We start from the raw sequence: 57671 nt of genomic DNA on the forward strand, positions 1-57671 counted from the left end.
CACCCGACCACAAATACAGTGCATAGCTTTTTTCTTTCGAACCGGTAGTATCGGCCAGAAATGCCACCTTGTTGGCCGTTTTGCTTAGCGTTAGTTGTTTGAAGTCGCCTTTGCCATTCAGGATTTTTTGCTCGTTTCCGTTTTCCCACACATAAACACCAGCGTCGAAAACACTGTCGCCTTCCGACACAAAGGCAAGTATTTTATTCTCTTCAGAAAAATCGTAACTGCTTACTGCAGGGAATTCCTTTTCTTCTCCATTAATGAGGTTTTTTATCACTAGCGGAAATGTTTCATCTTTCCCGTTTTTCTTTTCTTTTTTGTCTGAACCGGAAGTGGTGTCCGCTTTTTCGGCTTGGTAGGCAATCCAACCCGACCATTCTGCAGGTATTTTAAACGATTTTATTTGCTCAATCACTTCCTGCGTTCCTTTGTCAAGATCGTAAATTACCAGCTTGTCTTTGGGGAGGTCTTCTTTTTTTGTCTTTTTTAATTTCAGGGCCCGGATGCTGTCTTCGGGGGCTTTTAAGGTAAACACCAAAAACCGGGAATCGGCTGTAATTTGGGCTCCGGTTCCACACTCGATGGCCGCTTTTTCCTCGCCGGCAGGAGTGGTTATTTTTAGTACAGGATCTCCTTTCCACGGTTCCTCTTTGTAAACAATGTATTTGCCGTTGTTGGAAAGGTGGGTTTCTGTAATCCGGTTCCATTTCAGGATGTCATCAAACGTTAACGGGCGCTTTTCGTTTTGCGCAAATGCCAGAACAGCCAAAACAGAAAAGGTAAAAATGAACAGCAGTTTTTTCATGAGTGTATACTATTTGGTTTTAATCAAAAAACTTTGGTGCAGGGAGAAAACGATTCGTATATGTCTGAGAGTTTATTCGCCGGGCTTTATTCGGTAAAATTGACGGTTCAAGTCAGTTCAAAATTCAGTAAACTATGACGCCTTTCTGTTGAAAAGGTTTAAAGCCGATTCAGGAGCGCCGGTAAATAACGTTTCTTTCTTCGAGGTACTTTAAAATGTATGCCAGGTTTCCAACCCCGGCCCCAAGGGTTTCGGGGGCACTTACACCGTGTGCCGAAAAACCGCCGTCGAGCAATAAATTGGCAACCGCCGTGCAGGTGTACCCCGTGGTGCGTGCCATTGAAATGGTTTTGCTGTTGCGGTCAAACTTGTCCAGAAGGTGGTAGGTGTACGTTCTTCTTGCGCCGTTTTCAATTCCCTTTATGGTGATTCGCATGATGGTAAAATCTTCTTCGCCTTCCTTTAACTGCCATTTGGGAAAAAGTAGTTTGGCAGTTACATCTATGGGGCGGATTTTTGTGCCGTTTACTTCAATTTCTTCGTACGAGAAAAATCCTGATGCGCGCAACACCCGCAGGTATTCAATACATCCCGGATAGCGAAGTGTTTTTTCAATCATGTGCGGAATGTTCTTCATGGTAAACATGAGTGAACGCAGTCCGTCAGAATTCCACGATTCCAGGGTTCCCACTTCGTCGAAATGAATAAGCTCCGGATCGGAAAGTGCTTCTTTGGTCACCATCTCATAGTTTTGAATATAGCGCGCGGGTCGGGTGTATTCTTCGATTACATCGATGGGAGAGAAAACGGCTTTGTATTCGTAGGGCCACTCGCGAACCACCGGGAGTCCTCCCACCAAACATTCATACGATTGAACGTGCATTTCGCGGTTGTGGTGCCCAAGGATAATGTTGCCCATTCCGGGAGCTACGCCGCAATCGGCCACTACTGTTACTTTGTGCTTTTGTGCCAGTCCGTTCAGGGCCAGAAAATCTTCGGGCATAAACGAAATGTCAACCATGTCGCGTCCGGCTTCTATCACGGTTTTCATGGTCTGATAACCCATAAAGCCGGGAACGGCCCCGATAACGAGGTCAAACTCGCGAACAATTTCCCTGATTTTTGCGGGATCTGCCAGGTCGGTCTGAATGGTTCTTATTTCCGGAAAATCCAGAAATTTCTGAGCAGTAGAAGGATCGATATCTACACTCGTAACCCGATGGTTTTTCGACAGGTCTTTGGCGATTACACTGCCTACCAGCCCGGCCCCCAGTACAACAATCTTTTTCATCCTGTTTCCATTTATTGTATTTCCATACGGTTTATAACGCAGCGAAACAGTTATTTGTAATTCAACAGTAGCATCTTCCTGTCAGGAGGTAATAAACTCCAACAGAATCAGAAGCCTGCATGAATCTACAAAAAGATTTCGGGACTTGACAGTTTCTTTTCGTTTACATGGCTGAAAACGAGAAGCATTGTATTTGCAGTCAGTTTATTCCAGGTGAATCAGTCCTTTTTTTAGTGCATATTTTACCACGTCGGAATTATTTTTCAGGTTTAGTTTGTCCAGAATGTTCTGTTTGTGGGTTCCCACAGTTTTAACGCTGATAAATAATTTTTCTCCGATTTCACGGGTTGAAACACCTTCGGCCAGCAGCATGAAAATCTCCTTTTCTCTGTCTGATAACTGGTTGTAGCTGTCGTCTTTGGTATTGGCTGCATCAAGGTAGCCATTGATTACCAGTTCGGTTATGTCTTCGCTAAGGAATTTCTTCCCGTTAAAAACAGAATGAACAGCATCGATCAGTTGACGGTGTGTTGAGTTTTTAAGCAGATAAGCATCGGCTCCTGCTTCAAGCATTCCTTTTACGTATTGTTTGTCGGAATGCATAGAGACGGCAATCACCTTTATCTCGGGCAATTTTTCTTTTATAAGCCGGGTGGCTTCAATGCCGTTCATGTCGGGCATGGCAATGTCGGTCAAAAGCACATCGGGATTTAGACGCTGCGCCATTTCAATGGCTGCATTTCCGTTCTCTGATTGTGCAATTACTTCAATGGTTTCATCGGTTTCCAGCAGGTTTTTAAGGCCTTCTCTGAATAACTGATGGTCGTCGGCAACAATAACTTTAATTTTCATTGTTCTATACTTGGGTTGTTAATTCTGTCAGTCGCACTGTTTGTTAACCGGTAAAATTATCTTGGCACGTGTTCCTTTACCGGTTGGGTGTATTTTGAATGATCCGTTGATACTGTCGACGCGTTCATAAATACTCAATAATCCAAAGCCACCTTCTAAATTGGGAGCTTTTATTTTTGCCGGATCAATACCTACTCCATTGTCTTCTACCAAAATAACGTGAGCCTCGTCGTTTGTGTCAACCGATACTTTTACTTCGGAAGCCCTGGCATGCTTGTGTATATTGGTTAAAAGCTCTCCGATGATACGGTAAAGAAAAATTTCGTTTTCCTTGGTTTGTCCGTTTTTGTAGTCTCCTACCTTAAAGGAGGTTTTAATCTGGCAGTTTTTCTCAAATTGTTCCAGTTTCCAGCTTACCGCCGGAATAAGCCCGAGTTCATAAAGAATAGGAGGGCTTAGGTCGTAGGTTAAGGTACGCGATTCCTGTATGGCTTTGTTGAGCAGGCTGGAGGTAAACTCTATTGTCTTTTTTATTTGCGGAGAACAACTCTGTACGTCGATCGATGACAGGTTCATAAACGCCAGCGAAAGGGTTTGTCCCAAACTGTCGTGAAGGTTTTCTGCAACACGGCGGCGTTCACGTTCTTCCACCAACGTGAGTTCCGAATTCATTTTACGAAGCCTTTCCTGGTATTCTTTAATGCGCATGGCCACATTGATCTGGGCGGATAATTCAGCCTGATCATAGGGCTTTGAGAGAAAAGAATCGGCGCCGGCATTCAACCCCTTCGAGCGTTCCGAGCTGTCGTGTCCGAGGGCCGAAACCATGATGATGGGAATCTGTTTGGTTTTTACATTGTCTTTTAAAATGCGGCAGGTTTCGTAGCCATCCAGCCCGGGCATCATAATGTCAAGCAGCACAAGATCGGGCAACTCTTTGGTCGCCTTCTCAATCCCCTCTTCTCCACTTTGTGCTGCGACGAACAGAAAGTCGGGGTAGTGCTTTCTGATAATGTGGGCAAGGAGCTCGAGGTTTATCAAATTATCATCCACTGCAAGAATCTTCCGCATGGCTTTTTATCTAAACGTTTGGTTTTATGTTGGTACAGGTATAAGCGTCATCCGTATCAGGGTTAAAAGTAGTAAAAATGCATGAAGATAAACAAGGCACTTTGTAAAAATATCAGAATGTTGAAAGAGGGGCTTGGGCATGGTGAGCGCTTCCGGATTCTATACTGTTGTTGACGGTCAGGAGGAAACGGGGTGGGAGACAATTAACTTCCCGCTTATTTATGTTTCTTTCTTTATCCTTTCAAATTCTGACTATCTTTGTTGCTTACACAAAAATGTATGTCAGATAAGCCATTAATATTAGTAACCAACGACGACGGAATTCATGCCAAAGGGCTGAGAGAGTTGGTAGAGGTAATGCAGTTTTTCGGCGAGGTAATCGTTATTTCGTCCGAAGTTTCCATGTCGGGGAAAGGATGTGGAATAACCGTTGATCACCCTTTGCGGGCCATCCCGGTTGAACAGATTCACGGGGTGCCTACCTACAAAAGCAATGGTACTCCGGTTGACAGCGTGAAACTCAGTTTTAACAGTCTTTTGCCACGTATACCCGATTTTGTGGTTTCCGGTATTAATCATGGGGCAAATTCCTCGATCAGTGTCATTTACAGTGGAACAATGGGAGCTGCCATCGAAGGTGGTTTGCACGGAGTTCCTTCCATCGGTTTTTCGTTGGATGATTTCAGTGCCGATGCCGATTTTTCCAAAGCAAAATTGGTAGTGGCACGTGTTTTTCAGAGTGTTATGGAAAACGGTTTACCGCCCTTCGTTTGTTTGAATGTGAACATTCCGAAAGGAAAACCAAAGGGAATTAAAATATGCCGGCAGGCACACGGTAAATGGGTGGAAGAGTTTGAAAAAAGAACCGATCCGCACGGTCGTGAATACCACTGGCTGGCTGGGTACTTCAAAAATTTTGAAGAAGATGCACCCGAAACCGACATGCATGCACTTAAAAACAGTTATGCATCGGTAGTTCCGGTAACGGTAGATATGACGTGTTACAAAACGCTGGAGCAACTGAAAGACTGGGAATTCTGATATGCAACGAAACCGCAGACATAAACTGGATACCGTTGGTACCGGACTTTTGGCCGGCCTGCTTTTGCCCCTGTTAATCTTTCTGATTGTTTACCTGGTGAACGACCCGGAGATTGCATTTTCGGAATACCTGAAAGGGTTGTGGCGCATTCATGCCCTGATGAAAATTGGCAGTTTGTGTGTTTTTACCAACCTGGCGGTATTCTGGGGTTTTCTGAAGATGAAACACGAACGGGCAGCGCGTGGTGTACTGGGAGCTACTTTGCTCTATGCTTTTGTGGTGCTCATTTCAAAAGCCATATAGATGAGGTATTATCTGATTGCAGGCGAGGCATCAGGCGATTTGCACGGATCGAACCTGATGAAAGAACTGAAAACAGCGGATTCGGAGGCAGTATTTCGCTATTTTGGTGGAGACCTGATGCAGGCCGTTGGTGGAGAATTGGTAAAACACTACCGCGAAATGGCTTTCATGGGGTTTTTGAATGTCATTCTGAATTTGAAAACCATTGCGCGAAACCTCGAATTCTGTAAAAAAGACCTGCTTCTGTTTAAGCCCGATGTGCTGATTCTGATCGATTATCCAGGGTTTAACCTGAGGATCGCCGAGTTTGCCAAACAAAACAATATTAAAGTTTACTACTACATTTCGCCGAAGGTTTGGGCTTGGAAAGAATACCGGGTAAAAAAGATCAAAGCTTCTGTGGATGAAATGTTTACCATTTTTCCGTTTGAAACCGGTTTTTACCGAAAGCACGGGATGGACGTTCATTATGTGGGAAATCCGCTGATGGATTCGTTTGCCGAATTTCAGAAAACAGCCCTTGCTAGGCCGGAATTTCTCCAAAGAAATCAGCTGGATGAAAGACCACTGGTAGCCTTGCTGGCCGGTAGCCGGGTACAGGAAATAAAACGGACGCTTCCGGTAATGAAGGTTATTTCCTCTCTTTTTCCCGATTTTCAGTTTGTGCTGGCCGGGGTAAAAAGTATCGACGATTCGTTGTATCAATCCTATCTGAAGGATACGGATATAAAACTTATTTACGATCAAACCTACGATTTATTGAATAACGCGCACACAGCGCTGGTTGCTTCCGGAACAGCAGCTTTGGAAACGGCGTTGTTCCGGGTACCGCAAACTGTGATTTACAAAGTGGAAGGCGGTTGGGTAACCGATGTTATTTTCCGTCATTTCATTTTTAAGATGGTGGGGGTGTCGCTCCCGAATATTATCATGGAGCGTGAGATTGTGCGGGAACTTGTGCAGGCAAAAATGACCTTGAATAATGTAAAAAGCGAAATGCAAAAGTTGCTTTACGAAGAGGAATACCGGACTCAGATACAGGATGATTACCGGCAGTTGTGGGAAATGATGGGCGAGCCGGGATGCTCTAAGCGCGCAGCAGATAAAATGGTTGAATTGTTGAAAACAGTGGAAAAACATTAAATTTCTGCTTTGAAAAATATTGAAAGCGTCAAGAAAGACGTTCACCTTAAAACTTTTTGCCGAAGTGTATAGCTTGTTCAAAAAAGAGATCAAAACATTTTTGGGGTCGCTGATTGGTTACCTGGCGGTATTGGTTTTTCTTTTGGTCAGTGGCTTATTCCTGTGGGTGTTTCCCGGAGATTACAACATCATTGAAAGCGGATATTCTACACTCGATCCGTTTTTTTCGCTGGCTCCCTGGCTGTATTTATTTCTGATTCCGGCCATCACGATGCGCTTTTTTGCCGACGAAAAACGAAGCGGTACCATCGAACTCTTGCTTACCCGCCCGGTTTCTGCTTTTCAGCTGGTTTTCGCCAAATTCCTGGCTGGGATGGTGCTCGTTTTTATTTCGCTGCTGCCTACATTGTTGTACTTTCTGTCGGTTTACCTGCTTGGAAATCCGGTGGGAAGTATCGATACAGGTGCCACCTGGGGATCGTTTTTCGGGCTTTTCTTTTTGGCAACCATTTACGTGGCCATCGGGGTTTTTACCTCGTCGTTAACCGACAACCAGATCGTTAGCTTTATTCTGTCCATGGTGTTGTCGTTTGTTTTTTACCTGGGATTTGAGTTTGCGGCTTCGTCCGGAATTTCATACTGGGTAGAGCAGATGTTGACATGGTTGAGCATTAACGAGCATTTTCTGTCTGCATCGCGCGGGGTGATCGATCTCGAAGACGTGATCTACTTTCTGGGGATGACTTTTCTTTTCCTGTTTTTTACGGCCGTGTTTCTTCGCAAGGGAAACATCAAAAGAAAGATTGTTCGTACCCGGCTGGTGCTGGTCACTTTAGCTGTTTTTGTGGTGTTTTTTGCCTCTTCCAGCTTTTTGTTTCGGATTGATTTAACCGTTGATAAACGTTACTCGCTTTCGCCGGTCAGTAAGCAAATTGCTGTTGAAATTCAGGAACCGGTTTCTGTCGAATTCTTTTTAGAAGGAGAGTTGGAGTCCGGATTAAAAAAATTGCAACGCGAGGTTTTTGAAAAAGTAGCAGTGCTAAACGCCTATTCTTCGAAGCCGATTCGCATAAAAGTTACCGATATTTACCAGGTCGTGAACCCGGAGAAACGCGAAGAAAAAATACAGGAACTTTACGAAAAAGGCATCAAACCCACCAGTTTCAGACATAAAACTGAAACGGGGGTAGCAACAAAACTTATTATTCCGGGAGCGCTTGTTCGAATTGGAGGGAAAGAAGTAGCTGTTAACTTTCTGAAATCAAACCAGGATTTTTCCGGCGAGTACAATATAAACCACTCGGTGGAAAGTGTGGAGTTTGAATTGGTGAATGCTTTTCAAAAGCTGATGCGCGGCAAAAAATCAACCGTTGCTTTTCTTGAAGGACACGGCGAATTGGACCAATACCAGGTGATGGACTTTGCCAATGCACTTTCGGGCGACTTTGAAGTGACGCGTGTGAATACCACCTTGCTCGGAAAATATGCCGATAATTTTGATGTGCTGGTGGTTGCCGGTCCCGATCAGCCTTTTAGCGAGCCGGATAAATACATCATCGATCAATACATCATGAACGGTGGAAAAGTGGTTTGGTTAATCGATCCCGTAAAAGTGGATGTTGACAGCTTGTCGCGCGGATTCCGGACTTTTGCGTTTCCGCATGATGTCAACCTGGGCGATCAGTTGTTTAAATACGGAGCCCGTTTGAATTACGAATTACTTCAGGATGTAAATTGTTCACAATTGGCTGTGAATACCGCTCCCGCCGGTGCTCAGCCAAAATATACACTTCATCCCTGGTATTACTCGCCCTTGCTGACACCCAACGATAATCACCCGCTAAGCCGGAACCTGAACCGTGTTTTTGCCGAATACGTTTCATCTGTCGATACTGTTTCCGGGACACCCGGGCTCTCCAAAGCGGTGATTCTTTCTACTTCTCCTTATGCCCGGAGGGTAAAATCGCCTTCATCGGTAAGTCTGCAAAATATCGACAATCCACCCGCCCGCGAATTGTTCAACACGCCTTTTATTCCGGTGGGAGTGCTGATGGAAGGAACGTTTACATCGCTGTATAAAAACCGGATGGTGGAGCAGTGGGGCTTTTCATCGGCTTCCACTTTAAACGAAAGCCAACCAACCAAAATGGTTGTTTTTGCCGATGCCGGAATGATCGCAAACCTGGTGAATTATTCGGGCGAGCGTCCGCAAATCAGCGAAATGGGATACGATAAAGTGGCCCGGCGTGCCTGGGGGAACAAGGAGTTTCTGATGAACACCCTTTTTTACCTGAACGACGACCGCGGTATTATGCAACTTCGAAACCGTACGATCAAGCTCCGGCTACTTGATCAGGTGAAACTGCGGGAGCAAAAAGCATTCTGGCAATGGCTGAATGTTTTGCTACCCGCTTTGATGATGGCACTTTTCGGCCTGGTATACAACCTTGTTCGTAAGTATCGTTACACCCGTTCATAAATCGTGGGTATTTTCGCCAAAAGCCAGGTAGGTTAATATTATTAAAGTTTGTATATTCGTGTACTTGGAGAACTAAAAATCTCATACGGAATTAAAAATCAAAAAAACATAATAAGCACATGAAGTTTGTTGTTTCAAGCACTGATTTACTGAGTCACCTTTCTGCTATCAGCAAGGTAATCAGCAGTAAAAGTACTATGCCGATACTGGACAACTTTTTGTTTCAGTTAAACGATTCGGAGCTGACCATTACGGCTTCCGATCTGGAATCGACTTTGATTACCAGTATCGAGTTGGACAATATTGACGGGACAGGTGCTGTTGCCGTTCCGGCGAAACTGATTACAGATACTTTGAAGGAATTTCCGGAGCAGCCACTGACTTTCCAGATCGACAAAGATTCTTTTCATGTTGAAATCTTTTCCGACAATGGTAAATTCAGCATTATGGGACAGGATCCGGAAGATTTTCCGGAACAGCCCGGGCTGGATGAAGAGGGCGCTTCGTCGATCAATGTAAGCCATGTGGTTTTGCAAAAAGGTATTGAAAAAACACTGTTTGCCACGGCAGATGACGAACTTCGCCCGGTAATGAACGGTATTTTTGTGGAGCTTTCGCCCGATTTTATGAGCTTTGTTGCATCAGACGCTCACAAGTTGGTTCGTTACCGCAGAATGGATGCCAAGTCGGAATTTGAGTCGTCTTTTATCCTTCCGAAGAAACCGGCCAGTTTGCTGAAAAACCTTCTTCCGAAAGAAGAATTCGACGTAAAAGTGGAGTTTGACGATAAAAATGCATTTTTCACACTTAGCAATTATAAATTGATTTGCCGTTTGGTGGAAGGTAATTATCCGAGTTACAATTCGGTAATTCCAACCAACAACCCAAATAAAATGGTTATCGACCGCCTGAGTCTTTACAATACCGTAAGAAGGGTATCTGTATTTTCGAACCAGGCCAGTAACCTCATAAAATTAAACATCAACGATAACAAACTGGTGGTTTCTGCACAGGACATCGATTTCTCGATTTCGGCCGTTGAACGACTGGCTTGTGAATACGAAGGAGACGAGATCGAAATCGGTTTCAAGTCAACTTTTATGCAGGAAATTCTGTCCAATATTTCGGCAGGTGATGTACGTCTCGAATTAAGTGACCCGACCCGCGCAGGTTTGTTACTGCCGGCGGAGAACGATCACGAAGACGAAGACATGTTGATGCTTTTGATGCCAATGATGATCAATGCCTGATCAAATTTAATAATCAGAAAAAAGGTATCCTGGGGTCAACAGATTGTAGGGTACCTTTTTTAATTCATACCGGTATGCAATTACACTTAAAAAATCCCATTGTATTTCTGGATCTCGAAACCACGGGGATCAATATTGTTACTGACCGCATTGTGGAAATCGCGTTGGTAAAAGTAAATGTAGATGGCAGCGAAGAGGAAAGGCTGCTGCGTATTAACCCTGAAATGCCGATTCCTGTTGAAGCCTCGATGATTCATGGAATTTACGATGAGGACATAAAAGATGCGCCTACGTTTAAGGAAGTGGCCAAAACACTGGCCAAATTTCTGGAAGGCTGTGATCTGGGAGGATTCAATTCCAATCGTTTTGATATTCCGCTTTTGGCCGAAGAATTTCTGCGAGCCGATGTGGACATCGACCTGAAAAAGCGAAAGTTTATTGATGTGCAGGCGATCTTTCACAAAATGGAAAAACGAACGCTGGCAGCTGCTTACAAATTCTATTGTAACCAGGAGTTGACCGATGCACACAGCGCCATGGCCGATACAAAGGCTACCTATGAGGTGTTAAAGGCGCAGCTCGATGTTTATAACGGAGTTGAATACGAAGATGCAAAAGGGAATAAATCCCTTCCGATTGTGAACAACGTGGACCAACTGAGCGAGTTTTCTTCGTACGACCGGAACGTTGACTTTGTAGGCCGGATTGTTTACGACGAGAACGATGTGCCGGTATTCAACTTTGGGAAAAACAAAGGAATTCCGGTGGCACAGGTACTGGAAGAGCAGCCCGGGTATTTTGGTTGGATCCTGAACAGCGAATTTCCGCTTTACACCAAAAAAGTGCTGACCCAGCTTAAGCTGAAAATGATGAGTAAGTAGCGGGGGCAATTGAAAAAGAAATTGAGATGAAAATTATTTGCATAGGAAGAAATTATGTGGCGCATGCCGCAGAATTGGGAAACGAAGTCCCGGAAGAGCCTGTGTTTTTTATGAAACCGGATTCGGCCCTGCTTCGTAACAACGATCCGTTTTATATTCCCGACTGGACAAAAGAGGTTCACCACGAAATCGAACTCGTCATCAAAATCAACCGTATTGGCAAAAACATCGAGCAGCGCTTTGCCGATCGTTACTATGATGAGATCGGGCTGGGGATCGATTTTACTGCACGCGATGTGCAGGCGCAACTTAAGGCGAAAGGCTTGCCTTGGGAGAAAGCCAAAGCTTTTGACCAGTCGGCTGTAATCAGCAGCACCTTTTTCCCGAAAAGCATTTTCCCCGATCTGGAGTCGATGTATTTTAAGCTCGATATCAATGGGACAACCGCACAGGAAGGCGACTCGGGTCTGATGATTTTTGGCTTTGATGAGATCATTTCCCATGTTTCAAAATACGTAACCTTAAAAATCGGGGATCTTATCTATACGGGTACTCCCGCCAACGTTGGGCCGGTGCAAATCGGCGACCACCTGGAAGGTTACCTGGAAGGCAAGAAACTGCTCGATTTTAAGGTGAAATAAAAAAATAATTTTATTGTGGTTTGCGGTAACTGTAAGTGGCCGTGAACCACAATAAACAAACTCCCAATAACTAAAAAGTAAACAATCAAACAACATGCAAGACCATCATTTTGAAATAGAACTTGAAGTACGCGATTACGAATGCGATTTACAGGGAATTGTAAATAACTCGGTTTATCAGAATTACCTGGAACATTGCCGTCATAAGTTTTTACATGCTGCCGGACTGGATTTTGCCGAGTTGCACAACGACGGGATCGACGCAGTAGTGATTCGTGCCGAACTGGATTACAAGTTTCCGTTGCGGCCAGCCGATGTTTTTCTGATTCGTCTGAGAATGGGCAAACAGGGGCGTTTGCGTGTGATCTTTGATCAGCAGATCATTCGTAAGTCGGATGAAAAGCTAATGGTAAATGCCCGTATTACCACTGTATTGACCAAGAATGGACGACCCATTGCACCTGATATCCTGGAAGGAAAATTTGAAGCGGTTGGCGTGAAAATGGTGGAGGTTTAAGATTCCTGACAACAATTACCCGGGAGATATTTGAGTTTTACAATTGTTGTTTGTTTGATTTGTGTTCCAGTTTAAAGCTGTGCCCGCAATCAAAGCAATGGTAATTTTTTCTGATGAGGGGAAAGGGGCTGGTTGTCAGAAACGACAAGATGAGGTACAAAACATCCCATTTATCGTCGGTGGCATAGCCAAAACTCACATTGGGCGACTGGCAATTCGGGCAAATTACCCGTAACACATCGTCTTTCGACGAAATTCCAAACTTCTCCACCAATTCCTTCTCCTGGTAGAATTCAACGGGTTTTTGCCGGAGATAGCCAAAAACATTGCCATCGAAGTCCAGTAGTTCGCCCCAGAATTCTTTCCATGAAAAGCTAAATTCTTTTTTGTCCAGTTTTTTGAATTCAGCTTCCTCCGCAAGGATCTTCTCAATTTCGGGCTTTGTTAATACCTCTGATTCGATCTCGTTTGTATTGTCGGGTAACGTTGCTTTTGTTCGCAACAGCGACTTGATGCGGAAAATTTCATCCTGTTTTTTTATCGCTTTCTCAAGTGCTTCGTCTATATCGTAGGAGCCGCTGCTGTCCATCAGTTTGTGTTCCGAAATGGAATTCAGTACCTGTCTGGCTTTCTCCGCCTGCTCTTCCGGTACTTTTAGTTTTACACCGCCAATGGCTACCGCATCGAACGGACTTACCCAAACCAGGTTTTCGTCGTAAATAAAAGCTTGAATTCCTTCGCTCTCCAAACGGCCTTTTAGTATGTGGCAGTCGATGGGGATGTTGGATGTGTAGATGGTCGTTAGCGTCATTTTGGAATGTTTACATTATTGGTGTCTTCAATGCAGGTTGTTAAAAATAAAAAATCTACCTGTAACTTTCAGTAAATATACTAAATACAGGTAGATTTTCTATGCTGAGTCAGATGTAATTCCTCTTAGAGGATTACTCCCACTTCGGCAGCTGAGCTGTAAAAGCTGTTGCTTACCTCGCGCAGCGTAGTGACTTTAAAATACCGCGCTTTTTCAGGCTTGTCAAACATTTTTTCCTGGCGCTGGTTGGTGTTCCGGAAATGTCCTTTTTCTACCACGGTTTTCCAGGTTTTGCCATCGGTACTCACCTCCAGTTTGTATTCTGCAATGCGTCCGTTGCTTTGTTCTTGCCGGGGCAAATAATCAAAGCCTTTTAGCGTAAGCACTTCACCCATGTCAACCTGAATGAAATGAGGTTGCCCAAGTTTTTCATCGCTCCAGTCAGAATGCCAGAAGGTTTCCGGCTTGTTATCGATCGCTGCCTTGGGGCCTTCTCCCGGATAGCTGCAATCGGCAGTGGCTTTCCATTTCGATTTATTAATCTCGTATATTTTAACCGCTTTGTTACTTCTCATTTTCCCGGGAGTTTCAGCATAAACAGCAAGCTTGCCTCCTTTTCGCAGGTCAAACGGTTTTTTGTAACGAATGGTTTTTCCGTCGTTTACCGAATAATAAACCACCGAATTCTTATCTCCCGATAAGCTCACCATACCCTTTTCATCCCGCTCAATTTCCGGAGCCTGTGTCAATTGTAATTCAGCTGAGGTATATTTTTCAGCAGCATAATCAAAAATCTCTTTTTGCTGGAACTGAACCGGTCGGTAAGTAACCTCGAAACGGTAGATGCCATTTGTGGCAACATATTGCGGCAAAATGCCCGGGCCACAGGTGGCTGTTCCAAGTCCGGTTACCAGGTCGTCGAAGTTAACGGTTACAAAACCGGCATCTTCCAGTTCGTTCATGTGGCGGGCTTTGGTGATAGCTGCATCGTCGTAAGGGTAGGCACTGAAATTCATTGCATTGGGTGCGCTCATCATAAAACCGATTCCTTCTATGTTGGTAACGGCAGCCCAGCGAACATCGGCCTGGTTGCAGTTGTCTTGCGGAACTACCATGTTGTGGTCGTACAATTGTTCTGCGGTTGATGCATAGAAGCCAAATTTGCCTCCGCTTTTGCGGTCAGGATAAGTTGATACACCGCCCAATCCATACCAATTCAATTCGTTAAACGAACGTGGCATTTTCATTTGCAGGCCTACTTTGGCAACCGCAGTAATGGTCGTCGGCAGGTTTACCTCGCTTGAAACCGTAAATGTTCCGTCGCCAAATACCTGGTACTGAATCACCGCATCAAATTCGGTGGTGCTGGTTTTCATCGTAAGCGGGAAAATCACAAGCATAGAGCCGTCAGCCTGGTTTTTGATTTCAGCTTTAGCGGCCACCTGTTCGATTTGGTCCAGCCCGGCAGAAGTCCAGGCGCGCATTCCGTTGCGGTCGCGAACATCGTTCTCTGTTGGCGGACGGAAGAAATTGAGTTTTGGTCCAGCGGTCATTAATTCGGCACCGTTCAGCAGGTACGAAGAAATAACGCCGGTATTGGAGTCAATTGTCAGTTGGAAATTTTTCCCGCTGATAAGCTGGTTGGTTTCGTTTTGCTGAACCAAAACTTCACCGGTGTTTTCAACCATCTTGAAGGGTGCGGCTTGAATGGGTAATTCAAACTCTGCCCAAGCTTGCTCGTGGTGTTTTTTTACCAGTCCTTTTTGTTTTTTGGTAAGCAGCGAGAAGTTTAGCGTATACGACTGTCCCGCCTTGGGCTCTTGCAATTCGGGTATTGAAATGCTGAAGGCTTTTGATTCCTGAGGCTCGACATTTAATCCGGGTATCGTGCCGTGAGCAACAACTCCTTCTGCATTTTTAATGGTCCACGAAAGATTAAATTCGTTCAGGTTGGTAAAGAAATACTTGTTTTTAACCGTGAATTTTCCGGCAGCCAGATCATCAGCTGTAATGGCAATGTTCTGGTATACTTTCTTGGTTTCCCACAACTGCGGGTTGGGGAGTCTGTCCGGATTGATCAGGCCGTTTATACAGAAACTGTTGTCGCTGGGTTTGTTGGTTCCGTAATCGCCGCCGTAGGTAAAGTACATTCTTCCTTTTTCATCCACTTCGCGTAAACCCTGGTCCACCCAGTCCCAGATGCAACCACCTTGCAAGGCAGGATAAGTTTCAATGGCATCCCAGTAGTCCTGCAAGCTTCCGCAGCTGTTACCCATAGCATGTGAGTATTCGCACAGGATGAGCGGGCGGTCAGGATTGTTCTGAGCATAGCGGGTGATACCATCGATCCCCATGTACATGGGGCAGAAAATATCGGTGTGTGCTTCCAGGCCGGCGCGTTCGTACTGAACCGGACGGCTTTGGTCGCGCTCTTTGATCCATTTGGTACCTTCCACAAAGTTGATCCCGTCGCCGGCTTCGTTGCCCAGCGACCAGGTAACAATACAGGCATGGTTTTTATCGCGTTCCACCATCCGCTCTATGCGGTCGATGTGCATCGGACCCCATTCCGGTTGTTTGGCCAGGCTGGCTTCGCCGTAACCCATTCCGTGCGATTCAATGTTGGCTTCGTCAATCACATACAAACCATACAAATCGCAAAGAGTATAAAACTCCGGATCGTCAGGGTAGTGACAGGTACGCACGGTGTTGATGTTAAACTCTTTCATTAGCTGAAGGTCTTTCAGTGTTATTTCGCGGCTGATCACATGGCCCTTGTCGGGATCGTGTTCGTGGCGGTTAACACCTTTTACATAAACAGCTTTCCCATTCACCAAAAACTGTCCGTTTTTGATTTCAGCGGTGCGGAAACCTATGTTTTGCGAAATGGCCTGCACGGTTTTTCCAGTCGCATCTTTCAATACAATCAGTAATTTGTACAGGTTGGGTTGTTCTGCCGACCATTTCAGCGGATTATCAAGGGTTGCTTTGAGCTTGAAATGAGTTGCGTTTATTCCAACTGCCTGAGAAACTGACAGGTCAATGTGTTTTTCACTTTTGTCGAGGTTCGAAACCACGGCTTGTACGGTATAGTTTCCCTGGTTGGCAGCGGTAAGGTTCTGTACTTCCACATCCAGAGAAAAAGTTCCGTTATGGTAGTTTTCGTCCAATCCCGCCAAAACAAAATAGTCGCGGATATTAACCTGTGGTGTTGCGAGCAGGTAAACGTCGCGTTCAATACCACTGATGCGCCAGAAATCCTGGCATTCGAGATAACTTCCGGTACTCCAGCGGTACACTTCCAGTGCCAGCGTGTTTTCTCCTGTTCGGATGTATTTTGTGATATCAAATTCGGCCGGTGTTTTGGAACCTTCGCTGTAACCCACTTTTTGTCCGTTCACCCAAATGTAGAAAGCTGACTTTACTGCTCCAAAGTGAATGGAAATCTGGCGTCCGTCCCAGTTCGCCGGAATAGAAAACGAGCGGCGGTAGCTGCCCACCGGGTTGTAATCGTGAGGAATGTGGGGCGGATTGGGGCGTTTTTTTTCGATTTGCCAAAAAGGATAAGTGGTGTTTACATAAATGGCGGTATCAAACCCCTGGCGTTCCCAGTTGCCCGGAACCTGAATGTCGGCCCACCGGCTTGCATCAAAATCTTCCCGGTAAAAATCGAGTGGCCGCCCGGCCGGATTGCTCGAAATATTGAATTTCCAGGTACCATTCAGCGATTGATAGTATGCTGATTCATTTTTGTTATTGTCCCATGCCTGCTGTTCATTTTCGAACGGAATAAAAAAGGCATGCGGAGCAGAGCGGTTGATATTAAATACTGCCGGATTTTCCCAATCGGGAATTTCCTGCGCAAAAACCAATGTGCTGCTAAAGAGGGAAATAAATAAAAAGCAGATAGTTTTTAACATGATAAATGGGTTTATTGTTTGCTTATAGAAGCTGGCAAAAATACAATAATTTGGATAGCTTGCTTAAGTCAGTGAGACTATGAGTTTGTTCTTCAAGATTATTTAGCCGAACCAACTCTGAGCAATGGAGAGGGGAGCACATGGGGTATATTTCCCGAACTTGGCTGTGAGGAGTTTCACTTCCTGAAAGAAATATTGTTTGTTAAGGAAGGATGAAAGAAACAAATCTTTTTGAGTGATCACCCCTTCAATAAATACTTAATCGGCTAAACGCACGTTATCCTAACAGCTGTTTAAAAAAAACATTTACTTTTACTTCCCGAAATAGAACTGGGCATGAAGCAAATTCGATTAGCAGTACTTTCTCTGGTAATACTTATTTTGAGTGGATGCGGGTCGGCACGGTATGGCCGTGATGCCCTGCTTTCGCAGGATATTGGTGAATATTACAAAGCCATTGAACTTTATAAAAAGGCGCGGAAAAAAGAAAAGAGCCGTACTAAACGTATTGAGTACGCGTATAACATTGCCGAAAGTTACCGGGCAATAGGGCAGTACGAATATGCGGCCCAGAACTACAAGTTTGCGATTCGTTTGGGGTACCCCGATAATGAGGCCTTGCTGCGTTATGCCGAAATGTTGCGCATTACCCAGGATTTTGAGGAAGCAACTGAAACGTATCGGACCTACCTTGATTCTGTTCCGGGTGACCAACGTGCCCTCGACGGGGTGGAAGCCATGCGGAAAACACAGGAGTGGGTCGCCTATCCAACCCGGCACATTATTAACCCGATCAAAGAAATCAACTCGCCTCAAAGCGATTTTGCACCGGTGTTTGTCGGAGGACGTGATAACGAGGTGATTTTTACTTCCACACGCAAGGCTGCGACCGGGAAAAAGGAAAGCATGATACACGGGCAAAAATATGCCGATTTGTTCAGGGCTAATTTTAGTGTCCAGCGCCAGAAATGGCAGCAACCTAAATTGCTTGATGAAACACTGATGATCAATACCGGCGATGAGGAAGGTGCTGCTGCACTGAATTCTTCGGGTGAACAGATGATATTTACACGTTGCCGTTACGATAAAACACAAGCCATGGGAACCGAGTTGTATTCCACTTCTCAGTCGAGAGGCTCGTGGTCCGAACCGATCAAACTGGAAGTGGTGGGCGACAGCATTATTGCAGCGCATCCGGCATTGAGCCCCGATGGTTCGGTGTTGTACTTTGTTTCTGACATGCCCGGCGGGCAGGGCGGCAAAGACATTTGGATGGCCAGGGCTGAAGGCAGTTCGTACGGAAAGCCTGTCAATATGGGCTCTGTGATCAATACAGCCGGCGACGAGATGTTCCCGTTTGTGAGAGACAACGGTGAGTTATATTTTGCTTCCGACGGCCACATTGGTATGGGAGGACTCGATTTGTTTGTGGCGACCAAAAACGAGGACGATGTTTGGATCGTTAACAACATGGGTTCGCCCATGAACTCGAGTGGCGACGATTTTGGAATTTCGTATGTAACCGGCGAAAACGAAGGGATGTTTACTTCGAACCGTAAAGGATCGCGGGGCGACGACATCTATTCGTTTATGGTGCCGCCGAAAATCTACGAAGTGGAAGCCGATATTTTCGACAACGAAACCAAGGGCAGGCTCGACGGAGCTACAGTTCGTGTAATCGGTACCGATGGAACCAACCTGAAAGTACGCGCACGAAACGGTAATTTCAAAATGAAACTAAAACCGGAAACCGAATATATTTTTGCTGCTTTCAAAGATGGTTACCTGCGGGATAAGGCCGCAGCCAATACCATTGGACTGGAGGAAAGCAAGGATTTCAGGTTTGAAATGTTTTTGACACCAACCGATGCGCCGATCAAAATTGAAAACATTAATTATGAATTTGGCAGCTGGGAGTTGATGGAAAGTTCCAAAGTTGCCCTGGATACGCTGGTAGAAGTACTGGTGTTCAACCCAACCATTACCATTGAGTTAATGGCACATACCGACCACATTGGCAGCGACCAGTTTAACTTCGATTTGTCGCAGAAACGTGCGCAAAGTGTGGTGGATTACCTGATTGAAAAGGGGATCAGTCCGCAGCGTTTGGTGGCAAAAGGTTACGGTGAAACCTGGCCTAAAACGGTTACTCGCGAACTGGCGAAACAATACGATTTTCTGAAAAGAGGGGATGAGCTGACCGAAGAGTTTATCAGTCAGTTAACACCCGAGCAACAGGAAATAGCCAAGGCGATGAATCGTCGTACGGAATTCAGGGTGTTGTCAACCGATTTTATCGAGAAGTTTGATGCCGAGCCGGAACGTTAGTCTGTTGTAAGTTTGCACACCTCTATTTAATGTCGTTTCGCCCTCTTGCTGTGATTCGGTATTGCAATCTAATTGTCCTAACGTCTTGCCGTCTGGTTGTCTTGTCGTCTAGCCAGCTTGCAACTCATACCGCAGTTATCTGTAAATAACCGATTTTTCCAACGTAATTTTTGTTTTGGGGGATAAGATACTTTCCTGGAATTGGTTGTTACTTATTTTCTTCCGGCTTTTTAACCTTGCGGGTGAAATCGTAATCACTGACCCTTTTGTTTTTGGTGCGGCGAATCACCCGGCCCATTACATCAGAAGGAGAAAAACGGAAGATACTTACCGAAGAAGCTTCGGTGCGCATTACCTGGTTGTGTTCTGTCATGATGGTGACCACCGGACTGTTTTGGTCGGGATTGATTTTTTGAAAAGGAGGAACCTGGTACTCATTCATGAAAGACATGTTGTCGCGCGCCCGGTCCATATCGGTTTTTTGGTTGGGGCTTACCACAATTTCTTTCATCCCGATGTGTTCTGATTCCATTTTTACGATCGGGTTTATAAGCAGCGAACTTACTTTCGATACTTTCCGGAAAAAAGAAATGTGCGAAAACAACAAAGAGTCGGAGGGGGAGACCCAAAGCGTAAAAAAGCCGTTCTCGTGACTGATGTCTTTTTCGTAGGTATTTAAGTTGATGATGTAGACATCGGGCAGCGATTCTCCGTATTCATCGACTACCTTTCCCTGTATCAGGAATTTTTCCTGCTGGGCTGCCAAAGTCAGGCAGGTAAAGAGCAACAGTATGGTTGAAAGTTTCTTCATGGAATGAATTGATTACAGTAAAGTTCGGTATTCTCAATGTTAAATCCCAACCCGTCTTGCTAAATTATGTTAATTTAATGGGCTGAAGTAAAGGTCGATAGCCAGTGTTGTCAATGCTTTGCGGCTAAACATATTCGATCTTCACTTTCTTAAAAAACTTGTGAACAAGGATCCGTACAATGCGTTTGATCACAAATTTGCGCAGCTCCAGCTCGATGGGTTGCTCCGGATCCTGGTGTGCCCAGTTAATGCGTGTTCCCACAATAATATCGATGCTGTCGTGCTGCAAGAGCAGCTTTACCACTTCTTCGGGAGGAGTGTCGCCAAGCCGTGTGTCGCTGTTGTAATTTTCCAGTATCTCTTCCACCTTTCCCAGAGTGAGGATTCCTTCGGTTACCATTTCAAAGCCTTCCATTGTGGCACTGGGTGGCAAGGTATCAATGTTTTTATTTCCGTGCTGAATTTCCACGCTCAGGTTTAGTTCTCGGGCAATGATTTCGGCAGTGGTGCCTCCGCAAATGATTTTTTTTCCGTTAAAACCCTGCACTCTACCCACAAAATCGTAGTCTTTTATTTTGTAAAACGGAGGCCCCGTTATCAGCATAAATTTACGGGGTTCGCGGAAATACATGACTCCGCAGGTAGTATCGTCTTTAACCGAAAAATCGTCGTTCAAACTGGCCTGGTTCACAATTTTCCGGGCGAGTTTGGTGGCCGATATATCGGGCATGCGGGTTACCTGGCTGATCACAAAATCTTCCACCGAATCCATCCCCCAACCGAGGGGATAGCGCTGATCCCCCAGTCCCGATTGCGTAACGCCGTCAGACATAAACAGGATGCGGTCTTCTTTGCGGGCCGTGAATTCGCGGCAAAGCAGGCGTTTCCCGGTATTTTCATCACCACGGATGTCAAGTTCGTACTCGCGTCCCTGCATCGAAATCCCGTTGCGGATGATCAGCACCGGCGGGTTGTCGTAGTTCACAATCCTTACTTTTCCGTCGTCTTCCAGCTCAATAATGGTAAAAGTGGCATAGCTTTCCTTTTCAGTTCCTTTGGGAAGCGTTTCCATAATAATGCGGGCGGCAATCTCGGGTTTGGTGTGAAGTTGTGCATATTTCAGCGCCATGGTGGCGGTAAGTGTCGCCAGCACACTGGCTTTAATCCCGTGCCCGATGCCATCACTCAAAACAAGAATGGTTCGGCCTTCCTCGCGGATGATGCTCGACTGAAAAACATCGCCGCAGGCGGTTTCGCCGCGTGGGCGCAATTGCTGCACATCTATTTCCACATGAAAATCAGGCATTGTCCTCGTCTCCATAGCGGTAGGTTTCAATAATTGAGTTCAGAAGTTCTTCAGTCTCGGCAGCGTTTTCGCCCAGTAAGAAGGCCACTTTTTGCACGGTTTCAATGCTTTTTTTGTTGATGCGGCGGGCGCGGTTGATGATTTCGTCCTGAACCAGCATCGGAGCCGACATATCGCGGAAAACCGCTCCAACCACATGGTTTTTGTACAAGGTAAGCACCGAAACATGCAGAAGCTTGTTGTGAAACTTCAGGTCGCGCTCTACCTTTTCTTCGCCCGAAGTCAGCAGGTTCGAGATCATTTTGTACACTACTTCGGGAACCAGACCATGAACGTTGGCGCCTTTTAGCCCGGGAATGGTTTCGTACAGCTCGCTTGTTTCAGTTCCCATCAGCCGGGCAAAGCTTTCGTTCGAATCCACAATTTTCAGGTTCCGGTCTACCATTACAATTCCCGATGAAATTTTGTGTATCATTTGCGAGGATACCTCCATCGATTCCTGTGCCTTTTCCAACCGTTGTTCGGTTTTTTTCAGCTCGGTAACATCGTTGATCGACCCTACAATGCCGATGATTTTGCCTTCGTTATCCCGAATGACGGCTTTGTTAATAATTACGTAATGTTTGCTTCCGTCGCTTTGTTTTACCAGCGTGTTGTACACCTGCACATCGGGGTTGCTGATCAGTTCCTTGTCCTGGTGTGAATACATATCGGCCATGTCTTTGGAATGAACTTCGTAAACCGATTTTCCGATGATATCGACCTTGGCTTTTCCCGTAAACTTTTCGTGCGCTGCGTTGCACATCTGGTACATACCATTGGTGTTTCGGTAGAAGATCGGTACCGGCAGGGCATCGATAATTTTCTGATGAATTTCCGGATCTTCAATGTTTCCGGCGAGGAAGGATTTTTTATCGTAAATCATGGTTAGCGCTTGTCTGATTTTTTTCCACTTGAAAATTACATATTTTGAAAAGCATTTGAAACTGTCTGTTGTTTTTAATGATTATAAATTCCGCGGGAAAGCCCTCAAATTCATCCTAATCATGTTGCCGGCGATTATATTTGTAACTAAATCTATTGATTAATAAACCGATTACAGGCAGGTGAAACTTTCAGAAATAATTAGCTTAACAAACGCACGGTTGGTGGCCGGGAAAAACGTTGAATCAAACGATGTAACAAAGGCATTTAGTTCAGACCTGATGAGCGATGTTTTAACGCTCGACGAAGAACATATTTTGCTGATTACCGGGCTGGCCAATGTGCAGCTTATCCGTACCGCCGAAATGGCGGATATTGAAGTGGTGTTGCTTTCGAGAAACAAACGCGCATCGCAGGAAATGATCGATCTGGCCAACGAAGTGGGGCTGGTATTGCTCGAAACTCCTTATTCCATATTCAGAGCCAGTGGAATATTGTATAGCAACGGCCTGCCTCCGGTGTACTGATATGAAGATGGAATTTGACATAGCAAGCGGCGATTTTAAAAAGGCCGGGCGTGCTTCGAGCCAGATCAAGAAAGTGCTGAAGCAGTTGCAGGTTGATCCAAAAATCATCAAACGCATTGTTGTGGCCATTTACGAAGCAGAGGTGAACATAGTGGCGCACTCGTTCGGCGGAAAATTAACGGCACTCATTAACGGGAATAGTATTGAAGTTACGCTGACTGACTGTGGTCCCGGTATCAAAGATGTTGAACAGGCCATGCAGGAAGGATTTTCAACCGCTAGCAAAGAAGTGCGCGATATGGGTTTTGGTGCCGGAATGGGTTTGCCCAACATTCGTAAAAATACTGATGAAATGAATGTAACCAGCGAATGGGGCGTAGGGACGACGGTTTGGTTCAGGAATCAGTTTTAGAGTGAAGCATAAAATTGCAGGAAAATGGAAACTGGTGAAAAATATCACGCGATAAAGGTCGATACCGAGAAATGCATGGGCTGCACCCATTGCATGAAAACCTGTCCTACGGAGGCCATCCGTATCAGGGAAGGAGTAGCGAATATAAATCCGGACCGTTGTGTGGATTGCGGCAACTGTTTGCGGGTTTGCCCTGTAGATGCATTTTACATGGATCACGACGCGCTGGATCAACTGCAGAATTATAAATACCGCGTGGCCTTGTTTTCGTCTGTAATGATCGGACAATTTCCGGAAGCATACAGCGAAGGGAGCATTTACGAAGCCTTGCTAAAGCTGGGCTTTACCCATATTTTTGAGGTGGAACAACCAATCCAGCTGCTGATCGACAGTATTCGTGAGCAGGTGGATGCCGCCGAATCGAAACCATTGATTTCTTCTTTTTGCCCGGCCATTGTGCGTTTAATCCGGTACAGGTATCCGTCGCTGATCGACAACCTGGTTTTGGTGAATGCTCCGCACGACCTGGCGGCAGCCTATGCCCTGCAACTTTTAACCAAAGAAGGCGCGCGGCGGGAAGAGATCGGTATTTTCTACATTTCGCCCTGTTCGGCAAAAATGGCCGCCGTTAAACGTCCGTTGGGTGAGAAAGAATCGATTGTGGACGGACTGATCAACATGAACGACCTCTACAGCCAGATCATGAAAGTGATCTCGAAAAAAGAAGAACAGGATACGTCGTGCTGCCGCGATCAACTTACACACGACGGCATTGTGTGGAGCCTGCCACGTGGCGAAGCTCGTCATTTTAAGCGCAAATCGATGGCGGTGGACGGCATTCACAATGTGGTGAAAATTCTGGAGCGCATGGAGAACGACGACATTCCCGAACTCGACTTCCTGGAGTTGAAATCGTGTCACCAGGGATGTGCCGGCGGTATTCTGCTTACCGGTAACCGCTTCCTTACCGTGGAAAGACTCCAAAAGAGAGCCAAACGCTACCCGGTAACAAAGGACTGCCCGATTACCAATTGCAACGTTCAGGACTTAAAAGACAAACTGAAAATAAATCCGATTCAACCCGACTATGTTTTTGCACTCGACAGCGACCGGATGAAAGCGCTGGAAAAACTGCAGAAAGTAGAGCGCATTTTGTGCCAGCTGCCGGGTATCGACTGCGCGGCCTGTGGCGCTCCCAATTGCCATGCGCTGGCCGAAGACATGGTGCAGGGAAAAGCCAAAATGTCGGATTGTATTTTTCTTCAGAACAGGTATTTAAACGAAAATAAGATCACACTAGCCAGGGCTACCAAAAATCTTGAAAAAGCCTGGGGTAAAAACAGATTTGATGCAGACTGTAATAAAAGAGGAGGTAGAAATGAAGGTTTCTGATTTAGTTGAAAAGTTCGGACTGAAAGTTTTTTCGGGTGAAGACGGATTAGACCGCGAAGTAACAGGTGGCTATGTTTCCGACCTGTTGAGCGATGTGATGGGAAATGCAGGCGAGGGAGATGTTTGGATCACCCTGCAGACTCATCAGAATGTAATGGCCATTGCTTCGTTAAAAGACCTGGCCGCGGTGATTCTGGTAAAAGACCGCGAGCCGGAGGAAGACACACTGGAACACAGCAACGAAGAAAGTATTCCGATACTGGGAACCAACCGGCAAACGTTTGAAATAGCCGGTAAACTGTACAATGTTTTAAACCAGTAGAATGCAGCAATTCCGGGCAGATTTACACATACACACCGTTTTGTCGCCCTGCGCCGATGTGGAAATGTCGCCTGCGAATATTGTGCAAAAATCAAAGGAATCCGGGCTTTCCATCATCGGAATTGCCGATCATAATTCGACCCGGAATGCCTGGCTGGTAAAGGAACTGGCACAAAAAGAGGGAATATTTGTACTGACTGGTGCCGAGGTTACCACCAAAGAGGAAGTTCATTGCCTGGCTTTTTTCGAAACCCGGGATGAACTACTTCAATTTCAAACTTACCTGGAAGAAAACATTCAAAAAGTACCGAACAAAGAAGGGCACTTTGGCTACCAGCCGGTGGTGGATGCTGATGAAAACATCCTGGAAATGGTGCCTTATTACCTGACTTCGGCCCTGAACAAAGGAATTTCCAACGTTCAAAAAAAAGTAGATGAATTAAACGGAATCTTTATCCCGGCACATGTTAACCGGCCGTTGAACGGCTTGTTTTCCCAACTCGGATTTTTGCCCCCCCGGCTGCGTTTTGATGCGCTTGAAGTTACCGGCCAAACAAAACCCGCGCATATTCGTGAGCGATACAACATTGGCGAAGAAGTTTCGCTGGTGTATGATTCCGATGCCCACTTTCCCGAGGATATCGGGCGAAGTTTTTCTTCATTTTACCTGGAAGAATTAAGTTTCAGTGAAATTAAAATGGCGCTTAACCGGCAAAACAACCGCTATGTAGAAGCATTATGAGAACACTTTCGGAACACATATTAGACATTGTTCAGAATTCGGTAAGTGCGGGGGCAACCTTGATTGAAATCATAGTTGTTGAAAACAAAAAAAAGGACATTTGTTCGTTGACTATCAACGACAACGGTTGCGGGATGGATGCAGAAACGCTCAGCCGTGCAACCGATCCGTTCTTTACATCGCGGAAAACCCGAAAGGTGGGTCTCGGCTTGCCTTTACTGAAACAAAATGCCGAAGCAGCCGGAGGATCTTTCAAACTGGAATCGCAGCCGGAAAAAGGAACCCGACTGGTGGCTGTTTTTCAGCGGTCGAACTTCGACAGACCTCCGCTGGGAGATATCTGGAATACTTTGTACCTGATGCTGCTGAGTTATGACAAAGGAGACCTGATTTACTCGCATCAGACAGAAAAAGGCACGTTCAGTTTCAGTTTTAAGGAGCTAAAAGAAATTGTCGGAGATGTTTCTTTTCAGCAAAAGGAAATACGGGAAGGAATAATAGAATACATAAAAACCAACCTCAGCGATATTGGGGCTAGATAACAGAACACAAATTTAAAAAAATCAATATGGGAAAAATCAAATCACTGGCTGACCTCCGCAAAATGAAAGAAGAGGTGCAGACAAAAATAAAACTTCGGGAAACCAGCAATCACCCCGAGCAGGTGGTGCAGGTGAAGGTAGGAATGGCAACATGCGGCATTGCTTCCGGAGCAAAAGAAACGATGAAGTTTTTTATTGAAGAACTGGAACAGGAAGCCATTGATGCCGTTGTTACACAAACCGGCTGTATGGGCTATTGTTACGCAGAACCTACGGTTGAAGTAACGCTTCCGAAAAAAGATCCGGTGGTGTTTGGTCACGTGGATAAGGAAAAAGTGCACGAAATCATCAATAGTTACATCAAACGAGGTGAACTGATCGACGGTATTATCCCGGTAAATTTTAAAACCATTGACGATTAAAACTATACAATCTAACTATGACCGATTACAAAATGCATTTGCTGATCTGTGGCGGTACCGGATGTAAAGCCTCGGAAAGCGATGAGATAAAGAACAGACTAAATCAGTTTATTGAGAAACACGGACTGGAAGACGAGGTGCAGGTGGTGATGACCGGTTGCTTTGGTTTTTGCGAAAAGGGCCCGATCGTAAAAGTGCTGCCCGATAATACTTTCTATGTCCAGGTAAAACCTTCGGATGCGGAAGAGATCATTAAAGAGCACGTGGTAAAAGGACGCCCTGTTCCGCGCTTGCTGTATACCGATCCGAAATCGGAAAAACACGTCAGCGATTCGAAAGGCATGGACTTCTACAAAAAGCAGATCCGTGTTGCCTTGCGGAACTGTGGTTTTATCAACCCTGAGAACATCGACGAGTGCATTGCCCGCGATGGCTACCAGGCCTTGGGGAAATGCCTGACCGAGATGACGCCCGGGGAAGCAATAAAGGAAGTGAAAGACTCCGGACTTCGCGGACGCGGGGGCGGTGGTTTTCCTACCGGTTTGAAATGGGAAATTACCCGAAATGTTGAGAACGATCAGAAATACGTGGTTTGTAACGCCGATGAGGGAGACCCCGGCGCTTTTATGGACCGCTCGATTTTGGAAGGCGACCCGCATTCAGTGATTGAAGCCATGGCCATTTGTGGCTACTGCATCGGTGCCGATACCGGGCTGGTGTATATCCGGGCCGAATATCCGCTGGCCATTCAGCGTTTGAAAGTGGCGATCCGGCAGGCAGAAGAATATGGCCTGTTGGGAGATGATATCCTGGGAACCGGCTTTAATTTCAGGATTGAATTGCGTTACGGAGCCGGAGCTTTTGTATGTGGCGAGGAAACGGCGCTGATCCATTCGATGGAAGGACTGCGTGGTGAACCTACTTTTAAACCGCCATTTCCGTCGGTGTCAGGCTATATGGGGAAACCTACCAACGTTAACAACGTGGAAACGCTGGCCAACATCCCGGTGATCATTAACAAGGGAGCAGCCTGGTTTAGCAGCATTGGTACCGAAAAATCAAAAGGAACAAAGGTTTTTGCACTGGCAGGTAAAATCAACAACGTGGGGCTGATCGAAGTTCCGATGGGAACAACGCTTCGCGAGGTTATTTACGACATTGGCGGCGGAATTAAAGATGGAAAAGAATTCAAAGCCGTTCAAACCGGTGGCCCGTCAGGTGGGTGCTTAACCAAAGAACACCTGGATATTCCGATTGATTACGACAACCTGCTGGCTGTTGGATCGATGATGGGATCGGGCGGTATGATTGTGATGGATGAAGACGATTGCATGGTTTCCATTGCCAAATTCTACCTCGATTTCACGCTGGAAGAATCCTGCGGGAAATGTACGCCCTGCCGTGTCGGGAACAAGCGTTTGTACGAAATTCTGGATAAAATCACCCAGGGGAAAGGAGAGGCCGAGGACATCGAAAGGCTGAAAGAACTAAGTGTTGTGATCAAAGACACTGCTTTGTGTGGTCTGGGACAAACATCGCCCAACCCGGTTCTTTCCACCATCAGCAATTTTGAAAATGAATACCTGGCGCATGTTGTAGACGGTAAATGTCCGGCAGGCCAGTGTAAGTCGCTGTTGCGTTACGATATTCTGGAAGAAATGTGTACGGGTTGTACGCTGTGTTTCCGTAACTGCCCCGTGGGGGCCATCACAGGCGAACGCAGGCAGCCGCATTACATCGATCAGTCGCTGTGTATCAAATGTGGTGTTTGTTACGAAAAGTGCAAGTTTAACGCAGTCATTCTAACTTAATCAGGAGCTAAACAATATGGATACAATCAATCTTACAATCGATCATAAACCTGTGGTGGTGAAAAAAGGCACCACTATTTTGGAGGCGGCGTCGGGCATCGGCATCGATATTCCTACGCTTTGCCATATGAAACTGGAAGATCTGAATATTGAAAACAAACCCGGAGGCTGCCGTATTTGTGTGGTAGAGGTAAACGGTCGTCGGAACCTGGCGCCGGCCTGCTGCACCGAGGCAAACGACGGAATGGAAGTGAATACCCACTCGATGCGCGTAATCAATGCGCGCCGCACGGTTATGGAACTCATTCTTTCCGATCACCCGTTTGATTGCCTGGTTTGTGCGAAATCGGGAAACTGCGACTTGCAGGACATGGCGCACCGCCTTGGTATTCGCGAAATTCATTACAAAGGCGAACAGTCGACCTACCGCGAAGACACTTCTCCGGCGATTATTCGTGAAGTAGATAAATGTATCATGTGCCGCCGTTGCGAAACCATGTGTAACGAAGTGCAGACCGTGGGGGTTCTCTCTGCGATCAACCGTGGTTTTCAGTCGGTAGTTTCGCCGGCATTTGAGATGAATCTCGATCACTCGGTTTGTACTTACTGCGGACAATGTGTGGCAGTTTGTCCGACCGGCGCGCTCACCGAAGTAGACGAAACAGGAAAAGTGATTCGCGCACTTTCTGATCCGACCAAAACCGTGATTGTGCAAACAGCTCCGGCGGTACGTGCTGCACTGGGCGAGGAGTTTGGAATGGAAGCCGGAACACTGGTAACCGGGAAACTGGTAGCCGCCCTGAAACGACTTGGTTTTGATTATGTTTTTGATACCGACTTTGCAGCCGACCTTACCATTATGGAAGAAGGTACTGAATTGCTGAGCAGGCTTCAAAAACACCTTGACGGAGATAAAGACGTAAAATTGCCGATCCTGACTTCGTGTTGCCCGGCCTGGGTGAAATTCTTTGAACATCAGTTCCCCGAAATGAAGGACATTCCTTCTACCGCCCGCTCGCCGCAGCAAATGTTTGGTGCCATTGCCAAAACGTATTTGGCCGATAAACTGGGTGTTAAACGCGAAGATTTGGTGGTGGTTTCCATTATGCCGTGCGTAGCTAAAAAGTATGAATGCGGGCGCGACGAATTCAAAACCAATGATAATCCGGATGTGGATTATGCGATTACAACCCGGGAACTGGGAGCTTTGATCAAATTATCGAGCATCGATTTTAAAGCCTTGCCAAACGAGGACTTTGATCATCCGCTGGGCGAATCGAGTGGTGCCGGTGTTATTTTTGGTACTACCGGAGGTGTGATTGAAGCGGCAGTTCGTACAGCTTATGAGGTGCACACCCAAAAAGAGCTTCCGCGCCTCGATTTTGACGAGTTACGCGGTATGGAAGGTATTCGCGAAGCCACGATCGATTTTAACGGTTTACCCATCAAAATTGGTATTGCGCACGGACTGGGAAATGCACGCAAACTGCTGGAAGATATTCAGGCAGGGAAAAGTGAGTTCCACGCCATTGAAATTATGAGTTGCCCCGGTGGATGTATTGGTGGCGGCGGTCAGCCCTACCATCATGGAAATGCCGATGTGTTGAAAAAACGCCAGATGGCTCTCTATACCGAAGACCGGAACAAAGTCATCCGCAAGTCACACGAGAATCCATACATCGTGAAGCTTTACGAAGAGTTCCTGGGCAAACCGATGAGTGAAAAAGCACATCATTTATTGCATACAGAATACTTTGACAGGACATAAGAGTCATTGGTCAATGGTTATTGGTCACTTGTAATTCAAAAAGAAGTAATCATGAGACTAGAAGATTTAGTTGTATATCAGTTGGCAATGGAAATAGGAGAAGAAGTTTTTGCTATTGTAGATCAATGGGAGAGCTTCCACAAATGGACAACTGGTAAGCAGTTAATTGAAGCTGCTGATTCAATGGCTTCGAATATTTCGGAAGGATATGGAAGGTACTTTTACAAAGAAAACAAGCAGTTTCAATATTATTCAAGAGGATCACAAAGTGAAACACGGACTTGGTTGCAAAAAGCTAAAAACAGAAATCTGATCGATAATGAAACCCATCTTCATTTGATTTTAAAGCTGGATGAACTTGGGAAGCGACACAATAACTACATCAAATCGATCGGAAAAACAGATGACCAGTGACAACTGACTGATGACTGTTCGGAAAAGAATAACAAATTACTGATTTACTTAAAATTAAATCAAAAAAGCGATGCCAAAAATAAAATTAGCAGAACATACCATTGAACTCATCAAAACGATTTGTGCTGAGTTTGGGAACAAGGAAAGTGAATTGATCAATGTTTTACACAAGGTACAGGGAGAACTGGGGTATTTGCCGGCCGAGGTACAGGAAGTGATTGCCAAAGAACTGAAAGCTTCTGTGGCAAAAGTATACGGGGTCGTTACTTTTTACAGCTTCTTTACCATGATTCCGCAGGGCGAACACCCGATTTCCATTTGCATGGGAACAGCGTGTTATGTGCGTGGTGCCGAGCAGGTGTTGAGCGAATTCAAGCGCCAGTTAAAGGTGGAAGTGGGTGAATCGACAGAGGATGGAATGTTTTCGATCAATTGCCTGCGTTGTGTAGGGGCCTGCGGACTGGCTCCAGTAGTGACCGTTGGCGAAAAAGTGTACGGTCGTGTTGCTCCGACGGATGTTAAAAAGATCATTGCCGAATACCGCGATGGTTGTACTTCCGACAGTAAAACAGCTTAATTTGGATAACAAGCAAATACAAAAAATCCCTTCGGAGAATCCGGAGGGATTTTTTATTTATCCTGAAATGCTTTTGATAAAGCGGATTGAATGTTCGTTGAAAACGTCGGGCTGATCGATGTTGCAAACATGCCCGCTGTTGCTGATCACTTCCAGCCGCGAATTAAAATGTTGTTTTACCAGGTTGGAAACCATTGGCAGAAACATATGGTCGCGGTCGCCCATAATATAGAGTACCGGAGCCGATGCTTCCTTCATCAGAAATTCCTGCAAATTCAGCTTGATTTCAGAAGACATTCGCAGCCATTTTCTGAATTCTTTTTCACCCAAACGAACCGCCTCTTTTATAAATAATTTTCTCGATTCAATGTCCTTTTTATAAGGAATCAGAATCCAGGCATTGATTCTATACAGCCACATGTACGGAATAATCGAATTCAGCAATTTGGCCACGTTCAGCAATACCTTTATTCGCGAATTAAACTGAATAACCGCACCGCCTAGAATAATCGATTCGGCGCGCCCGGGAGCCAGCTTATCCATGGCCCGGATGACAATACAACCCAGCGAAATACCAACTAGATGTGCTTTTTCAACCTGCAGGTGATCCATGGTTTTGATCACGTCCAGTGCAATCTCGTCGAATTTGTAAATCTCTTCCTGTGTATATTCTTTTTTTGATTTTCCGTGGCCGCGCAAATCAACCAACAACACATTAAAGTGCTTCTTGAATTCACGCAGCTGTCTAAACCACACTACGTTACTTCCTCCCGCTCCGTGAATGAAAACGACCCACGTTTGCGAAGACTTATGCCGGAATGTTTTATGATATAACATGGCACAAATGTAGAATTTATTTAAGAACGAACTTCCAGCCTAATTGTTGAATAATGTTAATTGCTTGCTAACTTAAAGTCCGGGACATATAAAGCGCGGTGTGTTTCGGCCAGCATCTCTTTTAACGGAAGGTTGGAAGGAACTTTGGTGCAGTCGATTTTCGCAATGTTCTCGCGGGTGGGAAAAACACCCGGAAACCAATGGCTTTTTTGCTCAAAAATCTTGTAGCGGTATTGGGCGTATTCCTTCATGTCGTAACATTTCCAGAGCTTTCGTAAGCGAAGAACCTGCGGAATATTAATTTCAGAGGGATCATTTTGCAGATCGTAGCCATCGTAGCCGGCAAAGGGATCGTCGTTGACAAAACTGTCCAGTTGCAACTTAATGTTTTCTTCCTGTGGAGACCATGGAAGAGTAAAGGGAAAAATACCTTTCATTTCCTCAAAATGTTCACTTTCCGTCATCCCAAACGAAAGCGTATGAACGGCCGGATTTTGCAAACAAAACCTTGCATTCCACTGAATGGGAGTGAGGGGAGAGGTGGCGTTTCTTACCTTTTCAGGAGCTCTAAAAAGCTGCCCGCCCTTGTCGTTGGGAGAAATAATGAACACGCCCATATCGTTTGCCTGCGCCATGTTTACTGCGGCCAGGTTACGCTGATCAAAATAGTAGTAATGAAGATTGACAAATTCAAACAAACCTGACTCAATGGCCCGGATGATCACGTGCAACGGAGCGTGTGTACTAAACCCCACGTGGCGGATAATGCCTTCTTCTTTTAGTTTCAGCAGCTCTTCCACTGCGCCTCCCGGCTTACTGCTTTGCTCAAAAAGTTCCTGTGTATTCAGGCCGTGCCAGCCATAAAAATCAAGATAATCGGTTTGCAGGTCTTTTAGCTGGGTTTCAACCTGCTTTCTGGTATCGCTGGTCGTCAGTGGGTTTCCCTTTGTCATTAGGTGGTACGATGAACGCGGCACCGAAAGCTCTTCGTTCAGCACTTTCCCGTAAACTGTTTCACTTTTTTTATAGCCCCAGGCGGTTTCAATATGGTTCATTCCGGCGTCAAAAGCATGACGCACCATGTTCAGGCACTGCTCGAGCGTGTCTTTCGGAATTTCGTTCCGGGGTTCATCCCAGCCGTGTTTAAAGCGCATCCCTCCCAAGGTAATAACGCTCAGGTGTTTCTCTGTCTTACCGAAACGTCGGTATTCCATTCCTTCTTTTTGATTCAGAATTGAAGCCATATGCTCATAATTTTCAACAAAGCTCCTTAAAAACCTCAACAGAACTTAACAGGAGCCGGCAAAAATTGTTTGAGTTAATGTTCTGTTATTGTTAGTCAAATAATTCCTCGTGGCAAGCCACGGGGGCCTTATATTCTCCCCTGAAATTCAGGGGAGATGTCATTCGTCTATTGACGGATGACAGAGGGGTGAAATAAAGAAAATTCGATTTTCAGTTTTTTGCGAAATAAAGTTAGTCTAATACTTCTTGGCTTGCCTCGGAGATAGTCAACTTTAAGAATTTTCTTTGTTGCCCGAAAAAATAAAACCCGGAGAATTTCCGGGCTTTACTGTTATCGCTTATTTTTTGTTTTTTACGTATTTATCCAGCCATTCATTTTGCTCCCAAAGCATATGAAGGATCGATTCGCGGGCAGCATACCCGTGACTTTCCTTGGGTAACATTACCAGGCGGACAGTTGCTCCCAGACCTTTTAGTGCATTAAAATAGCGCTCGCTTTGCAGAGGATAAGTTCCCGAATTGTTGTCGGCCTCACCATGTATCAGCAAGAGCGGCGTTTTCATTTTGTCGGCGTGCATAAACGGCGACATGTTGTAATAGATTTCCGGCGCTTCCCAATAGGTGCGTTCTTCACTTTGGAAACCAAAAGGAGTAAGTGTGCGGTTGTAAGCGCCGCTTCTTGCAATTCCGGCAGCAAACAAATCGCAACGAGAGAGTAGGTTGGCGGTCATAAACGCACCGTACGAATGGCCTCCCACGGCTACTCGGTTGCGGTCAATGTAACCAAGCTCGTCAACCGCATCAATGGCCGCTTTGCCATTGGCAACCAGTTGTTTGATAAAGGTGTCGTTGGGTTCTTTATCGCCTTCGCCAACAATTGGGAAAGCGGCCCCGTCGAGGATGGCATAACCCTGGGTTACCCAAAAGATAACCGATCCGTACCCGGGGTAAGTAAAGGTATGGGGCGACGAAGTTACCTGCCCGGCAGTGGATTTGTCTTTGTATTCACGCGGATAGGCCCAAAGAATCATGGGTAGCTTTTCCTTCTTCTCGCGGTCGTATCCGGCAGGCAGATACAGAGTGCCCGACAGCTCAATTCCGTCGTCGCGTTTGTAGGTGATCACTTCTTTGTGAATTCCGTTTAAGCTTTCAATCGGGTTGGCAAAGAAAGTAAGTTGTTGGGGGGCAATCCGTCTTTTTGTGTTTCGGATGAAATAGTTGGGGAAAGTGGTACTGGCCTCCACGCGGGTGAGTAAAACTCCGGTTTTGGCATCCAGAACACGCGATATATTTTCAAGGGTTTCTTTGCCGTCGGCACGCCACAAACGCAGGTTTTCTTTTGACTTCAGGTCAAATTCATCAAAAAACGGACGGATACCTTCCGGAGAATAACCGGTTCCGGTGAGGTAAACCTTGTTTTTGTTGAGTGTGAGCGTGTATTGCCCCAGTTCGTTTCTTTCGGTAACAAACGATCCCGGATCATTGTAACGGTCGTTCTCGTTGCGGTCAAAAAGAATTTCCGGCTCTTGCGATGGGTTGGATGGATTGAAGAGATAGGTTTTTGTGTTGCGGGTATTCCACCAGCGGTCATAGGCAATCGCTACTTCGTCGCTTCCCCAGGTAATTCCGCGATAGCGTTGTTGGGTTTTTAAAATGGAAACGGGCTCGCCGTCAAAAGGCGCTTTCAACGTGAATATTTCGTCGCGGAAAGGTACCTCGATAGCCGGATCGCCTTCATCGAGTGCTTTCACGTAATACAGTTCTGCCGGTTTGTCGGAACGCCACCTCAAGCTTCTGATTTCTTTTGTGGTAGCCATAAAACCCTGCGGACGTACTTCTTCGAGTGGTGTGTCGAGGACAAGCTTTATTTCTTTGCCATCCTGGTCGTAAATGATTGTTTTTTGCGGAAAGCGGTCGAGTGTAACCAGGTAGGAAAACGGCTTGTGAAGGGTTTCCACCATCACATAGACTCCATCGGGAGAAAAGTTAAAACCGGCGTACATGGCGGTTTCTTTCCAGAAGTCTTTTTTACCGTTCAGGTCAACCGTGTATAAGGTGGAACGAACCAGTTGTTCAAAATTAAATTCGTCGGCTTTGTCTTTCAGCAAGTCCTGGTAGGTGCGGTTTTGGGCTTTGGTGCCGTCGCTTACTGAAACACTCGGGCCTGTAGGTACGGTAGTTGATTTATCAATCAAAGGCTGACGGTCGTCCGGAATAAATTTGACCAGCAATCTATCGCTGCTGTCAAACCATTCAAAGGGCGATCCAAGGTTGGCATTCAGGTTGGCATCGCTGAGCTTTTTACAGGTGGCGCTTGCAATGTCGAGCACCCACAATTCCACGCCTTTCGAAGTTGTATGGGTAAAAGCCATTTTTGTTTGATCGGGCGACCAGCTGAAGTTGGCTAAAACCGGTTTTTCGGGTAATCCGGTAACTACTTTTTCTTCTCTGTCACCTACTTTCATCAGCGAAACGTTGGTGTAATAGTTTGTTCTGCTACCGATGTTGGTTACGGGATTAATACGCAGCCCGGCCAGGCGCAGTTCGGTTTCCGAGAGTTCGGCAATGCTTTTAAAGCGGCTTCTGTTCAGCAGCACAATGTTTTCATTTTTGTAATCAAAGATGGGAGTGGGCACTCCGGGAGCATCAACCAGTTCAAGGATTTCCTTTGGCGGTTCCTGGTAGGTGATGTCTACCTGGGCAAAAGCGCTGCCAAAAAGGATGGCAACAATCAATGTGATAAGTGCAGTTTTTCTCATTTAATTGAATAGTATGAATTAAACTTAGGATGTAACTCACGAATTTATAAAAATCATCGGGGAAAACGTTTTTTTAACTGCTTAGTTTGATCGTGTGAGGTATCCGAAAAGGGATTTCACCGCCAATCGGATGGAATGAGCATTGAAGGGTTGTCTGAATATCCTTTTTGTAATTACCGGAACTTGCTGCTATTTATGTTGAATTATAAAGCAGGAAAAGAAAACCGTTCTGTAGGCTGAAAGCGGCTCATTTGAAGAAAAAAATCCCATACTGGGAAAGAGAAAATTTCTGGCACAGCATTAATGCTTTGTTTCCCAGTGTTTTGTATTTTTTGGTCTGGTAGTTGTCTTTTAAGAATCAAGCGACAAAGAATAACAGGGTAGAGCGACTTCTACAACATGGTTGGTTTTATATTTAGGGTTTGTAAAATATCAATCATCTTTCAAAAAGCGTCACAGCGTTCTACCTGACTTTAGAAATAAAAAAACCGTTCGGCCTCGAACGGTTTTTTATTTTGGGTTCTACTTCAAAAAGCGTCACCACAAAGCTTCTACAACTTTGTTGGTAAAATAAATATATTATAATTGAAATGCGTCCTTCTATTATAAAGTTCGGTTCCGGGTTAAAAGGTAACCTGTTTGCCGGTAATTTATTCTCGTTTTAAATAGCTGTCGCCTCGTAAAAGTGCTGTTTTTACTTAGAGTTTCTCTATCCGGAACGTTCCGGAGATATCCGAATCCAGCTCTGATTCCTCCGTTTTTTTGAGTAGTATATTTTTCCCCAACAGATCGTCAGAGAACTGGTTGTTCCTGATCTGGACGTGTTTACAGAATTCAAATGTAAAAGTGTAGGGCCGTTTATGATAAGGCTCAAAGGTGTAGCTGCGGAATACTTCGTTGTTGTTGAAAGTGATTCGGTCCACCGAACGGGCAAACAGCACCGGGTAATCAAATGGATGAAAGCGGTTGTTCTCAATTTTTATGTTCCGGTGAAAACAGGGCGTTTCTTCATCCAGTTTCGGGATAATGGGATAAACCGAAATAATTGCCTCGCAAAACTGGTAGGGGCTGGTGTTGCAAAGTTCCCCAAAGGTGTTGTTGCGGATGGTAACATCTTTCACCGCACCCGATTCAAACCATCCGTTGGCATCTCCGGCAATCAGGATCGCACTGCCACTCGATTCAAAAGTATTGTTTTCAACTACTACTTTCCCCGGCGTTGAAACCAGCAAACCACGCGCCCGGCAATTTTTGAACTGACTGTTGGTGATTTCCACATCGGGCGACCAGGTCAGATTTTCCAGTGCATCGCCCACTTGTAAAGTCTTGGGTACGGGTTGCGAAAACGTCAGCACAAAAATGTCTTTACTTACAGGTTGAAAGGCTACTACTTCTCCCGAACCAATGGAATTCATCCGTTCGTTTTCGATAAAATTGACGCGGTCGCCTTTGTGCCCCCAAACCATGCCCGAGCTTTGGTGGTGCATAAATTTGCATTTTACTTTGTTTTCGGGCATTATCTCCTGCACCTGAACGCTGGTGCCATGAACATTGATCGGATCGTCCATCAGACCGGCAAATTCACAATGGGTAACCTTTATAAGGCCTTTGCAATTGGATACCTGCAGCCCATCGTCTCCGCCACCGAAATAATGATTGCGTGCCAGGTTGGGAATGGCCCGGTACCGGTCGAAGGTAAGGTCTTCGCTAAACTGCGCCAGAATTCCCAGGCCGGTGGCATGAAAAAGAGATAAGTTCTGAACCGTAATGTTCTTCGAATCGGTAATAAATACCCCCGAATGAGCGCGGTTGGCATAACGCATCACCAGGAAGTTTCCTTTTTTGGGTTTTCGGGCAAACTCGTTGTACAACCTCAAAATCCCCGGCATGGTAGCCACTGCTTTGTATTCCCGCCAGTTGTCCCCCAAACAACCGTTGTCGCCGGTTTGCGGTACTATGTAGCGTCCTTCCTGGTCGAATTCCATGGTGCCGTACCATTCATTCAGTTTATCGCCTTCCGGAAAATAAAGTTTGTCGTTTTCCATCCTGAAATTGGCTTCTTTCGCGTTAAAGGAAAGATCGATGTAATGATCGGTGACCTTTAGGATCTTTGCCTGCGCAATCAGGGGCTGCTCCCAGTCGATGCGCAGATTCTTTAAAACAATGTTGCGGCAGTTATCAAAGGTAAAAGGCTGCATCTGATCGTGAAAAACAAGCGTGGCACCCCGGCCGTCGATCACCAGGTTGTTTACGTTCTCAAAAAGAAACGCACAGGCTTTGGGGTTGATATCGGTGGTATTCGATTCGAAATAGGTTTTCTTCGTGCATTCATTGGGGTAAAAATGGTATTCTCCCGGACTAAACAACAAAACTTTGGGCTGATCTCCCTTGATATCTTCCAGCGCTTTGTTGATGTATTTAACCGCATCTCTGTCTTTGGTTTTGTACAAACCGTAATCTTTTAAATGAATGTAAAGGGTGTCGTTTGGTGCATCGGTTGCGACGGCGGACTGAGCAAAGCCAACCAGTGCCAACAGGATGATAAAGAATAGGTTTGTTTTCATAGTTGTTATTTGTTGCAAGATAAGAATCCCGCAGAAATGATTAGAGCATATTTTTAATCCCGGTGATGTGCGGCAGTTTTACCCAGTTGGGGTGTTCCGTTGTTTCTTCGGTTTGTTCGTGAAGCCAGGTGATGTGAAAGGGAATATGAATGCCAAAGCCTCCCAGTTGTACCACCGGTTCAATATCCGACTTGAAGGAATTGCCGATCATCAGAAAATCTTCCGCCTCAATTTCGAGGTGACTGAGCAGTTTTTGGTAATCGGCCGGTCTTTTGTTGCTCATCACTTCCACATGATGAAAGTACTTTTCCAGTTTCGATTTTTTCAGTTTCCGTTCCTGGTCGAGCAAATCGCCTTTGGTCGCCACAATTAGTTTGCAGCCTTTTTCTTTCAGGTAGTCCAGCGTTTCGAGCACACCGTCAAGCAATTCTACCGGCTGATTGATTTGTGTTTTCCCCAGTTCAATAATCTGCTCCAGTATTTTCGGCGGCACTTTGTTTCCGGTAATCTTCAGCGCCGTTTCAATCATCGAAAGCACAAAACCTTTGGTGCCGTAGCCGTATTCTTCCAGGTTATTCATTTCAGTGGCAAAAAGCACTTCCATGGTTTCGTCCGATGTGCTGAAGTCGGACAACAAAGCACAAAATTTTTCTTCGGTTTCGCGAAAAAATGTCTCGTTTACCCAAAGGGTATCGTCGGCATCAAAAGCAATTACTTTGAAGTTTTGTTTCATACTATTAGAATTGATTGTTTTCAAAGGTATAGTATGGAACTCGCATCTATTTTAATCGTCCTATTGTATGTGAATAATTTACATGCTCGTTTCATTTCTCTGCCTGTTTTGTTGAAAAGGTTTTACAAGGCCAGGTTCACCACGGTAATGCCGGAACCGCCAAAATCAACGTGTTCGTCTTTGTAACTCCGCACCATGGGCTCGGCACGCAGGTATTCGCGGATGGTTTCTTTCAGAATGCCATGGCCTTTCCCGTGAAGGATGCGAAGTTGCCCCACTTCAAACATGATTGCTTCGTCGATAAATTCAGTGATTTTGGTAATGGCTTCATCCACGCGTTTGCCGCGGACATCGATCTCGGGCTTAAACGAAAGACGGCGTTCCGAGAAATTCTCGCCCAAAACCGAGGGTTTGCCGTAGCGTTTTTTGTCCATCTTTTTGGCTTCGTTATTACTGATGCGCTCAATATTCTTACGCGGAATGGTTGTCATCAGCTGGCCAAAAGCCACGATCGCATTTTTCTCGTTTACTTCGATGAGGTCGCCAATCGTATCCTGCCCTTTTATCCTGACTTTATCTCCGGGGCGCATCTCGATCCGCTCTTCCAGCTTTTCTTTCGGAATCGGTTTTTTCGATTCTTCGGGGCGGCGTTTGTTGCGCTCTTCTTCCCGGCGCTGAAGCTTCGAAAGTTTGCCGGCAAGCTGTTGATCATCACTGGCCGATTTTTTCCCCACTTCTTTTTTCAGCCCTTCCAGTTCTTCACGCATCTGCCGCGTTTTCTCCTTGTCGGCCTGCGCATTTTTTATTTCGCGGATGGTGTTCTCGATCCGTTTGTTCACATCCTTCAGCAAAGCATCGGCTTCTTCCTTTGCTTTTTTCAGGATCTCCTTGCGTTGTTTCTGTATTTCTTCCAGCTCACTCTGGTAACTCTCAGCCGTGTTGTCAAGGATCTTTTCCACCTTGCGGATCTTCATCCGTTTGGTTTCCCAGTAGCGTTTGTCACGGTCGATCTGCCGCAGGTTGCGGTCGAAATCGATGTGATCCTGCCCGATCTTTTCAGTGGCTTTCTCGAGAATTTCTTCCGGAAGCCCTATTTTCCGCGCAATTTCAAAAGCAAACGAACTGCCCGGTTTCCCAATCTCCAGTTTGAAAAGCGGGTTCATCTGGTGCGAATCGTAGAGCATGGCGCCGTTTACAATTCCATCGGCCGACGAGGCAAAATGCTTCAGGTTGGTGTAGTGCGTGGTGATCACCCCAAAGGTGCGCTGCTGGTTCAGCTTGTCGAGGATCGACTCGGCAATGGCACCCCCTAGCATCGGTTCGGTACCGGTTCCGAATTCGTCGATCAGCACCAGCGTTTTTTCGTTGCAGTTGCGCACAAAATGCTTCATGTTCATCAGGTGCGAACTGTAGGTACTCAGGTCGTTTTCGAGCGACTGCTCATCGCCTATGTCGATAAACAGCTGATCAAAAATACCGGTTTTACTGCCGTCGTTTACCGGGATCAGCAAACCGCACTGCAGCATGTACTGCAAGAGGCCGGTGGTTTTCAGACACACCGATTTACCCCCGGCGTTGGGCCCCGAGATCAGTAAAATATGTTCTTCTTCCGTGAGCTTAATATCCAGCGGAACAATTTTTCGTTTTTCCTTTTGAAGCGTTTTCAGCAAGAGCGGATGAATGGCGTGGTACCATTCAATGATGGGTTCGTCGCGAAAGTCGGGATGTTGTGCATCAAACTCTACCGCGAGCAAAGCTTTGGCCCTGATAAAATCGATCTCACCCAGAAAGTCGTACGAATACGCCAGCTCGGTGAGGTAGGGGCGGATGTCGTTCGAGAATTCGGTAAGAATGCGGATGATCTCGCGGCGTTCGGCATATTCCAGCTCGCGGATCTCGTTGTTCATCTCCACAATCTCGGTGGGCTCGATGTACGAGGTTTTTCCCGTGGCCGATTCGTCGTACACAATGCCTTTCAGCTTGCGTTTGTTGGCCGCCGGAACCGGGATCACAGCCCGTCCGTCGCGGATCGATACCGAAGCATCGTCTTCCACCCAACCGTCTTTTTGCGCCTGTTTCAGGATGCTTTGCAGCCGTTTCGACATGTTGTTCTGCATGTTGAAAATGCTGCGGCGAATCTGCGCCAGCTCCGGTGAGGCATTGTCGCGGATCTTCCCGAATTTATTCACGATCGTGTCGATGCGGTCGTAAATATAGGGGAACACCTGCACGTTGGCGGTTTTTTGCTTCAGCAGTGGAAAAACCGCTTCCTCCTGTTTGCTGAAAAAAGTAACGATGGCACGCACGGCTTCGAGCGAGCGTTTCAGGTCGAACAGTTCCTGGGGCTCGAGGAAACGGCCTTCGATGCGGATCTTTTGCAGCGCCGCCCGCAAATCGTAATAATGCCCGGCCGGGAAATTGTCGTACTCGCGCACAATGCGGCTAAACTCTTCGGCCTCGCCCAGTTGGCGCAAAATGGTTTCGTGCGAGGTCTGGAAATGCATTTCGTCCACCCACTCGTTACCCATGGTGCTGATGCACTTGGCATGTAACATCTCGCGGATGCGGTCGAACCCGATCTTCGCCTCAAAATTATGTGGATAAACGTTGTTCATTGCCCCGCAAAAATACAGTTCAGAGTTGAAAGTACAAAGTTCAGTGATCAGTATTCAGTCGCAGTGATCAGTCGCAGTATTCAGTCTCATTACCCGATGCAAGAATTCAGGATACTCTGTGTCTTCTCCGTGTTCTCTGTGGTTAAACTCGATGCTTGATACAAGATTCTTGATACTCGTAGCTCGAAGCTCGGGGCTCGCAGCTTCCTTCTTTTTCCCCATTTTCGAGGGGGACGAGGAATTCAGTTGGCTTCGACAACGGAATGACGGAGGGGGTGTCCGGGATACATTAGTTCAAAGTTCAAAGTTCAAAGTTCAAAGTTCAAAGTTCGGAGTTCAGTGATCAGTATTCAGTCGCAGTGATCAGTCGCAGTATTCAGTCGCATTCGTTGATTCCAGAATTCAGCATACTCCGTGTCTTCTCTGTGCCCTCTGTGGTTAAACTGGATGCTGGATACTCGATGCTTGATTCTGGATACTTGATGCTTGATTCTCGATACTCGTAGCTCCCAACTCGCAGCTTTCTTCTTTGTCCCCATTTTCGAGGGGGACGAGGAATTCCGGAGGCTTCGACGACGGAATGACGGAGGGGGTGTCAGAGATATATTAGTTCAAAGTTCAAAGTTCAGAGTTGAGCTCGTCGCTCAAAGTTCCGTGCTCTTTGCTCCATGCTCTTTGCAATTTAACCGTTTGGCAATTTAGCAATAGCTTGCAGTTCTGTTGCCGTGCTGCTGTTTTTTACTCGTAGCTCGCAGCTCGCAGCCTTTCCTCCTTTGTCCCCATTTTCGAGGGGGACGAGGAATTCCGGAGGCTTCGACGACGGAATGACGGAGGGGGTGTCAGAGATACATTAGTTCAAAGTTCAGAGTTCAAAGTTCAGAGTTCAGAGTTCAGAGTTCAGTGATCAGTATTCAGTCGCAGTATTCAGTCGCAGTGATCAGTCTCATTACCGGATTCCCAAAATTCAGTATACTCAGTGTCTTCTCCGTGTTCTCTGTGGTTAAACTGGATGCTGGATACTCGATGCTTGATTCTGGATACTCGATACTTGATACTCGAAGCTCGCAGCCCGAAGCTCGCAGCCCAAAGCTCGATCCTGACTCTGAACTCTAAACCCTAAACTCTGAACTAAACTCCCTCCCCTCATTAACATAGTTTAATTTTTTTTGAGGGCTGTTAATAGCTTTATTCCTGACCTTTGGAGAAACAAAGCCAGGCATATGAAACAACTTTTACTTGCAACTTTCATTTTATCCGGTCTGTGTTCAATGGCGCAGGAAGAACGTATGCTTATCCAGGGGAAGATCGTGGACGCAAAAGGCGACCCCGTTCCCGACGTTTACATTGTAAACCTGCTGAGCCAGGAAAAAGACATCAGTTTGAAAAACGGCGTGTTTACCCTAAGCATTTCGCCCACCGACTCACTGCTGTTATCGCACATTTCGTATTTCAGAAAAATAGTAAGCGCCACCCAGTTGCTTCGAAATCCGGTGATCACGCTCGAATCGGAAAGCATTAACGTAGAGGAAATAACCGTCTCGCCCGACGAAAAGTCGGCAGCAGAAATCGTTAGCCAGAATTTGAATGTAAAGGAATGGGACATCCGGCCGCAGCCCGGCGATGGTTTTTCGGAGTCGGAAAGAACCAAGCAAATGATGACTGAACACAACAGTGTGCTGCGCAGCGAAGCTTCTTCGGTATCCTTACTAAAATTTTCGATAGGCGATATGCTGGACAAATGGAAGAAAAAGCGAAAAAAACGAAAAAACTACCGCTAGAAACAGAAGCTACAAGCCTTGAGCTTCGAGCCACAAGCTTATTGGGGATTAAAATTGGATGCTCGATGCTCGATACCGGATTCTCGATCCTTGATACTCGATACTCGGGGCTCGTAGTTCGTAGCTTGAAACTCATTACTCTGTACTCACTCTGCCTGCCCGGCTACTGACGGGAACACTGAACACTAAGCTCTGAACCCTTTGTCCCCATTTAGGGGGACGAGGAATTCAGTTGGCTCCGACAACGGAATGACGGAGGGGGTGTGTTCTGGATACTCGATACTCGATACTCGATACTCGATACTCGATACTCGATACTGGATACTCGATACTGGATACTCGATACTGGATACTCGATACTGGATACTCGATACCGGATACTCGATACTCGGGGCTCGAAGCTCGAAGCTCCATGCCCTTCGCCCTCTGCCCTTCGCCCTCTGTCCTTTGCTCCATGCTCCTGGCTCTCTGCTCTTTTCTCCGCCCAATTATCTTATGTTTAAAATACTTTTGCTACATTAGAGCCTGTAATGTGGTGACACCCCGGGACGATCAGCAGCGATAGATTTGCCACCCCAGAAGACAGCTTTACAAGGAGTTTGTAAACGTATATAAACACTATAGCCATACTGCAGGCCAAGCGAATAAAACGCTTAGATTGACAAATAGTGAAGTAGATATACGATACGTTAGCAGTAAGTTTAATGAAGAGCCAACGAACTAATCTTTCTAAATGGAAGTAAGAGAAATAAAAGATATAATAAGCGACATTAAAGAGCTGGTTAACACAAAAGGATACATTTATACTTTGTGCTTAATCATCATGGATGATTTCCATTTTAATGTTGAAAAGATGCATGAGGTTGACAATCGTGCGAGATTGAGTAAGAATGAAGTATCATTACTTATTGGGTTTCTAATACAAAATAGAATAAATCTTGACACACCAGAAAGTCCTTTTGATTTAGCAGAACAAAAGAAAAAGACCTACAAATTAATGGATGAGTTACATAGTTCAACATTGACGCCAATGTTTGAAAAGTTTAAACCATTAATTGACAATCTAAATTCTAGAGAACAACCTGATAAACGTGATTTTTTTGGTGGAGAAAATGTTTTTATTGAACCTATCTTTTACGCAGGGGATGGAATATATGAGTTTCAATATATAGAATTCCTTAATCGAAAATATAAGTACGATGAAACCTGGTTAAACTTAAATTCAAACTTTTATTTTGACAAAATAAATAAGATTACCTCTCAAATAAAGAATTCCCATCAAGAAAAAATTAAAAAAGTCAATTTCTTAGGTTTAAAAGAAAATAAATCTCAAATAATTAAAGACTTAAAAAAAGACAAGTCAATCCCAAAAAATGAACGAGGCAAAAACATTGATGAGTTCTTCACAATAATTGAATTCTTCCAATTTTTCGAATTGTTTGAAACAGATTCTCATATAAAAGAAGGGCTAAATCCTGAAGAAATTGGAGAAAAGGGATGGAGTTCTTTTTATACCGGAATCATTGATTTATTCACCATTCGCAAATCTGATTTTCATAACGATTTGAACATAGACTCGTTCCTTGATAATTTCTCAATTAAATTAGATAAAAAGGAAAGAAATAAACAATTTCAAAATATTGGAGATTTCAATCTCTTCACCGCTAAACCAATCATTCAACTTGATTCAGAACGTTTCTTTGTACCTATATCATTTTCTATTTTTGAGGCTGTTTATGAGAGTCCGTATTATTGGATGCAAGCAGACAATCACTATAAGAATAAGCTTGCAGAAAACAGGGGAAGAGTTGGAGAAGAGATAACTTACGAGCTTCTAAAAAAGGTTTTTGGTGAGAAAAGAATATACAAGTCCGTTAAGATTGTGTCGAAAAAAGGACATGATGATACCGACATTGATGTTCTGTGTATTCTTGGAAGTAAGGCGCTATGTGTACAAGTAAAATCAAAAAAACTAACACAACTCTCGCGTAAAGGTAATTTCAATCAGTTGCAAACAGATTTCAAGAATGCAGTTCAAGATGCATACGAACAAGGTCTTATTTGCCGTGAAAGAATTGTTGAGAAGAAAGCCACTTTTTTTAATGAAAGAGGCGATAAAATTGACATTACAGAAGATATTGAAGAGGTTTATATATTAGGTATTACTACAGAAAACTATCCTACTCTAACACATCAAACTTTTGCATTTTTAGAAAAAGAAGAATCAGCACCACATCCACTTTTCTTGACAATTTTTGATTTAGAACTAGTGTTATTTTATCTCAATAATCCTTACGACTTTCTTTATTACGTTCGTCAACGAATTGAATTAATGGAATATTTTCATTCAAATGAAGAAATAAACTATTTAGGTTATCATTTAACAAATAAATTAAGGAAAGACCCAAAGTTCGATTATTATCAACTTGACACAAGTCTTGGACAATTAGTCGACCGAAATTATTATCCGTTGAAACTTGGAATTAAAACTTCCTCTGAAAATGATAAAATTGGTAATAGATGGAAAAATGAAGATTTTGAAATATTATGTAACCAAATTGATGAAATAAATTCACCTAAAAAGACAGATATAATATTTCATCTATTAGATTGGTCTGAAGAATCTAGAGAGAACCTAATCAACCAGATAAAAACGACAAAGCAAAAAACTAATACTGATGGGAAGTGGCACAACTTCTCAATTATGGCTGGGTTGGTTCGGTCTTCTTTTGGGTTAACTTTTATATCTTGGGATGATAATGACATTTACGAACTCAATGATAGATTGCTTCAACTAAGTAGTAATCGGAAATATAAAAGTAAAGCAGATTTTTGGATTGGAATTGGGTGTTTAAAGGATAGTGGAAGATTCGTCGACTCCATTGTATTTAGTGATGCTAAATGGGAGTTTGACGAAGAAATGGAAAAAGAAATCGAAATATTATTAGGAGGGAAAAACCAAGGAACTCCCATGAAATTAGGACGAAAAATAGGGAGAAACGAATTTTGTCCGTGTGGGAGTGGATTAAAATATAAAAAGTGTTGTGGTAGAAAATTTTAAAAACCTACCGCTAATCCCCGCTCCCGCGCGCTAACATCGCGTGGTAAAGGAGTTTTAACGTAAAACCAATAACAACATTCAAAATGGAAAATCTTCATCCTTTATTTTTTATCGGGGCTGTAGTGGTTCTGTTGCTTATGGTTCTTTATTTTCTTCCCATTGGGCTATGGTTTGCGGCAACCGTTTCGGGGGTGCGTATTTCGCTTATGGAACTTTTATTAATGCGACTGCGAAAAACTCCGGTAAAAGAGGTGGTTGAAGGTTTAATAGTTGCCACCAAGGGAGGCTTAAATCTAAGCCGCGATGAGCTGGAAGCCCTGGCATTAAGCGGAGGTGATGTGAAAAATGTGGTAAACGGTATGGTGGCCGCCAAACGGGCCGGTTTTCCTTTGTCGTTTGAGAATGCAGTAAAAGCCGATGCCCAGGGCCTGAACATCCTTGAATCGGTACAGGAAAAAATGCGCGAAACACAAAAAGTTCAGTTTGAGTAATCCTGACATATTTGATGTTAAAAGCTAAATTATGAGAAGGACGCAGATACTTTTGGTAGCAATTTTACTTATTCTGTTTTACTCGTGTTCATTAAAAAAGGACAAAAGGATTGACCGAAGCAAAATCAATGAACATTATACTTCGGCTGGTTTATCGGTTAAACCACAAAATGTGTATGAGGATAAATATGACTTACTGATTAAGGAATTTCAGCAAATTAATGGGCCGGATATTATTGCTAAAACTAAACGTGGCTTCCCATTTATGATGTCTTGCGAAATACTCGGTGATTATTTTACAAGTCCTAAATTAAAGGGGAAATATGCCAAAACTGAAGTTGAATTATACCCCATTCAGTCTTCAATAATCAAAGCTACTTACGATAAAGAGCTGTATGATTTAAGCGATGTTGAAAAAAAAGAAAAGTTTAATTACAAGGATCTTACCGTTCTGTTTCGATTAATGAGAAAACTGGATGTTAAATGGATTTTGCGAGAAAACAATTATATCGAATTCTCGGGTTATGTGCCACCAGCAGATCATGGTCTTGATCTTTATAACGGATATATTTATTGTCTGAATGATTCGGTTCCGGAAATAAATAAGAATGTATTCTATCCCGTACTTTACCGGTTAGATGACAATTGGTATTTTTTTGTTCGTGAAACCGATCGGAGTGGTGGGACTCAATAAGAAACCGATGTCCCCGCTCCCGCGCGCTCACATCGCGTGGTAAAGAAAAAACTACAGGCCATACGCTACCATCGTGCGGCAGCACGATAAAATTTGAAAACAATGAAAAACTGGATTCTTATAGCAATAATGTTAACGTTTCAATTGCCTTTATTTGCACATGAGGACACACCTATTACACTAAGCAAAGAGGAGAAATTAATAGGACTTCCTGAAAAATATGCGAACGCAGAATTTAACCGTGCAACGTTCACATTGGCAATAAACGATCAACAGATAATTATTCCGGAATGCATAAAAGAGTTTTTCAATCACTATAAGGACTACGACATAAGCTTCTCAGCATCATGGTATCATAACTCTGAACTTTTACCCCACTACATACATATGGATATTACTACCGCTGAAAATCCATATGGTTGTCAGGTATTTTTCAACCTTGAAACATTAGAAATTTACCAGGTAAATAAGCCTAAAGTGATACCTAAAGAGGGTTACCCTGGGTTTTACACAGCCAATGAGCAAATAATTTCTGAAGAATGTCGCGAATCTGTATTGAATTCAATAACCAAAAAATAAAAACTCGACCCCGTTCCCGCGCGCTAACACCGAGTGGTAAAGAAAAAGCTACAGGCCACACGCTACCATCGTTCGGCAGCGAAGGAAGCTTTTACCGGTCTATTATTTTTGAAAGATTCTGAAGGGAGTTCTGTATTATTTTATTCCATTGCGGCTTTAAAACCCACGCATCCATATAGTTGCCAATGATGGGAGTTGAAATTGAATATTCAAGTCCATAAGTAAGTTTCGTTTTTCCGTCGATTACTTCAAAGTTCCAAAAGGATTTATAGGGTGGGCCTTTTATTCCAACAACTTTAAAGCCCACATTTTCGGTATATTCATAAACCTCCGCCTCTATTTCGTATTTAAACATCATCATTTTTGCCTTATACCTGTATTTTGCACCCTTCCCTTTTTCAACTTCGCTTATTGATTGAAAGTCAGATACTCCTTCAAACCATTCCTCCCATTTCTTCCAATCAGAGGCATATTCGAAAACTTCTTCCAAAGGAGTGTTTAATAAAACACTATGAGCGATTTTGGTCATGACACATGGATTTTAGTTTTAGAGAAAGGTACAAAAAATGGGACAAAGAACGAAGCTGCGAGCTACGGGTATTAGGAGTTCAGAGTTCAGAGTTCAGAGTTCAGGGTTCAGAGTTCCCGTCAGTGGCCGGGCAGGCGGAGTGAGTACCGAGTAATGAGTTTCGAGGTGCGAGCTACGAGTAAAAAACAGCAGCACGGCAATACAGCAACACGGCAGCACAGAACCATAAGATCGGGCTACGAGCTACGAGCTTCGAGCATCGAGAATCCAGAACACACCCCCTCCGTCATTCCGTTGTCAGAGCCAACTGAATTCCTCGTCCCCCTAAATGGGGACAAAGGGTTCAGAGTTCAGGGTTCCCGTCAGTAGCCGGGCAGGCGGAGTATGTATCGGGTATCGAGCTTCCAGCTTCCAGCTTCGAGCTTCGAGCTTCGAGCTTGGAGTTGTGAGCTACGAGCTACGAGTAAAAAACAGCAGCACGGCAATACAGCAACACAGCAACACGGCAACACAGAACAGTGAGATCGGGCTTCGAGCATCCAGTATCCAGCATCGGGCACCCGGCTGGCGCAGATTTGTAATCCGTGCCATTTTAGTACAACCAATCACCGAAAACAAAAAGAAAAATCTCCGCTCCCGCGCGCTAACATCGCGTGGTAAAAAAGAGTATTTTTAAACTGTTTAACCATAGTAACTACACTGCATTATGAATCTGCTATTGATTGTTTTGCTCCTCGTACCCATTGTTTTCCTGGTTGCACTTTTTATTGGAATTGTAAAGAAAAACAAACGACTCCGGATTACCTCCCTGATCTTTTTCGTGATCGTCTCGCTGGCAGAGCTTGCTTATTTTACCCAGCTTCCGCACCATTGCATCGCGTGGTAAAGGAAAAAAGCTAGAGGGCACACAATAAAACAGTGCAGCCGAAGGTTCAGCATTTGTGAATCAAGAATGAAAAGAGTTTACAGAAAATTATTCATACAAAAAGCAGTGAGGGGTAGTTACAGCGCCTTCCTGCAAAAAATAACAGAAAAGAAGCAATGAGTACCAACAGAATAACCCGCTTAAACCCCGAAAATATACCGGCACCGGTAGGCAACTACTCACACGTTACCATAATTCCAAAGAATTCAGACTTGTACACGTTTTCGGGGCAAATTGGGATCGATACAAATGGGAATATTCCCGGGAATTTGAGCGAACAGGTAGTATTGACATTCAAAAACATTCAAGGGCTTTTGGATAGCCAAAACCTAAGCGCTGACAACGTGATAAAAGTAAATATCTGGGCTACCGAAGACATTGACTGGGAATTTTTTGACGCCGAGTGGGAAACCCTGTTCGGACAAACATACCCTTCGATGACGATTGCTTATATAAAAGCACTGGGATTGCCCGAACTGAAAATTGAGATTGAAATTTGGGCGGCTAAGTAATATTACGCTCCCGCGCGATGGCATTGATAGTCAAAGGAGTTCAGAGTTTAGGGTTCAAAGTTCAGAGGCCATAATCCAGTATCTAATATCCTGCATCGCGTATCGAAAACGACCACTGACCACTGATCACTGAATACTATTCATAGCGTCAACCGAAAAAAAACATAAAAGCTAAACAACCGGTATATGATTGAACTAAAGAAAGAAAAATACGCCCTTTTGGAAGCGCCGCTAAAGGACGTGAAGATCAACCACCTTTTTGCGCGTTCGGTAATCGAAAAGAAAGTGGACGGGAAGGTGTTTGTTGACGACGCTGAACACCCGAAAACATTTTATGTGGTTCATCCCTATGGCATGAGTTTGTTGTTTGGCGACAGTGAAAACAGCGACTTTAACAGCCAGCTGACCGACTATTGTTTCAACCGGCAGGGGATTCGGAATTCGTTTGAATGGATGCAGGCCTTTCCCGGCAACTGGGATACTACATTGCCCGGGTTGTTTGGAGACAAATTGCGTGTAGCGTTGGATGCAGAGGAAGCTCCCGGCGATTGCATTGAACTGAACACCCGCGTAAACTTCCGCTTCAACCGGGAGAAGTACCTGGAGTTTAAGCACGCAAACATAAACGGGCAGCACGAAATAAAAAGAACCGACGCCGCTATTTTTGAGGCGATGACCGGAAGCGTTGTTCCCGCACGTTTTTGGAACAATGCCGGCGATTTCTGTCAAAACGGGATCGGGTTTAGTTTGTTTGACCGCGGCAGGCTGGCTACCACGGCCTATTCTGCTTTTATTTTTGAAAAAGAGCTGGAACTGGGCATGGAAACGATCCCCGAATTCAGGGGGAAAGGCTTTGCACAATATGCCTGTTCGGCTTTGATCGATTATTGCCTGGAAAACGATTATGAGCCGGTTTGGGCGTGTAAATTAAGCAATATACCATCGTACGGCCTGGCTCAGAAACTCGGGTTTGTTCCGGCACTGACTTTGCTTTACTACCGGTTGGCGCTTTAATGGCTAACTTATAACAACCAGCCCTGCTCCCGCGCGATTGCATCGCGTGGAAAAGGGGTCTGGAGTTTAAAGTTCAGAGTTCAGAGTCAGCATCAAGTATCAAGAATCAAGCATCCAGTATCGGGTACACACCCCCTCCGTCATTCCTTCGTCGGGGCCTCCGTCATTCCTCGTCCCCCTCGGGAATGGGGACAAAGAATTAAGCTACGAGCCTTGAGCTACGAGCATCGAGCATCGAGTATCAAGAATCAAGCATCCAGTATCTAGTATCCAGCATCGCGGACACCCCCCTTCGTCATTCCGTTGTCGAAGCCAACAGAATTCCTCGTCCCCCTGAATGGGAACAAAGAATTAAGCTGTAAGCCGTGACCATCGAGCATCGACCATCGACCATCGAGCATCAAGCATCCAATATCCAGTATCCAACATCCAAAATAAATAGATCTTTGTCAGCAATATTCGCCCAAGGCAGCCGTACTATAAGGCATGGGAATTTACCCGCAGAAAAACACATAAAAATGATCAACTACAAGACAAACGACTGGTTTACGATTGAGAAAATTGATGACACTACATCGATTATTAGCGAATACAAACATTGGGAAGAAACACACTGCTACCTGCTTAACGGCAGCGACAAAAGTTTGCTGATTGATACGGGCCTGGGGGTGCGGAACATTTGGGAAGAGGTACAACAGCTAACCGGCAACCCGGTAGCGGCGGTGACCACCCACGCGCATTACGACCACTTTGGCGGACATCAGTATTTCCCCGAGTTTTATGTACACGAGGCCGAGACCGAATGGATCAACGGGGGCTTTCCGCTGACGTTGCAACAGGTGCGGGACTTCCTGATGGAAGAGCCCTGCGATTTTCCTGCCGACTTTGATGTGAATGACTATTATCTGTTTGAAGGCACGCCCACACGGGTACTCCGCGATGGAGATACGATTGAGTTGGGAGGACGAAGCATTGAGGTGCTGCATACCCCGGGCCATTCGCCCGGTCATATTTGTTTGTACGAAAAAGACAGGGGGTATTTGTATACCGGCGATTTGATTTACATCGGGGAATTGTTTGCGTATTTCCCGTCGACCGACCCGATCGCTTACATGAACTCGATAAAAAAGCTGTTGCCGCTGGAGGTCCGGAAAATTCTGCCGGCACACCACGACTTAAATGTACCGCTGTCGATTATCCGCGAACTGGACGAGGCCTTTACAAGCTTGCACAACAGCGGAAAGTTAAAACACGGAAGCGGGACTTTTTCGTATCCCAATTTTGGCATAAAACTATAGGTGAAAAAGCGGGCGAAGGGGTGCTGCAATCTTGCCGGCTTTTGTGTCCCCTTTAAGAGCCGTTCTTTATTTTATGGAAGAAGTAAAGGACGGTTCTTATAGGCACAAAACGCATTCGCCGCGCATACCGAGAGTCTAAACAATAGCACAAAGCAAAACCTATCTGGCAGACAATTTTCAATATCCAAGGTAGAATATCCAAATCCGAACTACCCAACAAGCTCGTGGCTCGCAGCTCATAGCTTTCCCCTTGAACTCTAAACTTTGAACCCTGAACTCTAAACTAACTTACCCCCTCCGTCATTCCGGCGTCAAAGCCGCCTGAATTCCTCGTCCCCCTCTAATGGGGACAAACTAAGAACCGCTACCAGTTTTGAATCATAAACTTCGAGCTATGAATATCCAATTCTGACTTCCCAACAAGCTCATAGCTCGTGGCTAGTAGCTAATAGCTTGAATCTAAACGAACTTACCCTTTTGGAACTTTCTCTCCCGGGAAACGGTCGGCGTATTCTTTCCAGAATGATTTCACTTCGTTTTTCATTTCTTTTGACAAGGCCAGGATCCCAAACAGGTTGGGGATGGTCATCAGTGCAATGGTAATTCCCGAAAGTGTCCAGATAATGGTGGTGTCGGTAAACGAAGCCACAAAAAAGCCGATCACATAAATAATGTGGTAGTAAATTACCTTGCCCGAGCCAAAGAGGTAGGTAATGGCGCGGTCGCCGTAATACGACCAGCTGATGGCGGTGGAAAAGGCAAACAGCAAAAGCCCGATCGACACAATGTATTTTCCAAAGTCGCCAAACCAGCTGCGGGTAAAGGCAATGGTGGTCAGCGGGGCGCTGTGCATCAGCGATTGCCCGGTAAGCGTGAGCCCCGAAGGGTTCCGTTCTTTTTCGCGGTCTATTTTTCCGTTCACCAGTTCGAGTGGACCCGAATATGGCTGAGCGTTCACCCATACTTTTACGTTTTCTGCCACCGAACGCGCGTGAAGGATCGTGGGCTGATTGGCCACCACACCGTTCTCCACCGTTAGAGTGCCGGTAAACAGCGGCAGGTCGGCTTCTCCCACCAGGTAATTGTGCAGCTTGTCAATGTCTTGCTGGTTTTGTTCCGAATAAGTTCCGTCGAATACCACCAGGTCGGCATCCTGGAACTGGTTTTCGTGTTTTTCGGTCCACACACCCGACGAAAGCAGCACCAGCCCGGTAAGCGTACAAATAATGATGGTGTCGATAAACGGTTCGAGCAGGGCCACCAGTCCTTCCGAAACCGGTTCGTGTGCGCGGGCAGCCGCGTGGGCAATCGGCGCCGATCCCTGTCCGGCTTCGTTGGAGAACAGACCGCGGTTTACGCCCCGGTTAAAGGCAAAAGCAATGCTTCCGCCCAGAAAACCACCGGTAGCAGCCGTTCCGGTAAATACATCGCCAAAAATCGCTTCGAGCGAAGGAAGTATGTTTTCGTAGTTGTAGAAAATAACCGCAATGGCGCCGATAAAATAGATGATAGCCATTATAGGCACCAGGCGCGAAGTAACCTGTGCAATGCGTTTGATTCCCCCGATGATCACAAAACCCAGCAAGAGTGCCAGAACACCACCGGTAAGCATATGGTTGATGCCAAAGGTTTCGAAAAGCGAATTGGAAATACTGTTTACCTGTGGAAGACTGCCGGTTCCGAACGAAGAAAGCACAGTGGCAACGGCAAAGATCACGGCCAGCCATTTCAGGTTCAGACGGTTTTTCATGTAGTACATCGGGCCACCGGCAATGGAGCCGTCCTGGGCCACTTCGCGGTATTTATGCGAAAGCGTTACTTCCACAAATTTGGTGGTCATACCCACGGCGGCGGTTACGAGCATCCAGAACAGTGCGGCCGGTCCGCCCAGGTGAATCGCCAGTGCTACCCCGGCAATATTACCGGTACCTACGGTTCCCGAAAGTGCAGTGGTTAAAGCCTGAAAGTGGGAAGTATCTCCCTTGTCTCCTTCTTTGTCGAATTTTCCGCGAACGATGCGCAGCGAATGTTTCAGGTAACGAAATTGCGGAAACTTCAGGTAAATGGTAAAGAAAATACCGGTTCCGAGTAAAAGGAATACGAACCATTGGGATCCGCCGATGTAGCTGTCGATCACCGAAAGAATGTCATTTAGTTTATGCATTTATTTTCGCGTTTTTCATCTGTTTAGTATGCTCCTTTCGCCCCGAAAAATTTGGGGTTGCAGTGTTTGGGCCAGGTAAACTGCCGGGCAAACTCGAAGCAGGTATTTTTAGGTTTGTTTCAGAAACAAGGCTAAAATTAACATTCTGATTCAATTTGCTAAAAAAACGGAGTTTTATTTTTCAGATTATTACCAAAGGCTGATGAATGTCAGTATTTACATAAAGTTAGAGACAGAAAGAGGCTGGGGGAGATGCTTCCCTGGCAGCTCAAAAAAAGCCTGCCAGAGGATAAAACTTTTTTGGTGCTGGTTGGTTCTGTACGTTATTTTATGTCGTAAATTAGCGAAGTAAAACTCAAAAGCAATTAAGCATGTTACCAAAGTTTTTATTAGCCGACAACTCGTTGGAAACACCCGACACCATTTTTGTGGTTCACACAGAAACACCTCGTTTTATCGTAGAAGCCGACCTGGATGACTTCTGGAACAACCAGCAGGTACATTGGATCGACGGCGAACCGGGCGACGAAGATTACATTGCAGAATTAATTGAAGCCGCCGAAGAATTCCTTGAAAAAGAGTTTGAAAACGAGGAACTTCTGGCCAACGAAGACGACGAGGAATAGGACTCGGTTGATTTTCGCAAATTAGGATATCCACAAGAGGGAATTGTTTCTTAGTTAGAGACAACTGCCTAATTAGAATAGGGAACCGCTCTTTTATAATAGAGAGCGGTTCTTTATTTTTGGGATATTCATTATCTTGAAAAGAAAAAATGCCTTCAATCAAAACGTTAACTCCCATTTTAGCCGGCAGTTACTACCATATCTTTAACCGGGGAACAAACCGACAGAATATTTTTTACACCTCTGCCAATTATGATTATTTTCTGAACCTGCTTCATAAATTTTTAAGTGATTATGTTCATTTCCTGGCCTATGCTTTATTGCCAAATCATTTTCATCTGGTGCTCAAAATAAAAACTGAGCTTTTCATTGAAGAGCGAGGGAACCGTTCTTTAATAGAAGAGAACGGTTCCTTAAAATCAGTTACGGATGAGGAACAAATAGGAAGAGAGGTTGTGAGACAATTAAAACGCATGTTTATAACTTATGCAATGGCTATCAACAAACAGGAAAACAGATCGGGTAATCTGTTTGATCCAAAATACAAACGACTTGAAATTTGTGACCAGAGTTACCTGGAATACGCAATTTTTTATACTCATTTCAATCCGGAGAAACATGGAATCTCGAACAACTTCAGAAATTATAAATACAGTTCTTACAAAGCCATCCTTGGCAATAGCAAGACTAAAATGGACAGAAAACTAGTGTTGGACTTGTTTGGAGGAAAGGAAAGTTTTGTTGATTATCATCAGGGCTGGCATGAAGAGCGTAAAGAGATTACATTGGAATGATTTGAATAGACTGGATAGGGAACCGTTCTTTTTAATAGAGAACGGTTCCTTAAACGGTACTTAAATCGCTTCCCTGTTTTTATTGCTCCAGTCCTTTCATCGAAAGCTGAATGCGTTTTCGCGGAATGTCGACTTCTTTTACCCGCACTTTTACGTGCTGATGCAGTTTAACTATTTCGTTGGGATCGGAAATAAAACGATCGGCCAGTTCTGAAATATGTACCAGCCCCGATTCCTTGATACCGACATCAACAAAAGCCCCGAATTTGGTAATGTTGTTGACGATTCCCGGCAAAACCATCCCTACATGTAAATCATTGATGGAGAAAATACCATCGGCAAACTCAAATACTTTGATCGGTTTTCGCGGATCACGCCCGGGTTTTAGCAGTTCGCTTTTGATATCGTTGAGGGTGGGGAGGCCCACTTCGGCAGTCACATATTTCTGCCAGTCGATTTTGGAAACCAGCTCTTCGTTTCGAACCAAATCGCTGAGTTCGCATTTCAGCTCTTTGGCAATTTGTTTGACTATTTTGTACGACTCCGGGTGCACGCCTGAATTGTCGAGCGGGTTTTTTGCATCAGGAATACGCAGGAACCCAGCGGCTTGTTCAAAAGCTTTGGGGCCCATCCGGGCAACTTTCTTTAGCGCATCGCGCGATTCAAATGCCCCGTTTTCTTTTCGGTATTCCACAATGTTCTCAGCCAGTTGCGGTCCCAGGCCCGAAATGTAGGTAAGCAGGTGTTTGCTGGCAGTATTTAGGTTGACACCTACCGAGTTCACACTTAATTCCACCACCGAATCCAAACTGCCTTTTAGTTTTTTCTGATCCACATCGTGCTGGTATTGCCCCACACCAATGCTTTTGGGGTCGATTTTTACGAGCTCTGCCAGCGGGTCCATCAAGCGGCGACCAATGGAAACTGCACCACGGACCGTGACGTCGTATTGCGGAAATTCCTGCCGGGCAACCGTGGATGCCGAGTAAACAGAGGCCCCGTCTTCGCTGACCACATAAACACGCACCTCGCGGTTGTAGCGCAGGTTTTTGATAAAAAACTCAGTTTCGCGGCTGGCTGTTCCATTGCCGATAGCAATCGCATCAATTTTGTAAACCTCCACCACCGATGTGATCTTCTTGGCAG

At 45.1% G+C, this 57671-nt stretch carries 49 protein-coding genes (2 of these 49 cut by a window edge); 31 read left to right on the forward strand and 18 right to left on the reverse strand.

Features of this window, described 5'->3' with window-relative positions:
* From INQ51_RS15320 to INQ51_RS15335, 4 genes are all read right to left on the reverse strand, one after another.
* A protein-coding gene (locus INQ51_RS15320) for an alpha/beta hydrolase family protein (RefSeq protein ID WP_233378830.1) crosses the window boundary here: on the reverse strand, positions 1-808 show its beginning. The gene continues 1958 nt to the left of window position 1, outside the view; 808 of the gene's 2766 nt are visible here — the first part of the coding sequence; the start codon lies at positions 806-808; its stop codon lies off the left edge, out of view.
* Positions 809-977: 169 nt separating this feature from the next.
* Positions 978-2153 (reverse strand): saccharopine dehydrogenase family protein, encoded by a 1176-nt coding sequence (locus INQ51_RS15325; RefSeq protein ID WP_317207968.1) that lies wholly within the window; start codon positions 2151-2153, stop codon positions 978-980.
* A 150-nt stretch (positions 2154-2303) separates the two neighbouring features.
* Entirely contained in the window at positions 2304-2951 is a 648-nt protein-coding gene (locus INQ51_RS15330) for a response regulator transcription factor (protein WP_233378832.1), read from the reverse strand.
* Between the two features lie 27 nt (positions 2952-2978).
* Positions 2979-4022 carry a response regulator gene (locus tag INQ51_RS15335; protein WP_233378833.1) on the reverse strand — a complete coding sequence of 348 codons (1044 nt, stop codon included), beginning with the start codon at positions 4020-4022 and terminating at the stop codon, positions 2979-2981.
* Between the two features lie 279 nt (positions 4023-4301).
* Here INQ51_RS15335 and surE point away from each other — a divergent pair, with 279 nt between their 5' ends.
* The 8 genes from surE to INQ51_RS15375 all read left to right on the forward strand — a co-directional run bounded on the left by surE (position 4302) and on the right by INQ51_RS15375 (position 12278).
* Positions 4302-5063 carry a 5'/3'-nucleotidase SurE gene (gene surE, locus INQ51_RS15340; RefSeq protein WP_233378834.1) on the forward strand — a complete coding sequence of 254 codons (762 nt, stop codon included), beginning with the start codon at positions 4302-4304 and terminating at the stop codon, positions 5061-5063.
* Position 5064: 1 nt separating this feature from the next.
* Positions 5065-5367: a hypothetical protein gene (locus INQ51_RS15345; RefSeq protein WP_233378835.1), complete on the forward strand. Its 303-nt coding sequence runs from the start codon at positions 5065-5067 to the stop codon at positions 5365-5367.
* Positions 5368-6510, forward strand: a complete 1143-nt coding sequence (gene lpxB, locus INQ51_RS15350) for a lipid-A-disaccharide synthase (protein WP_233378836.1) — start codon at positions 5368-5370, stop codon at positions 6508-6510.
* Positions 6511-6529: 19 nt separating this feature from the next.
* The gene (gene gldG / locus INQ51_RS15355; protein ID WP_233378837.1) at positions 6530-8989 is read left to right on the forward strand and encodes a gliding motility-associated ABC transporter substrate-binding protein GldG; all 2460 of its coding nucleotides are present in this window, start codon (positions 6530-6532) and stop codon (positions 8987-8989) included.
* A gap of 119 nt (positions 8990-9108) precedes the next feature.
* Entirely contained in the window at positions 9109-10239 is a 1131-nt protein-coding gene (dnaN, locus tag INQ51_RS15360; protein ID WP_233378838.1) for a DNA polymerase III subunit beta, read from the forward strand.
* Positions 10240-10313: 74 nt separating this feature from the next.
* A complete protein-coding gene (locus INQ51_RS15365) occupies positions 10314-11120 on the forward strand; it encodes a 3'-5' exonuclease (RefSeq protein WP_233378839.1) in 807 nt (268 codons plus the stop codon).
* 26 nt (positions 11121-11146) lie between these two features.
* Positions 11147-11761 (forward strand): fumarylacetoacetate hydrolase family protein, encoded by a 615-nt coding sequence (locus INQ51_RS15370; RefSeq protein ID WP_233378840.1) that lies wholly within the window; start codon positions 11147-11149, stop codon positions 11759-11761.
* Between the two features lie 94 nt (positions 11762-11855).
* A complete protein-coding gene (locus tag INQ51_RS15375) occupies positions 11856-12278 on the forward strand; it encodes an acyl-CoA thioesterase (protein ID WP_233378841.1) in 423 nt (140 codons plus the stop codon).
* Positions 12279-12315: 37 nt separating this feature from the next.
* Here INQ51_RS15375 and INQ51_RS15380 read toward each other — a convergent pair whose 3' ends face one another.
* Together INQ51_RS15380 and INQ51_RS15385 are read right to left on the reverse strand one after the other, a co-directional pair.
* On the reverse strand, positions 12316-13089 hold the full coding sequence (locus tag INQ51_RS15380; protein WP_233378842.1) for a DUF2007 domain-containing protein: 774 nt from the start codon (positions 13087-13089) through the stop codon (positions 12316-12318).
* A 125-nt stretch (positions 13090-13214) separates the two neighbouring features.
* Entirely contained in the window at positions 13215-17009 is a 3795-nt protein-coding gene (locus INQ51_RS15385; RefSeq protein ID WP_233378843.1) for a glycoside hydrolase family 2 TIM barrel-domain containing protein, read from the reverse strand.
* Between the two features lie 336 nt (positions 17010-17345).
* On the opposite strand from INQ51_RS15385, the gene INQ51_RS15390 reads away from it, so the two are divergent.
* Positions 17346-19337, forward strand: a complete 1992-nt coding sequence (locus INQ51_RS15390) for an OmpA family protein (RefSeq protein WP_233378844.1) — start codon at positions 17346-17348, stop codon at positions 19335-19337.
* Positions 19338-19545: 208 nt separating this feature from the next.
* Here the strand turns inward: INQ51_RS15390 and INQ51_RS15395 are convergent, their stop codons facing one another.
* From INQ51_RS15395 to INQ51_RS15405, 3 genes are all read right to left on the reverse strand, one after another.
* A complete protein-coding gene (locus INQ51_RS15395) occupies positions 19546-20148 on the reverse strand; it encodes a hypothetical protein (RefSeq protein ID WP_233378845.1) in 603 nt (200 codons plus the stop codon).
* A 124-nt stretch (positions 20149-20272) separates the two neighbouring features.
* A complete protein-coding gene (locus INQ51_RS15400) occupies positions 20273-21469 on the reverse strand; it encodes a PP2C family protein-serine/threonine phosphatase (protein WP_233378846.1) in 1197 nt (398 codons plus the stop codon).
* The gene (locus INQ51_RS15405; protein WP_233378847.1) at positions 21447-22379 is read right to left on the reverse strand and encodes a PAS domain-containing protein; all 933 of its coding nucleotides are present in this window, start codon (positions 22377-22379) and stop codon (positions 21447-21449) included. Before INQ51_RS15405 ends, INQ51_RS15400 begins: the two co-directional genes overlap by 23 nt.
* A gap of 181 nt (positions 22380-22560) precedes the next feature.
* Here INQ51_RS15405 and INQ51_RS15410 point away from each other — a divergent pair, with 181 nt between their 5' ends.
* From INQ51_RS15410 to INQ51_RS15460, 11 genes are all read left to right on the forward strand, one after another.
* Complete coding sequence (locus INQ51_RS15410) at positions 22561-22905, forward strand: hypothetical protein (protein WP_119439744.1); 345 nt, start codon at positions 22561-22563, stop codon at positions 22903-22905.
* 7 nt (positions 22906-22912) lie between these two features.
* Complete coding sequence (locus tag INQ51_RS15415) at positions 22913-23317, forward strand: ATP-binding protein (RefSeq protein ID WP_233378848.1); 405 nt, start codon at positions 22913-22915, stop codon at positions 23315-23317.
* Between the two features lie 24 nt (positions 23318-23341).
* Entirely contained in the window at positions 23342-24709 is a 1368-nt protein-coding gene (locus INQ51_RS15420) for a [Fe-Fe] hydrogenase large subunit C-terminal domain-containing protein (RefSeq protein ID WP_233378849.1), read from the forward strand.
* Entirely contained in the window at positions 24666-25031 is a 366-nt protein-coding gene (locus tag INQ51_RS15425; RefSeq protein ID WP_233378850.1) for a DRTGG domain-containing protein, read from the forward strand. The genes INQ51_RS15420 and INQ51_RS15425 overlap by 44 nt, the downstream gene beginning before the upstream one ends.
* Before the next feature lies 1 nt (position 25032).
* On the forward strand, positions 25033-25773 hold the full coding sequence (locus tag INQ51_RS15430; protein WP_233378851.1) for a PHP domain-containing protein: 741 nt from the start codon (positions 25033-25035) through the stop codon (positions 25771-25773).
* Positions 25770-26315, forward strand: coding sequence for an ATP-binding protein (locus INQ51_RS15435; RefSeq protein WP_233378852.1), 546 nt, complete (start codon positions 25770-25772; stop codon positions 26313-26315). The genes INQ51_RS15430 and INQ51_RS15435 overlap by 4 nt, the downstream gene beginning before the upstream one ends.
* Positions 26316-26341: 26 nt before the next feature.
* Positions 26342-26737, forward strand: a complete 396-nt coding sequence (locus tag INQ51_RS15440; protein ID WP_119439750.1) for a (2Fe-2S) ferredoxin domain-containing protein — start codon at positions 26342-26344, stop codon at positions 26735-26737.
* 17 nt (positions 26738-26754) lie between these two features.
* A complete protein-coding gene (locus INQ51_RS15445) occupies positions 26755-28548 on the forward strand; it encodes an NADH-quinone oxidoreductase subunit NuoF (RefSeq protein WP_233378853.1) in 1794 nt (597 codons plus the stop codon).
* Positions 28549-28564: 16 nt separating this feature from the next.
* On the forward strand, positions 28565-30316 hold the full coding sequence (locus INQ51_RS15450; protein ID WP_233378854.1) for an NADH-dependent [FeFe] hydrogenase, group A6: 1752 nt from the start codon (positions 28565-28567) through the stop codon (positions 30314-30316).
* A 51-nt stretch (positions 30317-30367) separates the two neighbouring features.
* Positions 30368-30730: a four helix bundle protein gene (locus INQ51_RS15455; protein ID WP_233378855.1), complete on the forward strand. Its 363-nt coding sequence runs from the start codon at positions 30368-30370 to the stop codon at positions 30728-30730.
* Positions 30731-30800: 70 nt separating this feature from the next.
* A complete protein-coding gene (locus INQ51_RS15460) occupies positions 30801-31307 on the forward strand; it encodes a complex I 24 kDa subunit family protein (protein ID WP_119439753.1) in 507 nt (168 codons plus the stop codon).
* Between the two features lie 57 nt (positions 31308-31364).
* Here INQ51_RS15460 and INQ51_RS15465 read toward each other — a convergent pair whose 3' ends face one another.
* The 6 genes from INQ51_RS15465 to INQ51_RS15490 form a co-directional block, all read right to left on the reverse strand.
* Positions 31365-32144 (reverse strand): alpha/beta fold hydrolase, encoded by a 780-nt coding sequence (locus INQ51_RS15465; RefSeq protein WP_233378856.1) that lies wholly within the window; start codon positions 32142-32144, stop codon positions 31365-31367.
* 56 nt (positions 32145-32200) lie between these two features.
* Positions 32201-33388, reverse strand: a complete 1188-nt coding sequence (locus INQ51_RS15470) for an aldo/keto reductase (protein WP_233378857.1) — start codon at positions 33386-33388, stop codon at positions 32201-32203.
* 339 nt (positions 33389-33727) lie between these two features.
* Positions 33728-36148 carry a prolyl oligopeptidase family serine peptidase gene (locus INQ51_RS15475; RefSeq protein ID WP_233378858.1) on the reverse strand — a complete coding sequence of 807 codons (2421 nt, stop codon included), beginning with the start codon at positions 36146-36148 and terminating at the stop codon, positions 33728-33730.
* Between the two features lie 698 nt (positions 36149-36846).
* The gene (locus tag INQ51_RS15480; RefSeq protein WP_233378859.1) at positions 36847-38712 is read right to left on the reverse strand and encodes a right-handed parallel beta-helix repeat-containing protein; all 1866 of its coding nucleotides are present in this window, start codon (positions 38710-38712) and stop codon (positions 36847-36849) included.
* 40 nt (positions 38713-38752) lie between these two features.
* Complete coding sequence (locus INQ51_RS15485; protein ID WP_233378860.1) at positions 38753-39445, reverse strand: HAD family hydrolase; 693 nt, start codon at positions 39443-39445, stop codon at positions 38753-38755.
* A 122-nt stretch (positions 39446-39567) separates the two neighbouring features.
* Complete coding sequence (locus INQ51_RS15490; RefSeq protein ID WP_233378861.1) at positions 39568-42060, reverse strand: endonuclease MutS2; 2493 nt, start codon at positions 42058-42060, stop codon at positions 39568-39570.
* Positions 42061-43280: 1220 nt separating this feature from the next.
* Between INQ51_RS15490 and INQ51_RS15495 the strand changes: the two genes are divergently transcribed.
* The 5 genes from INQ51_RS15495 to INQ51_RS15515 all read left to right on the forward strand — a co-directional run bounded on the left by INQ51_RS15495 (position 43281) and on the right by INQ51_RS15515 (position 48663).
* On the forward strand, positions 43281-43838 hold the full coding sequence (locus INQ51_RS15495; protein ID WP_233378862.1) for a hypothetical protein: 558 nt from the start codon (positions 43281-43283) through the stop codon (positions 43836-43838).
* A 733-nt stretch (positions 43839-44571) separates the two neighbouring features.
* Entirely contained in the window at positions 44572-46899 is a 2328-nt protein-coding gene (locus tag INQ51_RS15500) for an SEC-C metal-binding domain-containing protein (RefSeq protein ID WP_233378863.1), read from the forward strand.
* Positions 46900-46982: 83 nt separating this feature from the next.
* Complete coding sequence (locus tag INQ51_RS15505) at positions 46983-47390, forward strand: flotillin-like FloA family protein (RefSeq protein WP_233378864.1); 408 nt, start codon at positions 46983-46985, stop codon at positions 47388-47390.
* A gap of 31 nt (positions 47391-47421) precedes the next feature.
* Complete coding sequence (locus tag INQ51_RS15510) at positions 47422-48084, forward strand: hypothetical protein (RefSeq protein WP_233378865.1); 663 nt, start codon at positions 47422-47424, stop codon at positions 48082-48084.
* Between the two features lie 102 nt (positions 48085-48186).
* Positions 48187-48663 carry a hypothetical protein gene (locus tag INQ51_RS15515; RefSeq protein WP_233378866.1) on the forward strand — a complete coding sequence of 159 codons (477 nt, stop codon included), beginning with the start codon at positions 48187-48189 and terminating at the stop codon, positions 48661-48663.
* Positions 48664-48754: 91 nt separating this feature from the next.
* On the opposite strand, the gene INQ51_RS15520 is transcribed toward INQ51_RS15515, so the two are convergent.
* Positions 48755-49192, reverse strand: coding sequence for an SRPBCC family protein (locus tag INQ51_RS15520; RefSeq protein ID WP_233378867.1), 438 nt, complete (start codon positions 49190-49192; stop codon positions 48755-48757).
* 706 nt (positions 49193-49898) lie between these two features.
* On the opposite strand from INQ51_RS15520, the gene INQ51_RS15525 reads away from it, so the two are divergent.
* The 4 genes from INQ51_RS15525 to INQ51_RS15540 all read left to right on the forward strand — a co-directional run bounded on the left by INQ51_RS15525 (position 49899) and on the right by INQ51_RS15540 (position 52941).
* Positions 49899-50078, forward strand: a complete 180-nt coding sequence (locus tag INQ51_RS15525) for a hypothetical protein (RefSeq protein WP_233378868.1) — start codon at positions 49899-49901, stop codon at positions 50076-50078.
* Between the two features lie 155 nt (positions 50079-50233).
* The gene (locus INQ51_RS15530) at positions 50234-50629 is read left to right on the forward strand and encodes a RidA family protein (RefSeq protein WP_233378869.1); all 396 of its coding nucleotides are present in this window, start codon (positions 50234-50236) and stop codon (positions 50627-50629) included.
* 186 nt (positions 50630-50815) lie between these two features.
* Positions 50816-51643, forward strand: coding sequence for a GNAT family N-acetyltransferase (locus INQ51_RS15535; RefSeq protein ID WP_233378870.1), 828 nt, complete (start codon positions 50816-50818; stop codon positions 51641-51643).
* A 518-nt stretch (positions 51644-52161) separates the two neighbouring features.
* On the forward strand, positions 52162-52941 hold the full coding sequence (locus tag INQ51_RS15540) for an MBL fold metallo-hydrolase (protein WP_233378871.1): 780 nt from the start codon (positions 52162-52164) through the stop codon (positions 52939-52941).
* Positions 52942-53410: 469 nt separating this feature from the next.
* Here the strand turns inward: INQ51_RS15540 and INQ51_RS15545 are convergent, their stop codons facing one another.
* Positions 53411-55105 (reverse strand): alanine/glycine:cation symporter family protein, encoded by a 1695-nt coding sequence (locus INQ51_RS15545; protein ID WP_233378872.1) that lies wholly within the window; start codon positions 55103-55105, stop codon positions 53411-53413.
* Between the two features lie 371 nt (positions 55106-55476).
* On the opposite strand from INQ51_RS15545, the gene INQ51_RS15550 reads away from it, so the two are divergent.
* Positions 55477-55731: a hypothetical protein gene (locus tag INQ51_RS15550; protein WP_233378873.1), complete on the forward strand. Its 255-nt coding sequence runs from the start codon at positions 55477-55479 to the stop codon at positions 55729-55731.
* A gap of 149 nt (positions 55732-55880) precedes the next feature.
* Entirely contained in the window at positions 55881-56525 is a 645-nt protein-coding gene (locus INQ51_RS15555; RefSeq protein ID WP_233378874.1) for a transposase, read from the forward strand.
* Between the two features lie 79 nt (positions 56526-56604).
* On the opposite strand, the gene INQ51_RS15560 is transcribed toward INQ51_RS15555, so the two are convergent.
* Positions 56605-57671, reverse strand: the 3' portion of a protein-coding gene (locus INQ51_RS15560; protein ID WP_233378875.1) for a Tex family protein. 1066 nt of this gene lie beyond the right edge of the window; 1067 of the gene's 2133 nt are visible here — the last part of the coding sequence; its start codon lies beyond the right edge, outside the window — the gene reads right to left on this strand; its stop codon occupies positions 56605-56607.

The organism is Maribellus sp. CM-23 (assembly GCF_021354595.1).
In the GTDB taxonomy this organism is placed as follows: domain Bacteria; phylum Bacteroidota; class Bacteroidia; order Bacteroidales; family Prolixibacteraceae; genus Draconibacterium.

Coding starts and splice junctions, on each gene's coding strand:
- INQ51_RS15415 (WP_233378848.1), top strand. CDS start 22,913: ATGGAATTTGACATAGCAAGCGGCGATTTTAAAAAGGCCGGGCGTGCT.
- INQ51_RS15505 (WP_233378864.1), top strand. CDS start 46,983: ATGGAAAATCTTCATCCTTTATTTTTTATCGGGGCTGTAGTGGTTCTG.
- INQ51_RS15390 (WP_233378844.1), top strand. CDS start 17,346: ATGAAGCAAATTCGATTAGCAGTACTTTCTCTGGTAATACTTATTTTG.
- INQ51_RS15420 (WP_233378849.1), top strand. CDS start 23,342: ATGGAAACTGGTGAAAAATATCACGCGATAAAGGTCGATACCGAGAAA.
- INQ51_RS15435 (WP_233378852.1), top strand. CDS start 25,770: ATGAGAACACTTTCGGAACACATATTAGACATTGTTCAGAATTCGGTA.
- INQ51_RS15535 (WP_233378870.1), top strand. CDS start 50,816: ATGATTGAACTAAAGAAAGAAAAATACGCCCTTTTGGAAGCGCCGCTA.
- INQ51_RS15450 (WP_233378854.1), top strand. CDS start 28,565: ATGGATACAATCAATCTTACAATCGATCATAAACCTGTGGTGGTGAAA.
- INQ51_RS15485 (WP_233378860.1), bottom strand. CDS start 39,445: ATGAAACAAAACTTCAAAGTAATTGCTTTTGATGCCGACGATACCCTT.
- INQ51_RS15510 (WP_233378865.1), top strand. CDS start 47,422: ATGAGAAGGACGCAGATACTTTTGGTAGCAATTTTACTTATTCTGTTT.
- INQ51_RS15520 (WP_233378867.1), bottom strand. CDS start 49,192: ATGACCAAAATCGCTCATAGTGTTTTATTAAACACTCCTTTGGAAGAA.
- INQ51_RS15385 (WP_233378843.1), bottom strand. CDS start 17,009: ATGTTAAAAACTATCTGCTTTTTATTTATTTCCCTCTTTAGCAGCACA.
- surE (WP_233378834.1), top strand. CDS start 4,302: ATGTCAGATAAGCCATTAATATTAGTAACCAACGACGACGGAATTCAT.
- INQ51_RS15370 (WP_233378840.1), top strand. CDS start 11,147: ATGAAAATTATTTGCATAGGAAGAAATTATGTGGCGCATGCCGCAGAA.
- INQ51_RS15395 (WP_233378845.1), bottom strand. CDS start 20,148: ATGAAGAAACTTTCAACCATACTGTTGCTCTTTACCTGCCTGACTTTG.
- INQ51_RS15375 (WP_233378841.1), top strand. CDS start 11,856: ATGCAAGACCATCATTTTGAAATAGAACTTGAAGTACGCGATTACGAA.
- INQ51_RS15455 (WP_233378855.1), top strand. CDS start 30,368: ATGAGACTAGAAGATTTAGTTGTATATCAGTTGGCAATGGAAATAGGA.
- dnaN (WP_233378838.1), top strand. CDS start 9,109: ATGAAGTTTGTTGTTTCAAGCACTGATTTACTGAGTCACCTTTCTGCT.
- lpxB (WP_233378836.1), top strand. CDS start 5,368: ATGAGGTATTATCTGATTGCAGGCGAGGCATCAGGCGATTTGCACGGA.
- INQ51_RS15475 (WP_233378858.1), bottom strand. CDS start 36,148: ATGAGAAAAACTGCACTTATCACATTGATTGTTGCCATCCTTTTTGGC.
- INQ51_RS15525 (WP_233378868.1), top strand. CDS start 49,899: ATGAATCTGCTATTGATTGTTTTGCTCCTCGTACCCATTGTTTTCCTG.
- INQ51_RS15500 (WP_233378863.1), top strand. CDS start 44,572: ATGGAAGTAAGAGAAATAAAAGATATAATAAGCGACATTAAAGAGCTG.
- INQ51_RS15515 (WP_233378866.1), top strand. CDS start 48,187: ATGAAAAACTGGATTCTTATAGCAATAATGTTAACGTTTCAATTGCCT.
- INQ51_RS15540 (WP_233378871.1), top strand. CDS start 52,162: ATGATCAACTACAAGACAAACGACTGGTTTACGATTGAGAAAATTGAT.
- INQ51_RS15430 (WP_233378851.1), top strand. CDS start 25,033: ATGCAGCAATTCCGGGCAGATTTACACATACACACCGTTTTGTCGCCC.
- INQ51_RS15550 (WP_233378873.1), top strand. CDS start 55,477: ATGTTACCAAAGTTTTTATTAGCCGACAACTCGTTGGAAACACCCGAC.
- INQ51_RS15400 (WP_233378846.1), bottom strand. CDS start 21,469: ATGGAGACGAGGACAATGCCTGATTTTCATGTGGAAATAGATGTGCAG.
- INQ51_RS15425 (WP_233378850.1), top strand. CDS start 24,666: ATGCAGACTGTAATAAAAGAGGAGGTAGAAATGAAGGTTTCTGATTTA.
- INQ51_RS15480 (WP_233378859.1), bottom strand. CDS start 38,712: ATGAAAACAAACCTATTCTTTATCATCCTGTTGGCACTGGTTGGCTTT.
- INQ51_RS15460 (WP_119439753.1), top strand. CDS start 30,801: ATGCCAAAAATAAAATTAGCAGAACATACCATTGAACTCATCAAAACG.
- INQ51_RS15530 (WP_233378869.1), top strand. CDS start 50,234: ATGAGTACCAACAGAATAACCCGCTTAAACCCCGAAAATATACCGGCA.
- INQ51_RS15495 (WP_233378862.1), top strand. CDS start 43,281: ATGAAACAACTTTTACTTGCAACTTTCATTTTATCCGGTCTGTGTTCA.
- INQ51_RS15380 (WP_233378842.1), bottom strand. CDS start 13,089: ATGACGCTAACGACCATCTACACATCCAACATCCCCATCGACTGCCAC.
- INQ51_RS15405 (WP_233378847.1), bottom strand. CDS start 22,379: ATGATTTACGATAAAAAATCCTTCCTCGCCGGAAACATTGAAGATCCG.
- INQ51_RS15330 (WP_233378832.1), bottom strand. CDS start 2,951: ATGAAAATTAAAGTTATTGTTGCCGACGACCATCAGTTATTCAGAGAA.
- INQ51_RS15365 (WP_233378839.1), top strand. CDS start 10,314: ATGCAATTACACTTAAAAAATCCCATTGTATTTCTGGATCTCGAAACC.
- INQ51_RS15465 (WP_233378856.1), bottom strand. CDS start 32,144: ATGTTATATCATAAAACATTCCGGCATAAGTCTTCGCAAACGTGGGTC.
- INQ51_RS15555 (WP_233378874.1), top strand. CDS start 55,881: ATGCCTTCAATCAAAACGTTAACTCCCATTTTAGCCGGCAGTTACTAC.
- INQ51_RS15445 (WP_233378853.1), top strand. CDS start 26,755: ATGACCGATTACAAAATGCATTTGCTGATCTGTGGCGGTACCGGATGT.
- INQ51_RS15440 (WP_119439750.1), top strand. CDS start 26,342: ATGGGAAAAATCAAATCACTGGCTGACCTCCGCAAAATGAAAGAAGAG.
- INQ51_RS15470 (WP_233378857.1), bottom strand. CDS start 33,388: ATGGCTTCAATTCTGAATCAAAAAGAAGGAATGGAATACCGACGTTTC.
- INQ51_RS15545 (WP_233378872.1), bottom strand. CDS start 55,105: ATGCATAAACTAAATGACATTCTTTCGGTGATCGACAGCTACATCGGC.
- INQ51_RS15335 (WP_233378833.1), bottom strand. CDS start 4,022: ATGCGGAAGATTCTTGCAGTGGATGATAATTTGATAAACCTCGAGCTC.
- INQ51_RS15490 (WP_233378861.1), bottom strand. CDS start 42,060: ATGAACAACGTTTATCCACATAATTTTGAGGCGAAGATCGGGTTCGAC.
- INQ51_RS15345 (WP_233378835.1), top strand. CDS start 5,065: ATGCAACGAAACCGCAGACATAAACTGGATACCGTTGGTACCGGACTT.